52 protein-coding genes (1 of these 52 running past the window's edge) are annotated in these 57,671 nt (G+C 36.5%); 19 read left to right on the forward strand and 33 right to left on the reverse strand.

The window, feature by feature from the left end:
- Positions 1–189: 189 nt before the first annotated feature.
- Positions 190–1,005 (reverse strand): glutamate racemase, encoded by an 816-nt coding sequence (gene murI, locus ACGH46_RS09960; protein WP_411605511.1) that lies wholly within the window; start codon positions 1,003–1,005, stop codon positions 190–192.
- Between the two features lie 212 nt (positions 1,006–1,217).
- On the opposite strand from murI, the gene metK reads away from it, so the two are divergent.
- From metK to ACGH46_RS09975, 3 genes are all read left to right on the forward strand, one after another.
- On the forward strand, positions 1,218–2,369 hold the full coding sequence (gene metK, locus ACGH46_RS09965; RefSeq protein WP_267352161.1) for a methionine adenosyltransferase: 1,152 nt from the start codon (positions 1,218–1,220) through the stop codon (positions 2,367–2,369).
- Positions 2,353–2,856: a SprT family zinc-dependent metalloprotease gene (locus ACGH46_RS09970; protein WP_411605513.1), complete on the forward strand. Its 504-nt coding sequence runs from the start codon at positions 2,353–2,355 to the stop codon at positions 2,854–2,856. The genes metK and ACGH46_RS09970 overlap by 17 nt, the downstream gene beginning before the upstream one ends.
- 273 nt (positions 2,857–3,129) lie before the next feature.
- Positions 3,130–3,972 (forward strand): 23S rRNA (adenine(2030)-N(6))-methyltransferase RlmJ, encoded by an 843-nt coding sequence (locus tag ACGH46_RS09975; protein ID WP_411605514.1) that lies wholly within the window; start codon positions 3,130–3,132, stop codon positions 3,970–3,972.
- Positions 3,973–4,040: 68 nt separating this feature from the next.
- On the opposite strand, the gene ACGH46_RS09980 is transcribed toward ACGH46_RS09975, so the two are convergent.
- The 22 genes from ACGH46_RS09980 to pgk form a co-directional block, all read right to left on the reverse strand.
- Positions 4,041–4,409, reverse strand: coding sequence for a diacylglycerol kinase (locus ACGH46_RS09980; protein WP_411605516.1), 369 nt, complete (start codon positions 4,407–4,409; stop codon positions 4,041–4,043).
- A 21-nt stretch (positions 4,410–4,430) separates the two neighbouring features.
- A complete protein-coding gene (gene accA, locus ACGH46_RS09985; protein ID WP_267352158.1) occupies positions 4,431–5,390 on the reverse strand; it encodes an acetyl-CoA carboxylase carboxyl transferase subunit alpha in 960 nt (319 codons plus the stop codon).
- A gap of 242 nt (positions 5,391–5,632) precedes the next feature.
- Positions 5,633–9,109, reverse strand: a complete 3,477-nt coding sequence (gene dnaE, locus ACGH46_RS09990; protein WP_411605518.1) for a DNA polymerase III subunit alpha — start codon at positions 9,107–9,109, stop codon at positions 5,633–5,635.
- A 164-nt stretch (positions 9,110–9,273) separates the two neighbouring features.
- The gene (gene fabF / locus ACGH46_RS09995) at positions 9,274–10,518 is read right to left on the reverse strand and encodes a beta-ketoacyl-ACP synthase II (protein WP_267352156.1); all 1,245 of its coding nucleotides are present in this window, start codon (positions 10,516–10,518) and stop codon (positions 9,274–9,276) included.
- Between the two features lie 160 nt (positions 10,519–10,678).
- Entirely contained in the window at positions 10,679–10,912 is a 234-nt protein-coding gene (gene acpP, locus ACGH46_RS10000; protein ID WP_065559736.1) for an acyl carrier protein, read from the reverse strand.
- 150 nt (positions 10,913–11,062) lie between these two features.
- Positions 11,063–11,797, reverse strand: coding sequence for a 3-oxoacyl-ACP reductase FabG (gene fabG, locus ACGH46_RS10005; RefSeq protein ID WP_267352155.1), 735 nt, complete (start codon positions 11,795–11,797; stop codon positions 11,063–11,065).
- A gap of 19 nt (positions 11,798–11,816) precedes the next feature.
- Positions 11,817–12,752 (reverse strand): ACP S-malonyltransferase, encoded by a 936-nt coding sequence (gene fabD, locus ACGH46_RS10010; RefSeq protein WP_411605520.1) that lies wholly within the window; start codon positions 12,750–12,752, stop codon positions 11,817–11,819.
- 35 nt (positions 12,753–12,787) lie between these two features.
- Positions 12,788–13,741: a beta-ketoacyl-ACP synthase III gene (locus ACGH46_RS10015; protein ID WP_411605522.1), complete on the reverse strand. Its 954-nt coding sequence runs from the start codon at positions 13,739–13,741 to the stop codon at positions 12,788–12,790.
- A 4-nt stretch (positions 13,742–13,745) separates the two neighbouring features.
- Complete coding sequence (gene plsX / locus ACGH46_RS10020; RefSeq protein WP_255556770.1) at positions 13,746–14,792, reverse strand: phosphate acyltransferase PlsX; 1,047 nt, start codon at positions 14,790–14,792, stop codon at positions 13,746–13,748.
- Between the two features lie 33 nt (positions 14,793–14,825).
- Positions 14,826–14,993 carry a 50S ribosomal protein L32 gene (gene rpmF, locus ACGH46_RS10025; protein WP_025316508.1) on the reverse strand — a complete coding sequence of 56 codons (168 nt, stop codon included), beginning with the start codon at positions 14,991–14,993 and terminating at the stop codon, positions 14,826–14,828.
- Between the two features lie 4 nt (positions 14,994–14,997).
- The gene (gene yceD, locus ACGH46_RS10030) at positions 14,998–15,507 is read right to left on the reverse strand and encodes a 23S rRNA accumulation protein YceD (protein ID WP_411605524.1); all 510 of its coding nucleotides are present in this window, start codon (positions 15,505–15,507) and stop codon (positions 14,998–15,000) included.
- A 258-nt stretch (positions 15,508–15,765) separates the two neighbouring features.
- On the reverse strand, positions 15,766–16,683 hold the full coding sequence (locus tag ACGH46_RS10035) for a TPM domain-containing protein (RefSeq protein WP_411605526.1): 918 nt from the start codon (positions 16,681–16,683) through the stop codon (positions 15,766–15,768).
- Positions 16,684–16,691: 8 nt separating this feature from the next.
- Positions 16,692–17,288 carry a LemA family protein gene (locus ACGH46_RS10040; protein WP_220215979.1) on the reverse strand — a complete coding sequence of 199 codons (597 nt, stop codon included), beginning with the start codon at positions 17,286–17,288 and terminating at the stop codon, positions 16,692–16,694.
- A gap of 450 nt (positions 17,289–17,738) precedes the next feature.
- Complete coding sequence (locus tag ACGH46_RS10045; protein ID WP_065559744.1) at positions 17,739–18,053, reverse strand: antibiotic biosynthesis monooxygenase family protein; 315 nt, start codon at positions 18,051–18,053, stop codon at positions 17,739–17,741.
- Between the two features lie 79 nt (positions 18,054–18,132).
- Positions 18,133–22,350, reverse strand: coding sequence for a DNA-directed RNA polymerase subunit beta' (rpoC, locus tag ACGH46_RS10050; RefSeq protein ID WP_294825694.1), 4,218 nt, complete (start codon positions 22,348–22,350; stop codon positions 18,133–18,135).
- 91 nt (positions 22,351–22,441) lie between these two features.
- The gene (rpoB, locus tag ACGH46_RS10055) at positions 22,442–26,470 is read right to left on the reverse strand and encodes a DNA-directed RNA polymerase subunit beta (RefSeq protein WP_065559746.1); all 4,029 of its coding nucleotides are present in this window, start codon (positions 26,468–26,470) and stop codon (positions 22,442–22,444) included.
- 245 nt (positions 26,471–26,715) lie between these two features.
- The gene (gene rplL, locus ACGH46_RS10060) at positions 26,716–27,084 is read right to left on the reverse strand and encodes a 50S ribosomal protein L7/L12 (RefSeq protein ID WP_065559747.1); all 369 of its coding nucleotides are present in this window, start codon (positions 27,082–27,084) and stop codon (positions 26,716–26,718) included.
- Positions 27,085–27,142: 58 nt separating this feature from the next.
- A complete protein-coding gene (gene rplJ, locus ACGH46_RS10065) occupies positions 27,143–27,640 on the reverse strand; it encodes a 50S ribosomal protein L10 (RefSeq protein ID WP_025316516.1) in 498 nt (165 codons plus the stop codon).
- Between the two features lie 234 nt (positions 27,641–27,874).
- Positions 27,875–28,576 carry a 50S ribosomal protein L1 gene (rplA, locus tag ACGH46_RS10070; RefSeq protein WP_065559748.1) on the reverse strand — a complete coding sequence of 234 codons (702 nt, stop codon included), beginning with the start codon at positions 28,574–28,576 and terminating at the stop codon, positions 27,875–27,877.
- 3 nt (positions 28,577–28,579) lie between these two features.
- Positions 28,580–29,008: a 50S ribosomal protein L11 gene (rplK, locus tag ACGH46_RS10075; RefSeq protein WP_065559749.1), complete on the reverse strand. Its 429-nt coding sequence runs from the start codon at positions 29,006–29,008 to the stop codon at positions 28,580–28,582.
- Positions 29,009–29,183: 175 nt separating this feature from the next.
- Positions 29,184–30,263 (reverse strand): class II fructose-bisphosphate aldolase, encoded by a 1,080-nt coding sequence (gene fbaA / locus ACGH46_RS10080; protein WP_065559750.1) that lies wholly within the window; start codon positions 30,261–30,263, stop codon positions 29,184–29,186.
- A 74-nt stretch (positions 30,264–30,337) separates the two neighbouring features.
- On the reverse strand, positions 30,338–31,501 hold the full coding sequence (pgk, locus tag ACGH46_RS10085; protein ID WP_065559751.1) for a phosphoglycerate kinase: 1,164 nt from the start codon (positions 31,499–31,501) through the stop codon (positions 30,338–30,340).
- Between the two features lie 229 nt (positions 31,502–31,730).
- Between pgk and rpsT the strand changes: the two genes are divergently transcribed.
- The 4 genes from rpsT to dtd are packed head-to-tail and all read left to right on the forward strand — an operon-like array spanning position 31,731 to position 33,990.
- Positions 31,731–31,994 carry a 30S ribosomal protein S20 gene (gene rpsT / locus ACGH46_RS10090; RefSeq protein ID WP_025316521.1) on the forward strand — a complete coding sequence of 88 codons (264 nt, stop codon included), beginning with the start codon at positions 31,731–31,733 and terminating at the stop codon, positions 31,992–31,994.
- A 34-nt stretch (positions 31,995–32,028) separates the two neighbouring features.
- Positions 32,029–32,697 (forward strand): SPOR domain-containing protein, encoded by a 669-nt coding sequence (locus ACGH46_RS10095; RefSeq protein WP_220215982.1) that lies wholly within the window; start codon positions 32,029–32,031, stop codon positions 32,695–32,697.
- 8 nt (positions 32,698–32,705) lie between these two features.
- A complete protein-coding gene (locus tag ACGH46_RS10100; RefSeq protein WP_220215983.1) occupies positions 32,706–33,548 on the forward strand; it encodes a virulence factor BrkB family protein in 843 nt (280 codons plus the stop codon).
- Positions 33,549–33,555: 7 nt separating this feature from the next.
- Positions 33,556–33,990, forward strand: a complete 435-nt coding sequence (gene dtd, locus ACGH46_RS10105) for a D-aminoacyl-tRNA deacylase (RefSeq protein WP_220215984.1) — start codon at positions 33,556–33,558, stop codon at positions 33,988–33,990.
- Between the two features lie 89 nt (positions 33,991–34,079).
- Here the strand turns inward: dtd and ACGH46_RS10110 are convergent, their stop codons facing one another.
- Positions 34,080–35,459 (reverse strand): histidine-type phosphatase, encoded by a 1,380-nt coding sequence (locus ACGH46_RS10110; RefSeq protein ID WP_411605529.1) that lies wholly within the window; start codon positions 35,457–35,459, stop codon positions 34,080–34,082.
- Positions 35,460–35,727: 268 nt separating this feature from the next.
- On the opposite strand from ACGH46_RS10110, the gene dauA reads away from it, so the two are divergent.
- Both dauA and ACGH46_RS10120 read left to right on the forward strand, forming a co-directional pair.
- Complete coding sequence (dauA, locus tag ACGH46_RS10115; protein WP_220215986.1) at positions 35,728–37,401, forward strand: C4-dicarboxylic acid transporter DauA; 1,674 nt, start codon at positions 35,728–35,730, stop codon at positions 37,399–37,401.
- Positions 37,402–37,588: 187 nt separating this feature from the next.
- Positions 37,589–38,137: an HdeD family acid-resistance protein gene (locus ACGH46_RS10120; protein WP_220215987.1), complete on the forward strand. Its 549-nt coding sequence runs from the start codon at positions 37,589–37,591 to the stop codon at positions 38,135–38,137.
- 108 nt (positions 38,138–38,245) lie between these two features.
- Here ACGH46_RS10120 and rsgA read toward each other — a convergent pair whose 3' ends face one another.
- The gene (gene rsgA / locus ACGH46_RS10125) at positions 38,246–39,274 is read right to left on the reverse strand and encodes a small ribosomal subunit biogenesis GTPase RsgA (protein WP_411605531.1); all 1,029 of its coding nucleotides are present in this window, start codon (positions 39,272–39,274) and stop codon (positions 38,246–38,248) included.
- A gap of 79 nt (positions 39,275–39,353) precedes the next feature.
- On the opposite strand from rsgA, the gene orn reads away from it, so the two are divergent.
- From orn to ACGH46_RS10150, 5 genes are all read left to right on the forward strand, one after another.
- Positions 39,354–39,917 (forward strand): oligoribonuclease, encoded by a 564-nt coding sequence (gene orn, locus ACGH46_RS10130; RefSeq protein WP_065559759.1) that lies wholly within the window; start codon positions 39,354–39,356, stop codon positions 39,915–39,917.
- 5 nt (positions 39,918–39,922) lie between these two features.
- A complete protein-coding gene (gene waaA / locus ACGH46_RS10135) occupies positions 39,923–41,194 on the forward strand; it encodes a lipid IV(A) 3-deoxy-D-manno-octulosonic acid transferase (protein ID WP_267380173.1) in 1,272 nt (423 codons plus the stop codon).
- A 9-nt stretch (positions 41,195–41,203) separates the two neighbouring features.
- A complete protein-coding gene (hemH, locus tag ACGH46_RS10140; RefSeq protein ID WP_411599526.1) occupies positions 41,204–42,169 on the forward strand; it encodes a ferrochelatase in 966 nt (321 codons plus the stop codon).
- A gap of 207 nt (positions 42,170–42,376) precedes the next feature.
- Positions 42,377–43,708: a CoA-disulfide reductase gene (locus ACGH46_RS10145; protein WP_411605533.1), complete on the forward strand. Its 1,332-nt coding sequence runs from the start codon at positions 42,377–42,379 to the stop codon at positions 43,706–43,708.
- A 110-nt stretch (positions 43,709–43,818) separates the two neighbouring features.
- The gene (locus ACGH46_RS10150) at positions 43,819–45,240 is read left to right on the forward strand and encodes a cation:dicarboxylate symporter family transporter (RefSeq protein ID WP_411605535.1); all 1,422 of its coding nucleotides are present in this window, start codon (positions 43,819–43,821) and stop codon (positions 45,238–45,240) included.
- Positions 45,241–45,319: 79 nt separating this feature from the next.
- Here the strand turns inward: ACGH46_RS10150 and galU are convergent, their stop codons facing one another.
- The 4 genes from galU to ACGH46_RS10170 all read right to left on the reverse strand — a co-directional run bounded on the left by galU (position 45,320) and on the right by ACGH46_RS10170 (position 49,121).
- Positions 45,320–46,234 carry a UTP--glucose-1-phosphate uridylyltransferase GalU gene (gene galU, locus ACGH46_RS10155; RefSeq protein ID WP_267352139.1) on the reverse strand — a complete coding sequence of 305 codons (915 nt, stop codon included), beginning with the start codon at positions 46,232–46,234 and terminating at the stop codon, positions 45,320–45,322.
- A 758-nt stretch (positions 46,235–46,992) separates the two neighbouring features.
- Positions 46,993–47,142, reverse strand: coding sequence for an entericidin A/B family lipoprotein (locus tag ACGH46_RS10160; RefSeq protein WP_411590811.1), 150 nt, complete (start codon positions 47,140–47,142; stop codon positions 46,993–46,995).
- 29 nt (positions 47,143–47,171) lie between these two features.
- Entirely contained in the window at positions 47,172–48,365 is a 1,194-nt protein-coding gene (locus ACGH46_RS10165) for an aromatic amino acid transaminase (RefSeq protein WP_411605537.1), read from the reverse strand.
- Positions 48,366–48,737: 372 nt separating this feature from the next.
- Positions 48,738–49,121 carry a RidA family protein gene (locus ACGH46_RS10170; protein ID WP_267380183.1) on the reverse strand — a complete coding sequence of 128 codons (384 nt, stop codon included), beginning with the start codon at positions 49,119–49,121 and terminating at the stop codon, positions 48,738–48,740.
- Positions 49,122–49,307: 186 nt separating this feature from the next.
- Here ACGH46_RS10170 and ffh point away from each other — a divergent pair, with 186 nt between their 5' ends.
- Positions 49,308–50,675 (forward strand): signal recognition particle protein, encoded by a 1,368-nt coding sequence (gene ffh / locus ACGH46_RS10175; RefSeq protein ID WP_411605539.1) that lies wholly within the window; start codon positions 49,308–49,310, stop codon positions 50,673–50,675.
- Positions 50,676–50,774: 99 nt separating this feature from the next.
- Here ffh and ACGH46_RS10180 read toward each other — a convergent pair whose 3' ends face one another.
- Positions 50,775–51,641 (reverse strand): EamA family transporter, encoded by an 867-nt coding sequence (locus ACGH46_RS10180; protein ID WP_220215998.1) that lies wholly within the window; start codon positions 51,639–51,641, stop codon positions 50,775–50,777.
- A 168-nt stretch (positions 51,642–51,809) separates the two neighbouring features.
- Positions 51,810–52,796 (reverse strand): octaprenyl diphosphate synthase, encoded by a 987-nt coding sequence (gene ispB, locus ACGH46_RS10185; protein WP_267352134.1) that lies wholly within the window; start codon positions 52,794–52,796, stop codon positions 51,810–51,812.
- 154 nt (positions 52,797–52,950) lie between these two features.
- On the opposite strand from ispB, the gene ACGH46_RS10190 reads away from it, so the two are divergent.
- Entirely contained in the window at positions 52,951–53,790 is an 840-nt protein-coding gene (locus tag ACGH46_RS10190) for a TonB family protein (protein ID WP_267352132.1), read from the forward strand.
- A 102-nt stretch (positions 53,791–53,892) separates the two neighbouring features.
- Here ACGH46_RS10190 and pepP read toward each other — a convergent pair whose 3' ends face one another.
- Both pepP and ACGH46_RS10200 read right to left on the reverse strand, forming a co-directional pair.
- Complete coding sequence (pepP, locus tag ACGH46_RS10195; RefSeq protein ID WP_411605541.1) at positions 53,893–55,206, reverse strand: Xaa-Pro aminopeptidase; 1,314 nt, start codon at positions 55,204–55,206, stop codon at positions 53,893–53,895.
- Between the two features lie 29 nt (positions 55,207–55,235).
- Positions 55,236–55,778, reverse strand: coding sequence for a UPF0149 family protein (locus tag ACGH46_RS10200; RefSeq protein ID WP_267352129.1), 543 nt, complete (start codon positions 55,776–55,778; stop codon positions 55,236–55,238).
- A 123-nt stretch (positions 55,779–55,901) separates the two neighbouring features.
- On the opposite strand from ACGH46_RS10200, the gene ACGH46_RS10205 reads away from it, so the two are divergent.
- From ACGH46_RS10205 to ptsI, 3 genes are all read left to right on the forward strand, one after another.
- Positions 55,902–56,246 carry a hypothetical protein gene (locus tag ACGH46_RS10205; RefSeq protein ID WP_267352127.1) on the forward strand — a complete coding sequence of 115 codons (345 nt, stop codon included), beginning with the start codon at positions 55,902–55,904 and terminating at the stop codon, positions 56,244–56,246.
- A 142-nt stretch (positions 56,247–56,388) separates the two neighbouring features.
- Entirely contained in the window at positions 56,389–56,646 is a 258-nt protein-coding gene (gene ptsH / locus ACGH46_RS10210) for a phosphocarrier protein Hpr (protein WP_411605543.1), read from the forward strand.
- A 55-nt stretch (positions 56,647–56,701) separates the two neighbouring features.
- Positions 56,702–57,671: the 5' portion of a phosphoenolpyruvate-protein phosphotransferase PtsI gene (ptsI, locus tag ACGH46_RS10215; RefSeq protein ID WP_065559774.1), read on the forward strand. Its footprint extends 758 nt past the window's final position; 970 of the gene's 1,728 nt are visible here — the first part of the coding sequence; the start codon lies at positions 56,702–56,704; its stop codon lies beyond the right edge, outside the window.

The following is a 57,671-nucleotide window of genomic DNA, read 5'->3' on the forward strand; positions in this document are numbered from 1 at the left end:
TGCGTATACTACGCTACACCTTTTTATTCGTCAAGATCTTTTTTCAAAATTTTTGATCCTGCTCACTAACCTCTTGTTCCGCCTGCTTTCGCTGACGCCGTGTCAGTGGATGCGCATTATAGGCACTTCATTTTTTTTTACAAGCAAAAAAAGCAGATCTTTGCTCCGTTCGAGTAAGGTTTAAACACGTCAAATATTAATATATTGATATTTATTAAGTTTATATTTAGTTAATTTGTCAGTTAATTTTTCAACATATTGGTTATAGTTGGTACTCATTACAATATTTTCCTTAGCACTCTTGTTTTCTGCATTTAAATCAAATTGTTCGTTGAGTAAATTATAGACACGAGTAGCAATAGCATTTCCTGAATCAATAAATGTCGCATTAGGAAAAATTACTTGTAACTCTTCTTTGATAAATGGATAGTGAGTACAACCTAATACAATAGTATCTGGTATAACAGGTTCAGAAAGCCACGGCGCAAGTAAAGTTTGTAATTGATTTATATCGACAGTAACACCTTGCAATTTATTTTCTGCAATAAATGCAAGCTCAGCTAAGCCAAGTAGTTTAACTGTACAGTCCGTTGCAAATTCTTGAATGAGATTTGTTGTATAAGCGCGTTCAATGGTTGCCTTTGTTGCCAGCAGTCCGATACATTTGTTTTGGGTAATTTGGCAAGCTGGTTTAATAGCAGGAACAACACCTACAATAGGAAAAAAAAATTTGGATCTTAAACTCGGTAAACAGATAGTACTTGCTGTATTACATGCAATAACAGCTATGTCAATAAAATAATGTTTCGAAATATGTCCAATAATTGACGTGACCCTATCAATAAGAAATTCGGATGACTTATCGCCGTAAGGAAACATTTCATTATCAAATGCATAAATGTAATGTAGATTAGGCATCTTCTTGTAAATGGCGTCATATACCGATAATCCACCAATACCGGAATCAAAGACTAGCACTGTAGGAGTTGTATTTTTTATTTTCATATTTCTGTAGATGTTTAGCTAATTGATTGGTAAAAACGCAAACTATCGTAAATTGATTAAAAATTAATGCAAGTTATTTTATTACCTGTCATTGATGAAAAGACACTATTAGAAAAATTTTTTAACTAGACGTCTAGATGGTAAAACTGCTAAAATGAGCGCTATTTTGAATTTATATGTTATTCGTACGAATAAATTTAAGAAGGTATTGAATGTCAGAATTTCTATTCACTTCTGAATCAGTTTCAGAAGGTCATCCAGATAAAATTGCCGATCAAATCTCAGATGCGGTACTTGATGCTATTTTAAAGCAAGATCCTAAAGCTCGTGTTGCATGTGAAACCTATGTAAAAACAGGTATGGCACTTGTTGGTGGCGAGATTACAACCTCAGCATGGGTAGATATAGAAGAGTTAACCCGAAAAACAATTAGTGATATTGGATATACCAGTTCAGAAATGGGATTTGATGCTAATTCTTGTGCTGTTTTAAATGCAATTGGAAAACAATCACCCGATATTAACCAAGGTGTAGATCGTGAAGATCCTTTACAGCAAGGAGCAGGTGATCAGGGGATAATGTTTGGCTACGCAACCAATGAAATGCCAAACTTTATGCCAGCAGCAATCAGTTATGCTCATGAGCTTATGCATCGCCAAGCTGAAGTTAGAAAGAAAGGAATACTTCCATGGTTAAGACCTGATGCCAAAAGCCAAGTAACATTAATTTATGAAAATGGCATAATTAAAGGTGTTGATACGATTGTTTTATCCACTCAACATGCAGAAGATATTGAACAAAATGCATTACATGAAGCGGTAATGGAGGAGATCATCAAACCAACCTTACCAGCTGAGTGGTTAACTTCCCGAACTAAATATTTCATCAATCCAACTGGGCGTTTTGTTATTGGCGGACCTATGGGGGATTGTGGGTTAACCGGACGTAAAATAATTGTGGATACTTATGGTGGAGCAGCTCGTCATGGTGGTGGGGCTTTTTCTGGTAAAGATCCATCAAAAGTTGACCGTTCGGCTGCTTATGCTGCTCGTTATGTTGCAAAAAATATTGTTGCTGCTGGATTAGCTGATAGATGTGAATTACAACTATCTTATGCAATTGGTATTGCTAATCCGACTTCAATTTATGTTAATACATTTGGCACGGAAAAAATTGCGCATGATAAAATTGTTGCATTAATTAAGGAATTTTTTGATTTAAGACCTTATGGACTGATTAAAATGCTAAATTTAATTCAACCAATTTATCAAAAAACAGCAAGTTATGGTCACTTTGGACGAGATATTTTTCCTTGGGAACAAACAGATAAAGCGGCTCAATTACGAGATGCAGCAGGACTTTAAACGTATCCCCATAAATTTGCACAACCAAGTTATAGCTTGCCTAAGAAAAAACTTAGCGCAAGCTAATCAATTGCTAAATATGCAATTTACCGAACCTAAAATAATCTACAAACCTAAAGGAAGTGTGGCAGGAAGTGCTTTTCTAATGCGTTGGGAAATCCAATTGAATTCAACAATGCTTGCCGACAATGGACAAGTATTTATTGAAGAAGTTGTGCCCCATGAGTTAGCGCACCTAATTGTTTTTAAAAAATTTGGCAACGTAAAGCCTCATGGCAAAGAATGGCAAAATGTTATGTCAAATATCCTAGGTAAAATTCCTAAAACAACTCATAATTTCGATGTTAAACGAGACTTTTTTTTATACTATTGTGAGTGTCAGGAGCATCAATTAACAAAGATTAGACACAATAAAGTTCAGCACAATAATATAAATTATTTATGTCGCAAATGTGGTACACAACTTAAACAAAAAATGTTGTCCTAAATGTGAGATGACGAGCACACGTTACCTATAATCTCTTGCCATATACACTTTAAGGCTACAAAGTTGAAAAAATCCCTTTCTGACTTATAATACTCATTCTCCTTATATTTAGGTTACACCGATATCGCAAAATATAGTTTATATGGCTATCAATTTCTGATGATAACATCAGTATTCAACTTTAATTGAAAATTAATGAAAATGACTTGCCTACTTTATTAAGCTTTATCTATTTCATATGCAAAATAATAAACAAATGAGGCTAAATTTTTAATGTTAAGTTATCGTCATAGCTACCATGCAGGTAATCATGCAGATGTTTTAAAACATATTGTATTAACACTATGTATTGAATCGTTAAAGGAAAAAGAAAAACCTTTTTTATATCTGGATACTCACAGTGGTGCGGGGCGATATTTATTAAAAAGTGAACATGCTGAGAAAACGGGAGAATATTTATCTGGGATTAATTTATTATGGCAACAACCGGATCTTCCAAAACAACTTGATACTTATCTATCAATTCTTCAGCGCTACAATCCATTTGATACTTTAAAGTATTATCCTGGTTCACCGCTCATTGCTAAACAGCTACTTCGGGAACAAGATAAACTTAATCTTACCGAATTACATCCAACCGACTATCCTTTGTTAAGGCAGGAATTTAATAAGGATAAACGCGCAAGAGTATTACGTGAAGATGGCTTTGCACAATTAAAATCAAAATTACCTCCCGAATCACGCCGAGGACTGATATTAATTGATCCTTCATATGAGATCAAAGATGATTATCAAAAAATTCCAGCGGCGATAAATGAAGCGTATAAACGTTTTGCGACTGGTGTTTATCTTATCTGGTATCCTGTCGTATCACGAACACAGACCCAAAGGATGATTGATGGAATTGTAAATTTAGGAATTAAGCGAATTTCACAGTTTGAGCTTGCTCTAAAACCTGACAATAATCAGAAAGGAATGACAGCATCCGGTATGATTGTAATTAATCCGCCTTGGAAGCTACATGAGCAAATGCAATCGATCATGCCTTGGTTAAAAGAGAAGCTGGATACAGAAAAAACAGGCAACTTCACCATTAAAGAGCTAGTATCGGAATAAAAAAGAATGAAATGCGAGTATTTCACTCGCACTATTATCATTCAAATTGTCAATGAGTTAGAAAGAATTTAGGGAAAAAAGTGGCAGGAAAATAAGTAAATCCATAAAATTACCGTTAATAATAACGATAAAAACACGGCTGCAGATCCATAATCCTTAGCACGACCCGATAACTCGTGTCTTTCACTGCCGATTCTATCTACCACACATTCAATGGCACTGTTGATAAGCTCAACAATCATCACAACACCAATAGAACCTAATAATAAAATACGTTCATATATCGTGAAATCAATTAGCATGACCACAATATAAGCCACAATCAACAACAATAATTCTTGACGAAATGCGGTTTCATATTTGATCGCTGATTTAAACCCTTTAAAAGAGTACTTTGTTGCATTAACTATACGTTTTAAACCCGTCTTTTTTTCCATAATAATAGTATTCCAATAAGGCTATCTTGCATAACCATAGTTCATAAGGCGTTGAAATCTTCTTTCAAGCAGTACGGATAAATCCATTTCTTCAAGTTCATTAAGATCATTAATTAACTGTTTTTTCAAAGAATCGGATACCGCAAAATAATCACGATGAGCACCACCTAGTGGTTCAGGAATTATTGAATCAATTAGATCTAATTTAAGTAATTTATCAGCTGTCATATTCATTGCTTCAGCAGCAACAGGAGCTTTATCAGCACTTTTCCACAAAATAGATGCACACCCTTCAGGAGAAATAACCGAATAAGTACTGTACTGCAACATGTTCACTTTATCAGCAACACCAATCGCGAGTGCTCCACCAGAACCGCCTTCACCAATAACAGTACAAATAGTTGGAACGTTAAGACGAGACATTTCACGTAAATTTCTAGCTATTGCTTCAGCTTGTCCTCGCTCTTCGGCACCAATACCAGGATATGCTCCCGGCGTATCAATAAAAGTAATAATAGGTAATTTAAAACGTTCAGCTAATTGCATTAAACGTAATGCTTTTCGATAACCTTCAGGTGCAGGCATACCAAAGTTACGATATATTTTCTGTTTTGTTTCACGACCTTTTTGATGACCAATTACCATAACTGGTCGATCATCAATACGAGCAATACCACCGACGATTGCTTTATCATCAGCATAAGCACGATCACCTGCTAACTCATCAAAATCAGTAAAAATTTCTTTGATATAATCAAGTGTATAGGGTCTATTTGGATGTCTGGCTAATTGTGCGATTTCCCATGGAGATAAATTTGCAAATATTTTTTTTGTTAACTCTCGACTTTTTTTATTTAGTTGTTTAATCTCTTTGTCTAAATTGATATCTAATTCAACTTGTTGTGAATCAATATTCTTTAAGGAATTAATTTTTGCTTCTAATTCCGCTATCGGCTTTTCAAATTCCAAAAAATTGTTCATAACGCTTATGATTGCCTCTTAATTTATTTTGTATTTGTAATAAATACATTATTTAATATAGTATAAAGACTAATTCTTAAAATAAAATTAAGTCAATTTTACTATGTAATACTAATTAAAGTCATCTACATTTATCATGTTATCGACTGGGATATAAAAAAGAACAACTTATTTTTATCCTTAAATGTAGATTTGCTATATTCCTTTATTTTACTTAATAGGAATAATTTTATACTAATTTACTAAAATTCAAATTCAATACGATCATTACCTAGCAAGGTTTTAAGCTCTACAATCAAAGCATCCTCAGGAATAACTCGCCAAGTTGTACCGAATTGTATTCTAACGATCGAGTCATCCCTATGATAGTAAAGATTTACAGGTACACTACCATGTCGATAGGGTTCAAATAGTTGTTGTAGACGCTGCAACATTGCTCTATCAGCTTCACTGTCAGTTAATGTCACCGCCAAACCTTTAACATACTTCGCTCGGGCATCCTTCAAGTCGACCATATCACGTACCGTCATTTTGAATCCACCATTAAAATCATCATGACTGACTTGACCGGTGACTATCAAAATTTTATCTTTAACCAATAAATGCTCAAATTTTTCCAGTGCATCAGTAAAAAGCATACCGTCAATACGACCTGAGCGATCATCCAACGTAAATAAACCGATTTTGTTTCCTTTTTTAGTAATGCGAACTCTAGCATCAACAACAATACCAGCAAAAGTGGCCATTTTTCCCCAACCCGTTGGAGAAGCTTCACTTATCCGTAAACCTCCAGCATAACGATTTAACTCCTTCAGGTATTGTGTAACCGGATGCCCCGTTAAATAAAGCCCTAAAGTATCACGTTCACCATCAAGCAAAACTTGTTCTGGCAGTTCTGGAACAGCTGCATAAGCATGTTCAACTTGTTCTGGTTCTTCAGCTAATACACCAAACATATCTTCTTGACCAATATCTTGTGCTTTAGCATATTGATCCGCCGCTTGCATAGCGTCGTTAATACTATTTAAAATCGCTGCTCGATGTGGACCTAATTTATCAAAAGCGCCAGCCATGGTGAGTTTTTCTAAAACACGACGGTTAATTTTTTTCATATCTGTTCGTGCACATAATTCAAAAATATTTTTGAAATATCCACCACTATTGCGCGCTTCAACTATCGCCTCAATCGGACCTTCGCCCACACCTTTTATTGCACCAATACCGTAAACAATTTCACCTTTTTCATTCACATGAAAATGATACAACCCACTGTTAATATCCGGCGGATTAATTTTGAGTCCCATACGTAGGCATTCATCGACCAGACCAACGATTTTATCGGTATTGTCCATATCAGCCGTCATAACTGCAGCCATAAACTCTGCAGGATAGTGTGTTTTTAGCCAGAGAGTTTGATAAGAAACAAGTGCATAAGCAGCCGAATGCGATTTGTTAAAACCATAACCTGCGAATTTTTCAACTAAATCAAAAATCCGCATAGCCAGTTCTCCATCTACGCCCTGCTTTTCAGCGCCTTCTTTAAATACAGAACGTTGCTTAGCCATTTCTTCTGGCTTTTTCTTACCCATAGCTCGACGTAATAAATCCGCACCACCTAAGGTATAACCAGATAACGTTTGTGCTATTTGCATGACCTGTTCTTGATAGAGAATAATGCCATAAGTTGGTTCTAATATAGGCTTCAAGGATTCGTGCTGATGATTAATATCGGGATAAGACACCTCTTCACGACCATGTTTACGATCGATAAAATTATCCACCATTCCTGATTGTAGAGGCCCTGGTCGGAATAATGCGACTAATGCAATCATATCTTCAAAGCAGTCGGGCTTTAAACGTCTTATGAGATCTTTCATACCACGCGATTCAAGCTGGAAAACAGCAGTCGTTTCTGCATTTAATAGTAAATCAAACGATTTCTGATCATCAAGCGGAATGCGTGTAATATCAACCGCTTCCAGACCTTCTCTTGCCTGACGCTCATTAATCATTTTGATTGCCCAATCAATAATGGTTAACGTACGTAATCCTAAAAAGTCGAATTTGACCAGTCCTGCATATTCAACATCATTTTTATCAAATTGTGTAACGGGATGATGACCTTCAGAATCACAATAGATAGGCGAAAAATCTGTAATTTTAGTTGGTGAAATCACGACTCCACCGGCGTGTTTACCGGCGTTTCGAGTCACCCCTTCTAATTGTCTGGCAATATCAATTAATGATTTTACATCTTCATTATTGTCATAAATTTCTTGCAATTGAGGCTCGAGTTCAAACGCTTTTGCAAGGGTCATTCCGGGGTCAAGAGGTATGAGCTTTGCGATACGATCAACAAATCCATAAGGGTGTCCCAGTACTCGTCCCACATCGCGTATAACGGCTTTAGCAGCCATTGTACCAAATGTAATAATTTGTGAAACTGCATCTCGACCGTACATGTCAGCAACATGATCAATCACTAAATCACGTTTTTCCATACAGAAATCAACATCAAAATCTGGCATTGATACCCGTTCAGGATTTAAAAAACGTTCAAAAAGTAAGTCAAAGGCTAACGGATCCAAATCCGTTATTTTCAGTGCATAAGCAACAAGAGAACCAGCCCCTGAACCACGACCCGGACCGACAGGAATATCATTATCTTTAGACCATTGAATAAATTCCATAACGATCAGGAAATAGCCAGGAAACCCCATTTGGTTGATTACGTTTAATTCGGTTTCTAAACGTTCATCATATTCTGGTCGTTTTTGTTGTCTAACGTTAGGATCAGGAAATAAAAGTTCTAATCTTTCTTCCAAACCTTCACGTGATTTGTGAACTAAAAAATCTTCTGTAGACATATTCCCTGTTGGGAACTTAGGTAAAAAATACTCCCCTAATCGAATCGACACATTACAACGTTTGGCTATTTCAACACTATTTTCTAATGCTTCTGGAATGTCAGAAAACAGTTCGCACATTTCTTGTTCTGAACGTAAATATTGTTCAGCTGAGTAGTGTTTGGGTCTATTAGGATCTTCAAGGGTATTACCATCGTGAATAGCAACCCGAATTTCGTGAGCTTCAAAATCAGAAGGAACCAAAAATCTTACATCATTAGTTGCCACAACAGGTAATGCATATTGTTCTGCAAGTTTAACCGCACTATGAATAAATAGTTCTTCATTAACACGTTTGGTACGTACTAATTCAAAGTAAAAATGATATGGAAAGTTTTCACAATAAAATTGAATAGCATTATCAATAATTGATTGATTATTGCGAATGATTCCGATACCAATATCACTTTCACGACCTGCTAAAACAATTAAACCAGATCGATACTCTGTTAACCATTCTTGATCAACAACCGGAATATCACCGATGTAACCTCTTTCATAAGCTTTGGAAATCAGTAAGGTAAGATTTTTATATCCATCATTATTGGCTGCAAGTAAAGTTAACCGAAAAATATCATCTGGCATTTGTGGATTTTTTATAGCAAGATCAGCACCAATGATAGGTTTGATGCCTTTTGACATTGCTGTGCCATAAAATTTTACAAGACCACATAAATTAGTAAAATCGGTAATCGCAAAGGCTGGCATCTGTAACTTGCTCACCTCATTTACTAATGTGCCTACTTTCGCAATTCCGTCAACCATAGAAAAATCGCTATGCAAATGGAGATGAATAAATTGAGGTTCTGCCATAATTTCCAGTAATGATAATGCTTTAAAATTTATATCAGATTATATCACAAGCTATATAAATATTCTTATTCTCTTTGTCGATAAGATATAACACACCAAAATAATTTTCAGGAAGGCTTTCGTCGATAATAAAAATTACCGACGAATAATTTCAGAATAAGAAATTAGATTTTTTTGAATAACACTGAACCATTCGTTCCACCGAAACCAAACGAGTTACACAGTGCATACTCTAAATTCTTAACTTGACGAGCTGTATGAGGAACATAATCGAGATCACATCCTTCATCAGGATTATCTAAATTAATTGTTGGCGGTACAGCTTGATCACGTAATGCAAGTACAGTAAAGATTGATTCAACAGCACCAGCTGCACCGAGTAAATGACCAATCATTGATTTTGTTGAACTGACCATAACTTTGCTTGAATTTTCTTTAAAAATACTTTTTACTGCTTGAGTTTCAGCTTTATCACCTGCAGGAGTCGATGTCCCATGCGCATTGATATAACCAACTTGATTAGGTGTAATACCTGCATCACGAATTGCACATTTCATCGCTAAAGCTGCACCACTACCATCTTCTGGAGGTGAAGTCATATGGTAAGCATCGCCGCTCATTCCAAAACCGACAACTTCAGCATAAATTTTAGCACCACGTTTTTTAGCATGCTCATACTCTTCTAAAAACATGATTCCTGCACCGTCGCCAAGTACAAAACCATCACGGTCTTTATCCCAAGGTCGACTCGCCGCTTTAGGATTGTCATTATTGGTTGATAATGCACGTGCTGCACCAAAACCACCAATACCAAGCGGTGTACTCGCTTTTTCGCCACCACCGGCAAGCATGCCGTCTGCATCACCATAAGCAATCATTCTTGCTGCATGTCCGATATTATGAACGCCAGAAGAACAAGCGGTAGCTATAGTAATACTCGGTCCTTTTAATCCATAAATAATGGATAAATGACCAGCAATCATATTAACGATGGTTGATGGAACAAAAAATGGGCTAATTTTACGTGGTCCGCCATTAATTAGCGCACTGTGATTTTCCTCAATTAATCCAAGTCCACCAATACCTGAACCAATAGCGCAGCCAATACGTTCTGAATTTTCTTCCGTAATTTCGATGCCAGCATCTTGCATTGCTTGAATACCAGCGGCTATGCCATATTGGATAAAATAATCCATTTTACGTGCATCTTTACGTGAAATATTATAATCTTCGCCATTAAAGTTTTTAACCATCGCTGCGAAGCGCGTTGCAAAAGGGGCTGTATCAAAATGTTCGATGAGTTCAACACCACTTTGACCTGCTAATAAAGCTTGCCATGTGGATTCAACTGTATTACCAACTGGAGATATCATGCCCATTCCAGTAACAACAACTCTGCGTTTAGACACATTGTCCTCCAGAAAAGGATTGAGATGAAATTTGAATCAATGAAATTTTTACTTTGAGTTTTCTAATAATAAACATCAAGTTGATATACTTCAACAAGTTAAAGACATAAATATAAACTAGGCGATCAGTTGACCGCCTATTATGAAAACTCAGCTAAAATTATTGATTTGCAGTAATATAATCAATTGCTGATTGAACAGTTGTGATTTTTTCAGCTTCTTCGTCAGGAATTTCTGTATCGAATTCTTCTTCTAAAGCCATAACTAGTTCAACAGTATCAAGAGAGTCAGCGCCAAGATCTTCTACAAAAGAAGATTCATTTTTTACTTCGTCTTCTTTCACACCAAGTTGCTCAACAATAATACTTTTAACTCGCTCTTCAATAGTGCTCATACTCTTTTTTTTCCTATAAAAATCGCCGAAAGTGGCGGTGAATGTAAGTTTATAAAATGTTGAAAAAGATGCAAATCATTTTTCAACCCAATTGCTTAATTTTTGTTCGAATCGTCAAAATATTAACTTATTTTACACTATTCCAATCAATTACACCATATACATGCCACCATTGACATGCAAAGTTTCACCCGTGATGTAAGAAGCTTCATCAGATGCCAAAAATGCCACAGCACTTGCAATTTCAGCGGGTTCACCTAAACGCCCTGTAGGGACTTGTGCTAATGTTAACGCTTTCTGATCATCAGTAAGTGCTTCTGTCATATCTGTTGCGATAAAGCCTGGCGCAACAACATTGACTGTAATTCCTCGTGATGCGACTTCACGAGCTAATGATTTACTAAAACCAATTAAACCTGCTTTTGCTGCCGCATAATTCGCTTGACCGGCGTTACCCATCGTTCCCACAACTGAACCGATAGTAATAATTCTGCCATAACGCTTTTTCATCATAGTTCGCATTAAGGCTTTTGAGAGACGAAACACAGAAGTTAAATTGGTATTCAAAATATCTTGCCATTCATCTTCTTTCATTCTCATTAATAAATTATCACGGGTAATACCTGCATTATTAACCAAAATATCAATATCACCAAATTCCGTTTTAATTGCACCAATAACCGATTCAATTGATGCTTCATCTGTCACATTCAAAGCATAACCTTTACCGTGTGAGCCTAAATATTGGCTTATTGCTTCAGCACCTTTTTCCGTTGTTGCTGTACCAATAACTGTTGCACCACATGCAACTAATTTTTCTGCAATCGCTTTACCTATTCCGCGGCTGGCACCTGTAACTAAAGCAATTTTTCCTGATAGGTTCATAACTACCTCTTTTAAATTTTTATTTAGTATTTTCTAACGCAACATCTAATGAAGCTTTATCATTGACTGCACTAGCAGACAATGAATCAACAATACGTTTAGTCAATCCTGTTAATACTTTACCTGGTCCCATTTCAACTAAAAGGGTTATACCTTGTTTTGCCATTTCTTCAACTGTTTCAGTCCATCGAACAGGACTATAAAGCTGAGCAATAAGCGCTGCTTTAATTTGAGCTGCAGATGATTCAACTTTAACATCGACATTATTAATTACTGCAAATTTTGGCGTATTAAAAGTAATGTTTTCTAATGCTATTGCTAATTTATCTGCTGCCGGTTTCATCAATGCACAATGTGAAGGAACACTCACGGCAAGAGGTAATGCGCGTTTAGCACCTGCTTCTTTACATAAAGCACCAGCACGTTCAACCGCTTCTTTATTACCAGCAATAACAACTTGACCCGGTGAGTTGAAATTAACAGGTGCAACAATTTGACCTTGAGCGGCTTGTTCACATGCTTTACGAATTGACTCATTATCAAGTCCAATGATTGCATACATTGCGCCTGTACCTGTTGGTACGGCTTCTTGCATAAGTTGTCCGCGTAGTTCGACTAATTTGATAGCATCTTTAAAATCAATAACACCTGCACAAACTAATGCTGAATATTCACCTAAACTATGGCCTGCCATAAAATCTGGTTGTGCACCATTTACACTCTGCCATACCCGATAAATTGCTACAGATGCAGCAAGTAACGCAGGTTGTGTTTGCCAAGTTTTATTTAATTCTTCTACTGGACCGTCTTGTACTAGTGTCCATAAGTCATAGCCTAATACCTGTGAAGCTTCATCAAAAGTTGATTTCACAATTGGATAATTATCAGCAAGATCTTTTAGCATACCTACCGCTTGTGAACCTTGTCCTGGAAATACCATTGCAAATTTGGTCATTTTAAAATCCTTGATCACTTAAAATAATTGATTAGTTAAAATCTAACGAGCGCAGAGCCCCATACAAAACCACCACCAAATGCCTCTAATAGAATTAATTGGCCACGTTTAATGCGTCCATCTCGGACACCAGCATCTAATGCACAAGGTACCGATGCAGCTGAAGTATTTCCTTGTTTATCCAACGTTACAATGACTTTACTCATATCCATATCTAAACGTTTAGCTGTCGCTGAAATAATTCTTAAATTTGCTTGATGAGGCACCAACCAATCTAAATCGGTTTTATTAAAAGCATTTTCAGTTAAAAGCTCATCAACTAAATTTGAGAGTTCTTTAACTGCTATTTTAAACACTTCATTACCATGCATCGTCATATAGACAGGATCATTCATATTACGGCGATCGACATAGGGATATTTTAATAGATCGCCATAACGTCCGTCAGCATGTAGATGTGAAGCAATAATGCCGGGCTCTTCAGATGCGCCTACAACAACAGCACCTGCTCCATCACCAAAAATAATTACAGTCCCACGGTCAGCCGGATCAACACCACGTGTTAACATGTCGGATCCAACCACTAAAGCATATTTGATTGCACCACTTTTTACATATTTATCCGCAATATCTAATGCATAAACAAATCCTGAGCATGCTGCTGATACATCAAAGGCAATCACATCGCCTATCTCAAGTTTAGCTTGTAGTTCAGTTGCAGAACTTGGAAAAGCATTAATTGAAGTAGCTGTTGCAACAATAATTAAACCAATATCATTTTTATCGATACTAGCCATGTCAATAGCATTAATTGCCGCTTCATAAGCCATTGTTGTTACTGTTTCATCAGGAGCGGCAATACGTCTTTCTTTGATACCAGTGCGAGTTGTAATCCATTCGTCACTAGTATCAACCATTTTTTCAAGATCTGCGTTGGTTCGAATCTGTTTTGGAAGATAACTTCCTGTTCCTAATATCTTTGTATACATCTAATTATTCGCTCTTAGGTAGTGCGGAAGAAAGACTAGTTGCAATCTTCTCTGGTATATTTGTTTGGATAGCCAAAATAGCTTGTTCTATTGCTGCAAAAAAAGATTTTTGATTGGCACTACCGTGACTTTTGATCACAATACTTTGAAGTCCAAGTAAACAGGCTCCATTATATCGCCCAGGATCCAAATAACAAAAATTTTTTGCAATCTTTCTTTGTACCCATTTGCTCAGTAATTTCATTAAAAAAGAATTATGATTCAAAGATAACTTAAACGAAGACATAAAGATTTTGATTAAGCCTTCGACCGTTTTTAGTGTTACATTACCTACGAACCCATCACAAACTAACACATCGGTTTTACCAGTTAAAAGATCATTGCCTTCTAAATAACCGATATAATTAATTTGATCATTCGATTTTAATACAGCCGCAGCTGCACGAATTTTATCTAATCCTTTAATATCCTCTTCACCAATGTTAAGTAATGCAACTCGTGGAGTTTCGATCTTAAGTACAGTCTTAGCAAGAATCTCACCCATTATCGCAAATTGTACTAACATATCGCTATCACATTCAGCATTAGCCCCGAGATCCAAAACAACTGTATCTTGATTATTTAAGGCTGGTATAGTCGCAACCAAAGCGGGACGGTCAATTCCGGTTAGAGAATGTAATAAAAGTTTAGATAACCCCATCAAAGCCCCTGTATTACCTGCACTAACACATGCTTGAGCAGAGTTTTCTTTGACAAGTTCCAATGCAATTCTCATTGAAGAGCCTTGACTATGGCGAATTGCGTAAGATGGCTTCATGTCATTCGTAATCACAGTGGTTGATTCTATCAATACCAATCGACTATCGTTTTGATACTGTGCAATAAGTTTGGTATTTTCTTTAGACAAAAAGGAGCTTATTTCTGTTAGATTACCTACCAGAAAGATAGAAAGATTTGGATAACGATTTAGTGCTTGTATTGCAGCAGGAACAACAATACGAGGACCGAAGTCCCCGCTCATAGCATCTAACGCGATGGTTAGATTATCCAAAATGTCACCTGAGGATTTCTAAATTCGCAGTAATTATTTCGAAATCACTTTACGACCACGATAATAACCATCAGCGGTTACGTGATGACGTAAATGTGTTTTACCTGATTCATCAACTGAGATATTAGCAACAGTTAATGCATCATGTGAACGACGCATACCACGTTTTGCACGAGTTTTACGATTCTGTTGAACAGCCATGGATTTACCCCTTATTCTTTAAACTAACTAAAATTGCAAATGGATTTGGCTTTTCATTCTCTTTTGGAATATCACCAAATACCATATCTGCCTCTGACACTTCGCAGTGTTTACTATCATGTACCGGCGCAATTGGTAACGAGAGAATAATTTCGTCCTCAAGTAACGCTAATATATCCACTTCACCGAACTCGTTCATCAGAACAGGTTCATAATGTTCCGGTAGTGTCTCTGCTTGAGCATCGCTCTTTACAGGACTAAATTTATTCATCACATGAATTTCAGTGATAAAAGGTTTAAAACAACGTTGGCAAATCAGTTCCAACGTTATCTTCGCATCAATGTTGATAACACAGAGTTTTTGCTCATCATAATCAAAGGATAAGCGGCACTCGATATCACTTTTTGGACTTTCAACCCTTGTTGCACTTTTTGCTGGATAATATCCAACATAATCAAGTCGTTTCTGTGCAGCTTTAATAGGGTCGATCGTTAATGGCAATTTATTTTGCATAAAATATGCACATCTACCTTAAAAAATTATTTAGTGTAGTTAAAAAACTACACGATGCCGTAAGGCGCGCATATTACCTTTAAATCAAGGTTTCGTCAATGGGATCGTATAAGATAATTTGTTTTAGTCGTTGATTATTGGCTTGATATTTTTATTACTCCATTATTTCAATAATATAAAAAACATCAAATTTGAGATTTTTATTTGATAATTATAAGCCAATTTTAGACAAACAAATTAAAACGATTTCTAATCATTTTACCAGCTACCAGAAGCGCCACCACCACCACTACGACCACCTCCGCCACCGCTAAATCCTCCTGAGCCACCTCCAAACCCTCCACCGCCAAAACCTCCTCCACGGAATCCGCCTCCACCTGAACCACTGCTACCATTTATTCGTAAAAATCCACTCGCAATCGTACTCATGACAAACGCCAAGAATAATAAGATAAAAGCAATGGATATAGAATGACCATTCCATAAGGTAAACCCACCTACTGATAATCCATTAAGTAGCCCAGTACCCAAATTTCGACTGGCAGAGCGTTTAGACGATCCTAGCGGAATAATACTATTGATAACAAAGCAAATGAAAAAAGAGACCAAACCATAATTAAATAACTTAGCACCAAATTCACCAGCAAGTAGCGTACCAATATCGGATTCATTGCTATTTTCATTACCTAGGGGGGCTGAGTTATCTATTTTTTGTTTCAAGACGGATATAGCATTTTTGATACCTTGATAATAGTTATTTTGTTTGAATTCCGGTGTTAATTGTTCACGAATAATATGACTAGCAATTAAATCGGTTATGGTTCCCTCTAACCCATAACCGACTTCAATATGCATACGTCTATCGTCTTTAGCAATTAATAATAAAATACCATTATCTTGTCCTTTTTTTCCTATTCCCCATTGAGCAAAAACTCGAGTCGCGCATTGTTCAATGGTTTCATCTTCAAGTTTTGCAATCATTAATATGATAATTTGAGCACCGTCAGTTCTTGGTTTTTCAAATTCAATTAAGCTCGATTCTAAATCATCAATTTGTGATGGCGTCAGTGTATTTGTCGTATCAATCACCCGCCGGGTAAATTGTGGAATTTCAGTCAGCCCAAAACAAAACCAACTGAATATTAACAATAAGCTAACTGGAAAGTATCTCTTCATTATATTCACTACCCAAAATTAACTGCAGGTGCATTAGAAATCTGTTTTTCATTTTCAACACTAAACTGTTGTTTTGGTTTCACGCCTAAAACATCTGCTACCCATTTTGTAGGTAATTGACGGATATAAATATTGAAATTTTGCACTGCTTCAATGTAGCGTCCTCGAGCAACAGCAATACGGTTCTCAGTACCTTCAAGTTGGCTCATTAAATCTTGATATAATGTATTAGCTTTAAGCTCTGGATAATTTTCACTAACTGCTATCAAACGACTTAATGCAGAACTCAATTCAGATTGTGCTTGTTGAAATTTAGAAAATAAAGCAGGATCGGTAAGTTGATCTGCATTTAATTGTATTGAACCAACTTTGGCTCGGGCGTCAGTGACTTGTGTAAACACCTCTTTCTCGTGTGTCGCGTATCCTTTAACAGTATTAACCAAATTAGGGACTAAATCTGCTCGACGTTTATACTGGTTAATAACTTCTGACCATGAAGCTGCCACTTTTTCATCTTGAGTTTGGATACTATTGTAGTTTTTAAAAAAAATGAATCCGGCAACAATAAGTAACGCAATAATGAGTAACACAAGTTTTGATTTCATCGTAAACCCCTTATAAAATTGTCTAATTAATAGGTAATTTAGAAAAACATAACTAATTGAAACCATTAACAATTAAACTAAGGACATCAAAATATAGATCAATATATGAAATGAGCACTGAATATCATTAATATATAAACATGAATTAAATCAGAACCAAAAAAGAACACTATAAGTAATAAAGAAAAGATAGTCAGGAAAAAAGTAATTCAATGTGGATTAGCTTAATTTTTCATTAGTTTTGTATTTTTTTAGAATAAATATACGCTAATCACACCAACATTTTTATAATAGTTAGATTGTATTATAGCTATTTTTATAAACTTTGCGAAGTATAATCATAACTTATTATTAAATTCCATTATGTCACTATTGGATTATTGCTCACATAACCTTAATGAATTAATGATGAATCGGAATATTAGATTTTTGCTTGTTTCATCAAATTTATTATTTTAGTAAAACATCAAAACACTCTAATTGTGCCGGTTCAAAATAGATATCACTATTATTCGGTCGATTATTCGTATTACGATGAGTATGTTTGAAGTGATCTGAATTTACCCAAGCTTCAAAATCAGCCTTTGATTCCCACTCGGCAAATGAAGAAAATAAAGTATAATCCTGTTCAGTTTTTCCTTGTAGAAAGTAAAAACGATTAAATCCTTTCATCTCTTTCAAATGGCTATCACGATTACGCCATATGTCAATAAAAGTCTCTTCACTACCTCGTTTTATTTTAAAACGGTTCATAACAATATACATATAAAACTCCTTTCATTTCATTTGAGATAAAAAAATAGCACGTGCGATCACGTGCTATTTTAATAACTCGTCCTACTGACTATTGGTTTTCTTCTGCAGAATTAAGTAACTCAGCTAAGTTAGCTGTTGCTTCTTCAGCAGAAATTGTTGTTTGAATATCATCACTTGATGGTACTGCACGTTTACGTAAACGCTCTTTATGGTAAGCATAACCAGTACCAGCCGGAATCAATCGACCAACAATGACGTTTTCTTTTAAGCCACGTAATTCGTCGTTTTTACCAGCAACTGCTGCTTCGGTTAATACGCGAGTCGTTTCTTGGAACGATGCCGCAGAAATAAACGATTCAGTTGTTAATGATGCTTTAGTAATACCAAGTAGATCGTGTAAATAAACAATTGGTTCTTTACCTTGTGCTTCAAGTTCACGATTAATAATCTTCAAGCGTGAAACTTCAAGTTGTTCACCGTCAAGTAGACGAGAACCACCCGGATGAATAACCGTTGCTTTACGCAGCATCTGACGAACGATAACTTCAATGTGCTTATCATTGATTTTTACACCTTGCAGACGATAAACTTCTTGAACTTCGTTAACAATGTAACGTGTTACCGCATTTACGCCACGTAGACGTAAGATATCATGTGCTGATTCAGGACCATCCGAAATCACATCACCACGTCCAACTTGTTCGCCTTCAAATACGTTAAGTTGACGCCATTTAGGAATCATCTCTTCATATGGTTCACTGCCATCTAATGGCGTGATGATCAAGCGACGTTTACCTTTGGTCTCTTTACCAAACGAAATAATACCATCAATTTCAGCAAGAATAGCTGATTCTTTCGGTTTACGAGCTTCAAATAAGTCAGCTACGCGTGGTAAACCACCGGTAATATCTTTAGTCCCTACAGAGGCTTGTGGAATACGTGCAAGCGTATCACCCACATTGATTTCTGCACCATCTTCTAATTGAACTAATGCTTTACCTGGTAAGAAGTATTGTGCAAGCATTTCAGTACCTGCAACATAGATATCTTTACCTTTAGCATCAACAATTTTGATTGCTGGACGTAAATCTTTACCTACACCTGTTCGCTCCGCGACATCTAAAATAACAATCGATGATAAACCTGTTAATTCGTCGGTTTGACGGGTAATCGTTTGACCATCAACCATATCAACAAATTTAACAAAGCCTTTCGCTTCAGAGATAACTGGCATTGTATGCGGATCCCAGTTAGCAACTGTTTCACCAGCATCGACTGCTGCGCCATTACCTTTTGTTAAAATCGAACCATAAGGAACTTTGTAAGTCTCTTTCATTCGACCTAAATCATCGATAATCGTTAACTCAGCATTACGTGATGTAATAACCAATTTCTTGTCTGGGTTAGTCACAAATTTAGCATTAGTTAATTTAATACTACCTTTGTTTTTAACTTGAACACTTGATTCTGCTGCCGCTCTTGATGCCGCACCACCGATATGGAACGTACGCATGGTTAACTGTGTACCCGGCTCACCGATTGATTGAGCTGCGATAACACCGATTGCTTCACCTTTATTCACTAAGTGACCACGTGCTAAGTCACGACCATAACATTTCGCACAAACACCAAAATCAGTATCACACGAAACAACAGAACGAACTTTAACACTATCAACCGATTCAGCTTCTAGTAAATCACAATAGCTTTCATCAAGTAATGTGTTACGTGGAATCAAGATATCGGCACTGCCTGGTTTTAACACATCTTCAGCCGTTACACGACCTAATACACGTTCACGAAGTGGCTCTTTAACATCTCCACCTTCGATAACCGGTGTCATCACTACGCCTTCTAATGTGCCACAATCGTCTTCAATAACAACTAAATCTTGTGCAACATCAACTAAACGACGAGTCAAATAACCAGAGTTCGCCGTTTTTAACGCTGTATCAGCAAGACCTTTACGAGCACCGTGGGTAGAAATAAAGTACTGAAGTACGTTTAATCCTTCACGGAAGTTTGCTGTAATTGGTGTTTCGATAATAGAGCCGTCCGGTTTTGCCATCAAACCACGCATACCTGCTAACTGACGAATCTGTGCTGCAGAACCCCGCGCACCTGAGTCGGCCATCATATAAATACTGTTGAAAGAAGATTGTACTTCTTCTTTACCTTCACGATTAATCACTTTTTCAGTTGATAAGTTATCCATCATGGCTTTTGCAACACGTTCATTGGCTGCTGCCCAGATATCGATAACTTTATTATAACGTTCACCTGCTGTGACTAAACCTGATTGGAATTGCTCTTGAATTTCAGCAACTTCAATTTCAGCTTCGTTGATGATTTGTAATTTCTTAGCCGGAATTTCCATATCATCAATACCAACTGAAACACCAGAACGTGCAGCATAAGCAAAACCGGTATACATTACTTGGTCAGCCAAAATAACGGTTTCTTTCATACCTAGTTGACGATAGCAAATATTCAAAATACGTGAAATTGCTTTTTTGCCAAGTGGTTGGTTAATCACTGAGTAACTCATCCCTTTTGGCATAATCAACCATAAAATAGCACGCCCAACAGTAGTATCAATAACTGACGTTGTTTCTTCCCACTCACCAACACTATTACGTTGGCTTTCAGTGATACGCACTTTAACTTTAGCATGTAGCTCAACAAGACCTAAACGATACAGTTTTTCTGCTTCTTTAGGACCGGTTAAAATCATGCCTTCACCTTTCGCATTGACTTTATCACGAGTCATATAGTAAAGACCTAATACCACATCCTGTGAAGGAACAATAATAGGCTCACCACTCGCAGGCGAAAGAATGTTGTTGGTTGACATCATTAACGCACGCGCTTCTAATTGCGCTTCTAACGTTAATGGTACGTGAACCGCCATTTGGTCACCATCGAAGTCAGCATTGAATGCCGCACAAACTAATGGATGTAACTGAATCGCTTTACCTTCAATTAAGATAGGTTCAAATGCTTGAATACCCAATCTGTGAAGTGTTGGTGCACGGTTTAGTAATACGGGATGTTCACGGATAACTTCATCTAAGATATCCCAAACAATCGCATCTTCACGTTCAACCATTTTCTTCGCAGCTTTGATGGTTGTTGCATAGCCACGACGCTCTAATTTACCGTAGATAAATGGTTTGAAAAGCTCAAGTGCCATTTTTTTCGGTAAACCACATTGGTGTAAACGCAAGTATGGTCCCACTGTAATTACAGAACGACCTGAGTAGTCAACACGTTTACCTAATAGGTTTTGACGGAAACGACCTTGCTTACCTTTAATCATATCGGCAAGTGATTTTAATGGACGTTTGTTTGAACCGGTAATAGCACGACCACGGCGACCATTATCTAATAATGCGTCGACAGATTCTTGTAACATACGTTTTTCATTACGTACAATAATATCTGGCGCAGCTAAGTCTAATAAACGTTTTAAACGGTTATTACGGTTGATCACTCGACGATAAAGATCATTCAAATCTGATGTTGCAAAACGTCCACCATCAAGTGGTACTAATGGACGTAAATCTGGTGGCAACACAGGCAATACGTTTAAGATCATCCATTCAGGTTTATTTTCTGATTGAATGAATGCTTCAATAATCTTAATGCGTTTAGTGATTTTCTTCCGTTTTGTTTCAGAGTTTGTTGTTGAAAGTTCGTCACGTAGTGCTTCACATTCCGCTTGTACATCAATATTACGCAACAACTCTTGGATAGCTTCGGCACCCATGCGAGCATCAAATTCATCACCAAACTCTTCTAACGCATCTAAATATTGCTCTTCTGTTAAGATTTGACCACGCTCTAAGTTGGTCATACCACCATCAAGAACCATAAATGATTCAAAATAAAGAACACGTTCGATATCACGAAGTGGCATATCTAACAATAAACCAATACGAGATGGTAATGATTTTAAAAACCAGATGTGTGCAGTTGGCGATGCAAGTTCAATATGCCCCATACGCTCACGACGTACTTTCGCTTGTGTTACTTCAACGCCACATTTTTCGCAGATCACACCACGGTGTTTTAAACGTTTATATTTTCCACATAAACATTCATAGTCTTTAACTGGTCCAAAAATACGCGCACAAAACAATCCATCACGCTCAGGTTTGAACGTTCGATAGTTGATTGTTTCAGGTTTTTTAACTTCACCAAAAGACCATGAGCGAATCATATCAGGAGAGGCAAGACCTATCTTGATAGCATCAAAATCTTCTGTTTTTGTCTGTGCTTTTAGAAACTTTAGTAAGTCTTTCACAATTGGCTCCTATGGAGTTAAACCAATTAGATAACTTATTATCGCTAATAAGTTATCCCTATAAATAGAAATCATTTTTAGTTAGTGAAGATTACTCTTCATCTAACTCGATATTAATACCTAGCGAACGAATCTCTTTTAACAATACATTAAATGATTCTGGAATCGCAGGTTCCATACGATGATCACCATCTACAATATTTTTATACATCTTAGTACGGCCGTTTACGTCATCTGATTTAACCGTTAGCATTTCTTGTAGTGTGTAAGCAGCACCATAAGCTTCAAGTGCCCATACTTCCATCTCACCGAAACGCTGACCACCAAATTGAGCTTTACCACCCAATGGCTGTTGAGTAACCAGACTATATGAACCTGTAGAACGTGCATGCATCTTATCATCAACTAAGTGATTTAATTTCAGCATGTACATATAACCTACTGTTACCGGACGTTCAAACTGCTCACCTGTACGACCATCATACAATGTAATTTGGCCTGAAGTCGGCAAATCACCCAATTCTAGTAATGACTTGATTTCTTGCTCTTTTGCACCATCAAACACTGGTGTAGCAAGTGGCATACCATTACGTAAATTTTGTGCCAATGTCATGACTTCTTGATCGGTAAATTCTGCAACATTTACTTTTTGTGCAGCACCTAAACCAAGATCGTATGCTTTTTGGATAAACTCACGTAATTTAGCAAGTTCTTGCTGTTCTTTAAGCATTGTATCAATTTTTTGACCAATACCTTTAGCCGCCATACCTAAGTGGGTTTCTAGGATCTGTCCAATGTTCATACGAGACGGAACCCCTAGTGGGTTTAACACGATATCGACTGGACGACCTTTGTCATCATATGGCATATCTTCAATTGGATTAATCTTAGAGATAACCCCTTTGTTACCATGACGACCCGCCATTTTATCACCAGGCTGAATTTGACGTTTAACCGCTAAGTAAACTTTAACAATTTTGAGCACACCAGGTTGTAAATCATCACCTTGTGTAATCTTCATGCGTTTAGCTTCAAGCTTTTTGTTAAACTCAAGTTTAATTTCTTCGTGCTGTTCAGCAAGTTGCTCTAACTGTGCTTGTTTGCTTTCGTTTGAAATACCGATTGTTAACCATTTTTCTCGTGGTAAGGCATCTAATTTATCAGCTTTAATACCACCTGAAATTAACACATCACGAATACGCGCAAATAAAGCTGCTTCTAAGATTTTAAGCTCTTCAGTTAAATCTTTTCTTGCTTGTTTAAGTTGCATCTCTTCAATTTCAAGTGCACGTTTATCTTTTTGTACACCATCACGAGTGAAGACTTGGACATCAATAACCGTACCAGAAACACCATTTGGTACACGTAAAGACGTATCTTTAACGTCAGATGCTTTTTCACCAAAAATTGCACGTAGTAATTTTTCTTCTGGTGTTAATTGTGTTTCACCTTTAGGCGTCACTTTACCAACAAGAATATCACCACCTTTAACTTCAGCACCGATATAAACAATACCTGATTCATCTAATTTAGAAAGCGCAGCTTCACCCACATTTGGAATATCAGCGGTGATTTCTTCAGCACCTAATTTAGTATCACGAGATACACAAGATAACTCTTGAATATGGATCGAGGTGAAACGATCATCTTGTACCACTTTTTCAGAAACTAAAATAGAATCCTCAAAGTTATAACCATTCCATGGCATAAATGCCACGCGCATGTTTTGACCTAATGCAAGTTCACCTAAATCAGTTGATGGACCATCTGCAAGTACATCACCACGTTCAACTTTTTCGCCTAATTCCACGCATGGAATTTGATTGATACAGGTATTTTGGTTAGAACGGGTATATTTAGTTAAGTTATAAATATCAATCCCTGTTTCACCCGCATACATTTCATCGGCATTTACATTGACTACGATACGTGACGCATCAACATATTGAACAGTACCACCACGACGAGCAACGGCTGTTACACCTGAGTCAACAGCTACCGCACGTTCCATACCGGTACCAACAAATGGTTTTTCCGCTTTTAATGTCGGAACTGCTTGACGTTGCATGTTTGCACCCATCAAAGCACGGTTCGCATCGTCATGTTCCAAGAATGGAATTAATGACGCACCAACTGACACGATTTGTTGTGTTGAAACGTCCATATAATGAACTTGTTCAGGACTATATAAGCCCGACTCACCATTTAAACGACAAGTCACTAAATCTTCTTTAAAGCGACCTTCCTCATCAAGGTTTGAGTTCGCCTGTGCAATAACAAATTCACTTTCGTCAATTGCTGATAAATAATTAATTTCATCAGTCACAACACCGTCAATCACTCGACGATATGGTGTTTCTAAGAAACCATACTCATTAGTACGAGAATAGACCGCTAACGAGTTAATCAAACCGATGTTTGGACCTTCAGGCGTTTCAATCGGACATACACGACCATAATGAGTTGGATGTACGTCACGGACTTCAAAGCCTGCTCGCTCACGAGTTAAACCACCCGGACCTAATGCAGAAATACGACGTTTATGCGTAATTTCAGATAATGGATTGTTTTGATCCATAAACTGAGATAACTGGCTAGAACCAAAGAACTCACGGATTGCCGCTGAAATTGGTTTAGCATTAATCATATCTTGTGGCATTAATGAATCAAGATCACCTAAAGATAAACGCTCTTTTACGGCTCTTTCAACACGCACTAAACCAATACGGAATTGGTTTTCTGCCATTTCACCAACGCTACGAATACGACGATTACCTAAGTGGTCGATATCATCAACATCACCATGACCATTACGAATACTGATTAATTTCTTCATAACGTCAACGATATCATCTTTAGTTAAAACGCTTTGACCTTCAATATCATCACGACCTAAAGAACGATTAAATTTCATTCGACCAACCGCTGATAAATCATAACGTTCATCAGAGAAGAATAAGTTGTCAAATAACGCTTCTGCTGCTTCTTTTGTTGGTGGCTCACCTGGTCGCATCATGCGATAAATTTCAACTAATGCACCTAAACGATCGCGTGTTGAATCAACATTTAATGTTTCAGAGATAAACGCCCCATGATCAAGATCATTGGTGAATAATGTTTCAATTTTTTTGTAGCCTGCATTCGTTAATTCTAATAACAATTCTAATGAAATTGGTGTATTAGCAAATGCAATGACTTCACCTGTTGCGTCATTGACATAGTTTTTAGCAAGCACTTTATTAACGATGTATTCAACAGGTACATCAATTTTGCTTACTTTATCTTTTTCTAATTCACGAATATGACGTGCAGTAATACGGCGACCTTTTTCAGCGTACACTTTACCTTTTGATTCAATATCAAATAAGGCTGTTTCACCACGTAAACGCTCTGGGACTAAATCCATTTTTAATTTGGATTTGCCAACTTCAAAAATGGTTTTCTCAAAGAAGATATTTAAAATTTCTTCTGTTTCATAACCTAATGCGCGCAAAATAATTGTTGCTGGAAGTTTACGACGACGGTCAATACGAGCAAAAAGATTGTCTTTTGGATCAAATTCGAAATCAAGCCAAGAGCCACGATAAGGAATAATCCGAGCATTATATAAAACTTTACCAGAAGAGTGTGTTTTACCTTTATCACTATCAAAGAACACACCTGGACTACGATGTAATTGTGAAACGATTACCCGTTCGGTACCATTGATTACAAATGTTCCATTGTCCGTCATTAAAGGAATTTCGCCCATGTAGACGTCTTGCTCTTTAATATCTTTTACAGTTCCTTCTGGTGCATCTTTATCATAAATAACTAAACGTAATTTTACGCGCAACGGTGCTGAGTAAGTGATCCCTCTAATTTGACATTCTTTTACATCAAACACAGGTTCGCCCATCTTAAAGCTCACGTATTGTAACTCAGCATTACCACTATAACTTTTTATCGGAAATATTGAACGAAAAGCGGCTTCTAAACCATACTGACCTTCTGGATCTTGCTCAATAAATTTCTGGAACGAATCAAGTTGAATAGAAAGAAGATACGGTATATCCAAGACTTGTGGACGCTTACCAAAATTCTTACGAATTCGTTTTTTCTCGGTATAAGAGTAAACCATTAGTTCCTCAACTTGCTTATCTGCTATTTTAGCATGATTAAATATTCATCAGGAGCACTTCAATCGAATAATAACGCCTGACACCTCATCGAAAATATCTATAAATATCAATTGATTAGGCTTAATAAATATACTATTTCTTTATTGCTTTTTATTGATAGTCTTCAAATAAAATTCTTCGACTTTTTACAGCGCAAAAAGGCTGGAGGTAAAACCCCCAGCCATTTAGCTTGCTATCGATTAACTTATTTAAGTTCGACAGCTGCACCAGATTCTTCAAGTGCCTTTTTAAGTTCTTCAGCATCAGCTTTGCTAACACCTTCTTTAACTGTTGCAGGAGCTGATTCAACAAGATCTTTAGCTTCTTTTAAGCCTAAACCAGTTGCACCACGAACTGCTTTGATAACAGCTACTTTATTTGCACCAACATCTTTTAAGATTACATCAAATTCAGTTTTCTCTTCAGCTGCTTCAGCTGGACCTGCTGCTGCAACTGCAACTGCTGCTGCTGCAGAAACACCGAATTTTTCTTCCATCATAGATACTAGTTCAACAACGTCCATTACAGACATTTCAGCAACTGCATCTAAAATTTGTTCTTTAGTGATAGACATAATATAGTTTCCCAAATTTACAATTTTTAATTAATAAAATTCGTCATCATACTGCTAATTAAGCAGCTTCTTTTTGATCACGAACAGCTGCAAGAGTACGAACCAATTTGCCAGCTGCGGCTTCTTTCATGGTTGACATCAAGCGAGCTAATGCTTCTTCATAAGTAGGTAATGTTGCTAAGCGATCAATGTTCGCTGCAGTAATTAACTCACCTTCAAAGGCTGCGGCTTTAATCTCAAATTTATCGTTTTCTTTTGCAAACGCTTTAAAAATACGCGCAGCAGCACCTGGGTGCTCGTTTGAAAACGCAATTAGAGTAGGACCAACAAACGTATCTTTTAAACACTCATATTGAGTGCCCTCTACAACACGGCGTAATAGCGTATTACGAACAACACGCATATAAACACCCGCTTCACGAGCAGATTTACGTAATGCAGTCATTTTTTCTACAGTTACGCCACGAGAATCGGCAACAACTGCAGATAGCGCACCTTTGGCGATTTCATTAACTTCAGCAACAATTTCTTGTTTATTTTGAAGATTTAGTGCCATTGGTTTTGCTCCTGGATTAAAACTAGGCAAAGCCTAGACTTATTTAAACTAACTATAACAATATAGTTAGCACAACCACGATGAGCAGAATTCCTGTATTATATCTTATCAGGTTCTGTCACCGTCTACGTAGGAAAATTAAGTAATTAAACGTCAATTACACCTACGGTCTTGGACGGGGTCTGGTTAAGGCCAGACACCAACCGATTTTTTTGTTTAATTAATAATGATTAATTAAACAGATGCATTCAATGTTGTTTGATCGATAGCAACACCAGCGCCCATAGTAGTAGAAAGACTTACTTTCTTCACAAAGACACCTTTAGAAGATGCTGGTTTTGCACGTTTTAACGCAACAAGTAATGCTTCTAAATTTTCTTTAAGTTTAGCTGCATCAAAATCAGCTTTACCGATAGTAGTATGGATAATACCATTTTTATCGTTACGGTAACGGATTTGACCTGCTTTCGCATTTTTTACTGCTTCAGCAACGTTAGGCGTTACAGTACCAACTTTAGGGTTTGGCATTAAACCACGTGGTCCTAAAATTTGACCTAATTGACCAACTACACGCATAGCGTCTGGCGATGCGATAACGACATCAAAATTCATTTCGCCTTTTTTAATTTGATCCGCAAGATCGTCCATACCAACTAATTCAGCACCCGCTTCTTTAGCTGCTTCTGCATTTGCACCTTGTGTAAACACAGCTACACGAACACTACGACCAGTACCATGTGGCAATACAATTGCACCACGAACATTTTGGTCTGATTTACGTGAATCAATACCTAAATTTACAGCAACATCAACGCTTTCAGTAAATTTAGCAGTCGCAAGCTCTTTTAATAAAGCAATTGCTTCGTTGATTTCATATTGTTTAGTTGCATTCACTTTTTCGCGGATAAGTTTAGCTTTCTTAGATAATTTAGCCATCGATTAACCCTCCACTTCCAAGCCCATTGAACGAGCGGTTCCTTCAATAGAACGCATCATTGATTCAATGGTAGCACCATTCATATCTGCAGCTTTTAATTCAGCGATTTCGCGAATTTGAGCACTCGTTACTTTACCTACTTTTTTCTTGTTAGGCTCACCTGAACCAGACTTGATTTTAGCAGCTTTCTTTAATAGTACTGCCGCAGGAGGAGTCTTAGTAACAAAGGTGAATGAACGGTCTGAATAGACTGAAATAACAACTGGAATAGGTAGACCTTTTTCCATGCTTTCTGTTTTCGCATTAAATGCTTTACAGAATTCCATGATATTAACACCATGTTGACCAAGTGCTGGACCAACTGGTGGACTAGGATTTGCTGCACCAGCTGCAACTTGCAACTTGATGTAAGCCTGTACTTTTTTTGCCATTTTTTGGTTTCCTTCTCTCGGGTGCTAACGCTTCTATTATATAAATAGACAGCTCCCCTAAGTTAAATGAGGGCAGAATTATCCTACAATTGATATACAAATGCAAGATTTATTTTATGAACAATTAATACAAAGTAGGCGATTCCCCACTTTGTATTAAAAATGAAAACGTTAATTAAAGTACGTTAACAGCGTTAAGTTCTTTAAATGCAAGTTCTAAACGAGCAACTAAAGAATCTTGACCTTTACGTAACCAAACACGTGGATCATAGTATTTTTTGTTTGGCGCATCAGGTCCTTCAGGATTACCTAATTGACCTTGTAAATAAGCTTCATTTGCTTTGTAGTAATCTAAAATACCCGCCCAGTTAGCCCATTGAGTATCGGTATCGATATTCATTTTAATAACACCATAACTAACTGCTTCTGCAATTTCTTCAGGTGTTGAGCCTGAACCACCATGGAATACGAAGTTCAGTGATTTTTCAGGTAAGTTGAATTTTTCTGATACGTATTTTTGTGAGTTATCTAAAATTTTTGGTGTTAATTTAACATTACCTGGTTTATATACACCATGCACGTTACCAAATGATGCAGCGATAGTGAAACGAGGACTAATTTCGCTTAAACGCTCATAAGCATAAGCGACATCTTCAGGTTGAGTATAAAGTGCTGAACTGTCCATATGGCTGTTATCCACACCATCTTCTTCACCACCAGTACAACCTAATTCTAGCTCTAATGTCATTTTCATTGCAGACATACGAGCAAGATACTGACAACAAATATCAATGTTATCTTTTAATGTTTCTTCTGACAGGTCGATCATATGTGAAGAAAATAGTGGTTTACCGGTTTTAGCAAAGTGAGTTTCACCAGCATCAAGTAAGCCATCAACCCATGGAAGTAATTTTCTTGCACAGTGGTCAGTGTGAACAATCACTGGTACACCATATTTTTCAGCCATTAAATGAACATGTTTTGCACCAGAGATAGCGCCTAGTACTGCACATTCTTGTCCTTCTAATTTAAGACCTTTACCAGCGATGAACTGTGCACCACCATTTGAGAATTGAACAATAACAGGGGAACCTACTTTTGCCGCTGTTTCAATTACCGCATTAATTGTGTTGGTATCAACACAGTTAACTGCTGGTAAAGCAAAGTTATTTTCACGAGCGATTTGAAATACTTTTTGAACATCATCACCAGTTACAACACCGGGTTTAACGACATCAGAAATCTTTGTAGCCATTTTATTACCTATGATTTAATTATTATAAAAAATAAAGGATGAGTAATCATCTCATCCTTTTTACTGAATCTATATTATGCTTTTGCTCTCGCTTCTAACATTGCAACAGCAGGAAGTTTTTTACCTTCAACAAACTCAAGGAAGGCACCTCCACCAGTTGAGATGTAAGAAATTTTATCTTCAATTCCAAATAAGTCAATTGCAGCTAACGTATCACCACCACCAGCAATTGAAAAACCTTCACTATCAGCAATTGCTTTAGCAACAATTTCAGTCCCACGACGGAAATTAGGGAATTCAAATACACCAACTGGACCATTCCATAATATGGTTTTCGCTTTTTTAATAATATCAGCTAATGCTTCAGCTGATTTATCACCTAAATCAAGAATTTGTTCATTTTCTTTAACATCAGAAACTGATTTTTCTGTAGCCGTTGCTGTTTCACTGAATTCAGTCGCAACACGTACATCAGTTGGAACAGGAATATGGCAGTTAGCCATCAATTTTTTCGCTTCCGGGATTAAATCCGCTTCATATAGCGATTTACCTACATTATAACCTTCAGCCGCAATGAAAGTATTAGCAATACCGCCACCGACAATAATTTGATCAGCGATTTTTGAAAGCGAATCAAGTACAGTAAGTTTAGTTGATACTTTAGAACCCGCAACAATCGCAACCATTGGACGAGCTGGGTTATCAAGTGCTTTTCCTAATGCATCAAGTTCCGCAGCTAATAAAGGGCCAGCACATGCGATAGGTGCAAATTTACCCACACCATGCGTTGAAGCTTGAGCACGGTGAGCTGTTCCAAATGCATCCATTACATAGATATCACAAAGTGCGGCATACTTTTTAGATAACGTTTCATCATCTTTACCTTCACCTACATTGAAACGTACATTTTCAAGAACCACTAATTCGCCTTCTTTAACATCTACGCCATCAAGGTAATCTTTAACAAGACGGACAGGAAATGAAACATGTTCTTTTAAGTAATCAACGACTGGTTGCAATGAGAATTCAGGGTTATATTCTCCCTCTGTTGGACGACCAATGTGAGAAGTCACCATCACTTTAGCGCCTTTTTTGATTGCTTCTTCAATTGTCGGTAATGATGCCTTGATACGTGCATCAGAAGTGACTTTACCATTTTTGACTGGTACATTAAGATCTGAACGAATAAATAAACGTTTCCCTTTTAGATCAAGATCTTGCATTCTAATAACAGACATGAGACTTCCTCTTAATAAAAAAATATAAATAAAAATAAACTTCATGTATTCTAACATAAAAATTCTTTTTAGGTTATAGCGATTATTGTTCAAATAGTAAACGTTTGTCATCAATGTGTAATTTATAAATTGCAAATTTTTTATGTAACGGCATTGACAACTGGCAGAAAATCAGGCATATTTTGCCGCCTTATTAATATGTAATTTTATTTAAACTTGGGAGTTGACTTTGGCTAATATCAAATCAGCTAAAAAACGTGCGGTTCAATCCGAAAAACGCCGTAAACATAATGCTAGTAACCGTTCAATGATGCGTACTTATATCAAAAAAGTTTACGCAGCTGTTGCAGCTGGTGATAAACAAACAGCTGAAGTAGCATTCAAAGACATGCAAGCAGTTGTTGACCGTCAAGCGGCTCGTGGCTTAATCCACAAAAATAAAGCTGCACGTCATAAAGCAAATTTAATTAAACAGATTAAAGCATTGGCTTAATGCCCTCATCTGTTAACCATATATAGTTAAAAAAATGCTAAAAAGTGGTGTAAGCCACTTTTTTTATTTGTATACTAATCAGTTATTCCATATCAATAAAAAAAGAACAAGAGAGTATATTGTGGTTCAGCGTGATTATGTAAGAAGAAAAAGTCGACCGAAAAAAAACAAATCAAGCTTTATGCCAAAATTTATGATATTTATGGCAATTGCCCTTATTGTCTTATTTTCTGCCATTCTTTATTTTATTACCAATAATAAACCTAACAAACCCGCTGAACAACCAAAAGTCAAAACGCCTCCACCTGCCGTTACCTTGCCAGAGCAGCCTCAGGAACGTTGGACATACCTTAAAGCGTTAGAAACGCCCAATGCCAGTTCAAACGCAACATCGAATTCAGTTGCAAGTGAACGACAACAAATTTTAGACAGTTTTGCGAATAACACCAATACACGATCGAATGCCAATCAAACATCATCGACAACAACAAAATGGACATTACAATGTGGTGCTTTTAAGGAAAAAGCCAATGCAGACACTCTAAAAGCTCAACTTGCTATGGTAGGTATAAATGGTAATATTTCTTCTGGTCAGTTATATCGTGTTACAGCTGGACCCTATACTAGCAAAAGCGAAGCTGATAAAGCGTTGAGCTCACTAAAAAATAGTGGGATCAATAATTGTATTCTTTCTAACAAATAGAAAAAACCATGAAAACATTTCAGCAGATAACGTTGTTCTTAAAAATGTTGTGGGCTAAAATCAATCAAGATCAGTTGACCACATCCTCTGCCAGCCTTGCCTATACCACAATACTGGCACTCGTTCCGCTTATTACTGTTATTTTTTCATTATTATCCGCTTTTCCAATGTTTGATGAAATTAGCCTATCGCTAAAACAGCTCATTTACAGTAATCTTGTTCCTACCGCAAGTGATACCATCCAAAATTACTTAGAACAATTCATTGCCAATACGAAGAAGATGACGGTAGTAGGCATAGTGGGATTAATCGTTACCTCATTATTGCTTATTAACTCAATTAATAGTGCGCTTAATCATATTTGGAGAACGAAACGTAAACGCTCATTTATGTATAATCTAACCATGTACTGGACAATATTGACTTTGGGACCTATTTTAGCGGGCTCAAGTGTAGCGGTCAGTTCATATATATTTTCGTTAAACTGGTTATCAACTGGCACAACAGGAAATATTATGCTGAGTAGTTTACCGTTTATTATTTCTGTCGTTGGATTTTGGCTACTCTACAGTATTATACCTACTGAATCCGTTCCTTTTAAAGAATCATTCATTGGTGCCATTGTTGCAGCAATATTGTTTGAAATAGGTAAACGTGCCTTTGCGTTTTATGTAAGTTCATTTCCAACTTATCAGTTAATCTATGGCGTAGTATCTTCCATTCCAATCATGCTTGTTTGGATTTACTGTTCTTGGTGTATTGTCTTATTTGGCGCTGAATTTGCCGCAACCTTAACCGAATTTAACCGCACTAAAAAACGAATATCGGATAACCAAACTCAACCGGAGTAATATTTTTATGATCGCCTTAATCCAACGTGTTAAACAAGCTTCTGTCACTGTTGAAGATCAGATTATTGGAAAAATTAATCATGGTTTGTTGATATTACTCGGTGTCGAGCAAGATGATGACGAACAAAAAGCAATTCGATTATGTGAAAAAGTTCTTGGCTACCGTATTTTCAGTGACAGCGACGGCAAGATGAACCTTAATGTTAATCAAGCTCAAGGGGAAGTTCTTGTTGTATCCCAATTTACTTTAGTTGCAGATACCCAAAAAGGAATGCGTCCAAGCTTTACCAAAGGAGCTAAACCAGAAGATGCCAATAGACTGTATCAATTCTTTGTTGAGCAATGCAAAAAAAATATTAAGACGCAAACCGGTCAGTTTGCAGCAGATATGCAAGTATCATTAATTAATGATGGACCGGTAACCTTCTGGCTTCAGGTTTAGTCATTTAACGGATCATAGTCTTATGCAGGAATAGTATCTACTTCACCTAATTCAGCAAAACAGTCATTTACAATATACTCAATCTAAAATCATTTTATTTTCTTAAGCATATCGATATCGGGTTGATTTTCATTTAAGCCTAATTGATTTAATTTATTGGTGTAAAACTGTTTAACATCCTGCCAATGATAATAAGGATATTGTTGGGTGCTAATTGGCAGATGGACTTCTTGTTCATTTAATAAGATTTTAACTAGTATCGGATGATGTGGTTGTTCACTTTTATAAAAAATCCATTGTATATTGGCGCCCATAGGAATTATTTTTTCTGCATGCCAGACAGTCGGATAATCAAATAGCGTCTTAGCAACTTTTGTTGTACCCTCTATTTCCATTAGCGTTGCTAATGGTGAAAGCGTCTCTGCATGAGCAAAACGCAAATTAGCATCAACATTATTACTGGTAATTGCAGTATCGGCTGTCATTAGCATATCCCTTAATAACGGTGCTGCAATTTTAATTTGAATACCATTGGCATCAAATGCCGGACCTATTTGTAAATAATTTTTGGCAGTGACAACTGTATTAAACCACGCATTTGCTTCCTCTGAAAAATAATCATCAAAATTAAGTTGATGATTAACTAATACCTCAGTAGGTAATGCCTGTAACTCTTGATAGAGTTGATAAACGGCCAGACTAAAATCTTCGGTTTTAATCGAATTATATTCACCAATATCCATTCCAACATTTAATTTTTCAATAAAATCAAGGGTAAAAAATTTCATAGCAACTGTTTGACTCAGTGCGATAGTTTTAGGTGAAAATTTAATTTCTTTTAAAGCATTTTTAACCACTTTACTCTGTTTATATTTATCATAAGCAGGCGAATAGTTAAAAAAGCGTAACAACGTTTGTCCATTTTCGGGCTGGGTGGTGACTTGAATATGAGGATATTTTGCTTTAAAGGGTTGGACAAAAATTTCAGCCGTCTCTTTAGCCCTGGGCGACGTAGATGAAATCACCGCAATGTTATGTCCTTTAAAGACCGTTGGATTATTTTTTAACATTCGCTGACTGATGAGACCAATATCTTGACGCCCTAAATCGGTTAACTCTCCATAGTGATTATTATTCAACTGTTTAATATACAAAACTTGCTTGAGTAATGATTTTCCTTCATCAGTGAGTTGATTATCTTTGTCGGCTAATAATAATGTTTGATAGGCAATCTCTTCATATTTTGATTTACTAATATAGCGAGAACCATGACGACCAATATGATTAATATAAAATGCTTGATAGCCTTTTGGAGCTGGGGTAATGGTTTGCTTAGTATCATAATGATAGGCGGTTTTTGAGCCTGCTAGTTGTGGTAATGCAAAACAAAATGAAGAGAAAGCAAGTAACATAATTGTACCTATTCCCCTAGAAGAATGAACAAACACGTTTTGATTAATTACTACCATACATTGCTCCTACTAATCATACCATATCGAGAAAAGCGAATGAGTCTACGACATTATTTTTAAACGTTACCGGTATCAAATCAATAGAAAAAGCATATTAGCAACAATTTATAGAATCATCTTTGATAAATTCATTATACCGCAATTGGAAAATTGCCTAACGCAATTAAATGACGATATAAATTATTTTGATAACACTCTTTTAATTTTTGTAAAAAAGATTATCTTAGTAAGCATTTCAAAAAACTTCTATTAGTCGAATAAAATAATGAAATTATATGGCATAACTGGCACCAAAATTTGTTGCGCTTTTATCGCAGCGTGCATAAAAGATCGTTACACATCTACCCGTTTTTTTAAGGATTTAATTGCTGGTATTACGGTTGGTATTATTGCTATACCATTAGCCATGGCTTTAGCAATAGCGAGTGGTGTTCCACCACAACATGGGCTTTACACCGCAATAATTGCAGGTTTTGTCATTGCATTAACCGGAGGTTCACGCTTCAGCGTATCGGGCCCAACAGCGGCATTTGTCGTGATTTTATATCCCGTTTCATTACAATTTGGTTTGTCTGGATTACTTGTTGCGACCTTATTATCCGGTGTCTTTCTAATTATTATGGGAGTAATTCGACTTGGTCGATTAATTGAATATATTCCTTTACCTGTTGTTTTAGGCTTTACCTCTGGCATTGCAATAACTATCGCCACCATGCAAATCAAAGATTTTTTTGGTTTAACACTTGAACACATGCCGGAAAGCTATATTAGCAAGGTAACCGCTTTAGTTAAAACCTTTCCAACCATTAATTTTGCCGATACTTTAGTAGGGATTGTAACACTGATAGTACTAATTGTGTGGCCGAAACTTCGAATAAAAATATCCGGGCATTTACCGGCATTAATAACGGGTATTTTGGTCATGTTTATTTTGAATCAATTTGGCTATGAAATTGAAACTATCGGTTCTCGATTTACCTATATTTTACCTGATAATAGCATCGGTCATGGTATCCCGTCCGTTTTACCCGAATTTATCTTACCTTGGCAGCACGCTGATTTTAAATGGGATTGGTCAATGTTATCCGCTCTGCTTCCAATTTCGCTTACAATGGCAATGCTATGCGCGATTGAATCATTATTATGTGCCGTCGTATTAGATGAAATGACCCATACAAAACATCACTCAAATAGTGAACTTATCGGACAAGGATTAGGCAATATCATTGCGCCGTTTTTTGGAGGGATTTCAGCAACAGCCGCTATAGCCCGTTCCGCTGCTAATGTCAAAGCAGGCGCAACATCACCTATTGCAGCTGTGCTGCATTCGATTGTAGTATTGCTTGCACTCATTTGTTTTGCACCATTATTATCCTATATTCCTTTATCAGCAATGGCGGCCTTGTTATTAATTGTGGCATGGAATATGAGCGCTGTACAACGAGTGATATATATAATTAAATGCGCACCTAAAGATGATATTTTAATCATGCTTATTTGCATGTCTTTAACCGTATTATTTGATATGGTTATTGCTATAACACTTGGCATAGTGTTAGCTTCAATCCTATTTATGCGTCGTATTGCACACATGACACGATTGGTTGAACTCAATCGAAGCAGTGAAAAAACATTAGTACTTCGCATTAATGGACCACTATTTTTTGCCGCCGCTGAACGTACCTTTTCCGAAATCTATCAGAAGATAAATGGCTATGAGCACATCGTATTACAGTGGGATGCGGTGCCTATTCTTGATGCGGGTGGGCTTAATGCATTACGCCATTTTGTTGATGAATTGCCAGAACAAGTAGATTTATCTATTTGTGAATTACAATTCCAACCATTGAAAACATTAGCCAGAGCCAAGTTTATACCGATTTCGAATAAATTAATGTTTTATTCAACATTAGATGAAGCACTGAAAGATAAAAATTAAAAGGACAATTAGTTTTATTATATTGATTAATTATTATACGTAAAGGAAATAGTACGCATTTTCTTTGCACATTTAGCATTACCTCCGTCATGCTTTCTTTTCGCTCGCTAAAAACGTCTGGCAAGTTTGAATTGAAAGGCTATGTTGATTACAACCGAAAGTTAACCATATAAAATAGGAATTTAATATGATATCTACTGAAAATAACACTCAAGATCTTAAACAAAAAACAGGCTGGTTTATTTTTATCGGTGTGATTTTAATTATTTTGGGATGCTTAGCATTAGGCTACCAGTTTATTGCAACTGTCTTTTCTGTTTACTTTATCGGTTCATTACTTTTAATTGCAGGTATTGCACAAATAATACATGCCTTTAATATTAAAGGATTTGGTCAAACAGCCTTATGGGCGGTAATGGGCATTTTGTATATCTTTATCGGATTAATGGCGTATTTCCAACCTATTGCCGTTTCTTCTGCATTTACATTACTGATTTCACTCTTACTGGTTATCAGTGGGTTTACACAAATATTTGCTTCATTAAATAACCGAGAAATACCACGTTGGGGATGGATTTTAGCATCGGGGATTATTACGCTAATTTTAGGTTTAATGATTATTGCCGGCTGGCCATACGATAGTCTTTGGGTATTGGGCATGTTTTTAGGAATTGACCTTATTTTCCAAGGTTGGGCGTATGTTGCTATCGGTTTTGCACTTAAAAAGCGCCAATAGTTAAAATAACTATACTAATTGCTCATAATCAAGTGTTTTGGGATTATGAGCAATGTTTTCTAACTCATTCAATCTCACTGTCATTTTCTGAACGTATTGAAAAGCAGGCTATTTATAGCTTTTATTTGTTTTAGCCTTCACATCCTTCATGGATTGTAAAATACGATGATAATTATCAAGTCTCGATGGTGCTATTTTTCCTTCTTGTACCGCTTTTTGTAACAAACATCCTGGTGTATTTAAGTGATTACAATCACGGAATTGACACCCGCCTAAATAATCATCAAACTCTATAAAGCCATGAATAACTTGTTCAGGTTCAAGATGCCACAATCCAAATTCACGAATCCCCGGCGAATCAATAATATCGCCACCATTGGGTAAATGATAAAGCCGTGTAGAGGTTGTGGTATGTTGACCAAGACCCGATAATTCAGAGATATCGCCTGTTAAAGCTGATTGTGCCTGTTCAGGCAATAACAGATTAATAATGCTTGATTTACCTACGCCAGACTGACCAACCAAAATAGACACTTTTCCTTGCAACGCATCTTGCAAAGGGGCTAACCCTTGCTGATTTTGACAAGAGACAAACAATAACGGATAACCAATATCCCGATAAATTGATAACTGCTTTTCAATCTCAGTACGCTGTTCAGGGGTAAGTAAATCAATTTTATTTAACACAATTATGGGCTGAATATTGGTTGCTTCACAAGCCACTAAATAACGATCAATAATGTTCAAGGATAATTCCGGTAAAACTGCCGATATAATGATAATCTGATCGACATTGGCTGCGACAGGTTTTACACCGTCATAAAAATCCGGACGCACCAATTCTGAGTGTCGAGGATGTACCGCCTCAATAATACCATTAGTATTGGGTTCCAAACTCTCTCGCCATATTACTTTATCACCGGTAACCAACGACGGTAAGGTACGGCGAATACTGCAACGATAAATTAGTCCAGTATCATCTTCGACGTCAGCGGATTTACCATAACGACTCACAACGACACCTTCACGCGGCAACGAAAAACTCGACAAGTTGTCATCTTGTCTTGTCTCTAATCGTTGCTGATGTTTAGCAGCTACACGCCTTTTTTGATTTTTTGATAATTGATTTTTTGCCACAGTTACGAATTTTTTACTAAACAGTTTGACAGATATGCTACACTACTCGGCATTAAAAAGAAAATTTCCACAGCAAATTATGATCAAACACTCTCAAATTAATAGCAGTAATCTAATTTGGATTGATCTTGAAATGACGGGACTTGATCCAAAAACTGATCGTATTATTGAAATTGCCACTATTGTAACTGACTCTGACCTGAATATTCTTGCAGAAGGTCCGGTTATTGCTGTTCATCAATCAGATGAACAATTAGCGCTCATGGATGAATGGAATCAAAACACTCATGGCAATTCGGGATTAATCGACCGTGTACGCAAAAGTACTATTTCAGAACAGCAAGCCGAACAACAAACCATCGCATTCTTACAACAATGGGTACCAGAAAACTGCTCACCAATATGTGGTAATACGATTGGTCAAGATCGGCGGTTTTTATTTAACTATATGCCGAAGTTAGAAAAATATTTTCATTATCGTTATTTAGATGTCAGTACTATTAAAGAATTAGCAAAACGTTGGAAACCCGAAATTTTGAAAGGCATTACTAAACAAGGTACCCATCAAGCGCTTGACGATATTCGTGATTCCATTTCAGAACTTGTCTATTATCGTCAGCATTTTTTTAATCTAGATCATTAACGTGCATGCAAATTATCTATACCCTTTTATTATATCTAATTCAGCCATTTGTTTGGCTAAAACTATTATGGCGCAGTCGTAAAGCGCCAGCCTACCGTCAGCGCTGGTTAGAACGATATGGTTTTTGCAAAAATAAAGTCAAACCAAATGGTATTTTAGTGCATGCCGTATCCGTAGGTGAAACAATAGCGGCGATTCCGCTAATTAAAGCATTGCAACAAAAATATCCACAGTTACCAATCACTGTTACCACCATGACGCCGACAGGTTCTGAGCGAGTAAAATCGTTATTAAAAGACAGTGTCAGTCATGTTTATCTACCCTATGATCTGCCCGGAGCCATAAAACGATTCTTAAAAACCACAAAGCCTAAAATTGTTATAATTATGGAAACTGAACTTTGGCCTAATTTAATTAGCCAATGTTATAAACAAAAAATTCCTTTAATTATTGCAAATGCCAGATTATCAGAACGATCTGCTGCTCGCTATGGCAAATTAGGCAAAGCAGTCAAACAATTATTTTCGAAAATCAGTATGGTGGCAGCTCAAAATCAGCAAGATGGTGAACGATTTGTTTCACTTGGTTTACCTGCTGATCATTTAGCAATAACAGGCAGCATAAAGTTTGATATTAACTTATCCAATGAGCAGCGCCAAAACATAAACCAGTTAAAACAACAATGGCAATTAAAAAGGCCTGTGTTAATTGCAGCAAGTACCCATAGTGGCGAAGATGAAATTATTTTAACTGCATTTAAAAAATTACTGCTTAAACATGCCAATTTATTGTTAATTCTGGTTCCACGTCATCCTGAACGTTTTAAAACGGTTGAAAAACTCATTAGTGATAATGGTTTTAATTATTTAAAGCGTAGTACAAATCAAATACCTACAGAACAAACTCAAATAGTTTTGGGCGATACAATGGGCGAACTAGTAGAGCTTTACGCAATGGCAGATATCGCTTTTGTTGGTGGTAGCCTAGTAAAACAGGGTGGACATAATCCTTTAGAGCCTGCACTGCACCATATTGCTATTATTACCGGTGAATATTTTTTTAATTTCCAAGTGATTTGTGAACAGTTGATTGAAGCGCAAGGAATGATTGTTTGCACAAACTCAGCGGATGATTTATATTCAACAATAGATCGCCTATTAAATGATAATAGTCGCCGAGTACAACTGGGCGAAAATGCCTATCTCGTTTTGAAGCAAAATCAAGGAGCACTCAGTAGACTTTTAGCAGTTATTAACCATTATCTTAATATCAAATGAGGCTAAGCTGTGGATAAAAAAAACGGTTTATTATTGGTTAATTTAGGTACACCTAGCGCGACAACGCCAGATGCTATAAAACAGTATTTAACAGAATTTTTGCTTGATCGACATGTTGTTGATCTGCCCAGCTTTATTTGGTATCCAATTTTAAAATATATTATTTTACCTAAACGTATCCCCTACATTCTCAAGCATTACCAAAAAATCTGGATAAAGGGTAGTTCACCTTTGTTACATTACAGTAAATTGTTACACGAAAAATTGCAGCAACACTTACCCAATATAAAATGTGAGCTTGCCATGACGTATGGTGAGCCGAGTCTTCAAGCTGCCTTAAATAACTTAAAATCCTGTAAAAAAATTACGTTGTTACCCCTATTCCCGCAATATTCTACAACCACAACACTTGCCGTTCTAGATAAAATCAAACAATTAAATGATACCAATATTATAAGAAGTAATATTCACTATATTCGAGACTATGCTGATCACCCAAGTTACATTAATGCACTCTATTTACAGATAAAACAGGCTTTTTTAGAACAAGGGCAACCCGATGTTTTACTCCTTTCTTATCATGGTATGCCTGAGCGCTATATTATTAAACGCCATGATGATTATATCGAGCGATGTGAACTCACCACCTTATTATTAATTGAAAAGTGTTTAGCGAACGGCATCACGCTGCCAATACAAATGGCCTATCAATCAAAATTTGGAAAAGGAAAATGGGTTGAACCAAACACGAGTGACATACTTAGAAATTTAGCTTTAAATGGCGTGACTCGTGTTCATGTGATGTGCCCAGGATTTTCTGCGGATTGTATTGAAACTTGTTATGAAATAGATCAAGAAAATCGAGAAATATTCCTTAATTCAGGAGGAAAACACTTTCATTACATCCCTGCATTAAATGATTCACAACAACATATTAATACTATCATCGATCTCATACATCAGACGGAATCTTAAAAACCGATCCGACTTTTTTTTCGATTAATTTGATTTAAAATAAGATTAAAACTATATTTGCAAGTGAAATGTTAAATTTAACACATCATTGTACATTTATTACAATTAAAATGGACAATTATGAATACTTATCGATATGCTTTGTTACTTTACCTTAATCAATAAGCAGATAAGTGTTCAAAATAGGCGCACAAAGGAGAATAATAGATGAAAATAATCATTATTGGAGCTCAAGCAGCTGGGGCGAGTGCTGCAGCTAAAGCCAAAAGAATAAACCCTAATGCAACAATTCGTATCTATGAAAAATCGGATATTGTTTCATTCGGTGCGTGTGGCTTACCTTATTATATTGGCAATCATTTTACTGATGCTAATGAAATGATATCCCGAACACCTGAACAATTTCAAAAAGATGGTATTGAAATAAAAACACGACATGAAGTGATATCTGTTGATGTTAAACAAAAAAAATTACTTATTAAAGATTTAAGTAACGGTGAAAACATTGAAGATAGCTATGACAAATTGCTATTTGCTGTAGGTGCAAGTCCAATTATTCCAACACTGGCTAATGATCAGCTGGACAATATTTTTACGTTACGCAATCTTTATGATGGATTAGCAATCAAAGAAGCGCTGTCAAAACCGGAATGCAAAAATATTATTATTGTTGGAGCTGGTTATATTGGATTGGAAATAGCCGAATCACTGGTTGCATTAAAAAAGAAAGTAAAATTAATTCAATTAGACAATCGAGTATTAGTCGAAGCATTCGATGAGCAACTTACTGACATTATTCAGGAAAATATTGAGCAACATTGTGACTTACATTTACAAGAAAGTGTCCAAGGTTTTGTTGGTCAAGATAAAGTGACGCAGGTTATTACAAATAAAGGACAATATCCTGCTGATCTGGTCATTATCGCTACTGGCGTTAGACCAAATAGTCAAATCTACAAAAACATTGGCATTAATACCCTAAATAATGGTGCCATTATTACCGATGATTTAGGTAGAACAAATATCACTGATATTTATGCCGCTGGAGATTGTGCCACGCTGTTCCATAAAGTCAGCCAAACTAAAGTCTATATTCCATTAGCAACTGGCGCAAACAAATTGGGGAAAATTGTAGGTGAAAACATTGCAGGTGGCAATTGTCAATTTCCTGGTACGTTAGGCACATCAGCGCTCCGAGTATTTAATATTGAAGCAGGACGAACAGGAATAACTGAAAATGAAGCCATCAAATTAAGTATCCCCTATAAAACGGTTTTAGTAAACGATAAAAACCACAGTAATTATGTTGAAGGTCAATCACCCGTTACGGCTAAACTTATTTATCATGCTGAAACACGCAAGATTTTGGGGGGACAATTAGTCGGCGGCACTGGTTCTGCATTGAGAATAAATGTATTAGCAACAGCAATATGGTCACAAATGAAGATTGACGAACTTACAATGTTAGATTTTCTGTATGCACCACCTTTTTCACGGCCTTGGGATATTTTAAATATTGCAGGTTCCATTGCCAAATAGAGATGATGAAAAGAGTGTTTACTAATCACTCAAAAATAGTCAATAAATAAAATTAAAGCATTATTGATAATTATTTAATTATATACCCCCTAAAAGGGCGAGGATCGATTATGTCAGATGCCATTTTTCACGGGATTTTTTTTGAAAAATTCCTCTCCATTACTCATTACCAAACATTAATTGGTCTTGGGCTATTACTTATTTGTTTTTTTGTCATAATGAAACCATTACAAGACAAAAAAGTTAATTTTTCAGTTCGCATGTTAGTTGGCTTGATACTTGGGGCAGTTCTTGGTCTGGGAATCCAATGGTCGGCAGGTTTTCCTAAAAGTTCGACGGTTTGGATGCAAGAGATTGCAACATGGTATGGTCTTTTTGGGCGTGCCTTTATTGCCTTTATACGTATGCTAGTGATTCCACTGGTATTTGTCTCAATAGTTAAAGTTATTATTGATTTTTCGGGAAAAAAGAATTTACCTCAAATTGCATTCCGTGGCATTTTTTGGTTACTTTTTACAACGGCAATCGCTTGTATAGTCGGCATTGTTTTAGCTAACGTTTTTGAACTCGGTGAAATAAGCTCAACATCAGTACATCACGCTCAAGCTAAGCATTATACCAATATTATTGATACCTTCGTTAATCTGATTCCTAGCAATATTATCGGTGCCATGGCAAAAGAAAATATTGTAGGATTAGTTATCTTTTCAGCATTAATGGGGCTTGCCGCCAATAGAATGGAAAAGAAAAACCCTCAACCAATTGCCTTGTTTAAAACATTTATTGAAGCGCTATATAAAATTGTTATGTCAATTGCAATGACCGTAATTAAATATATGCCGTATGCCGTCATTGCGTTACTCGCCCGTACAATTATATCTAATGGTATTCCTGCAATTGTTGAAGTATCAAGTTTTGTTGCAGCGGTTTATATTGCAACTCTCGTTATGCTTGTTGTACATGTATTAATTGTCTTAATTCATGGTATTTCACCAGTAATGTTTATCAAAAAAGCATTAGGAACATGGCTATTAGCTTTCACTAGCCGCTCGTCAGTGGGTACCTTACCGATGACTATTTCAACATTAACCGTCAGAATGGGCGTCAACACTGGTACAGCAAACTTAGTTGGCTCACTTGGCAGCACCATGGGTATGAATGGTTGTGCTGGATTTTTTCCTGCGTTATTAGCGGTAATGGTTGCGCATATGGTTGGAATAGATACCAATGTTCAATTTTACATTATGCTTGTAATAGTCGTTGTCATTGGATCAATAGGAATTGCAGGCATTCCAGGAACAGCAACCGTTGCGGCAACAGTGGTTTTATCTGGGATGGGAATGGTCGAATACTTCCCGTTAATTGGTATGGTACTCGCTGTCGATCCAATTATTGATATGGCTCGAACTTTAGCTAACGTATCGGGCGCAATGACCGCAGCGGTTGCCACAGATCGTGAAGTAGGATTGATGAATATGAATGTCTTTAACGATCCGAATGTCACTCTGGATAATGACAACGCCGAAGCTTAAGTAACAACAATATATATTCAATGATAAAAAGGACGCGATTAAGCGTCCTTTTTTAGGTTAATAAAACAATTCAAACCAATTAAAGTGATTTCAACCAATCAGAAACATCTTTACCTAATGTTTTGTGACGCATGGCATATTGAACAAACGTTTGTATATAACCAAGTTTATTACCACAATCATGACTTTGTCCTTTAATACAGTACGCATCGACAGGCTCTTCTTCAAGTAACATTGCAATGCCATCTGTTAATTGAATTTCACCGCCAGCACCTAATGGCGTTTTAGCAAGTAATGGCCAAATTTTCTCAGATAATACATAACGCCCAACCACAGACTGATTTGATGGCGCATCCTCAACCGACGGTTTTTCAACCACACTATACATCTGTGCCACATTCCCTGCGGCAAGTTCTTCACCACGACAATCGACAATACCATATGAAGACACTAATTCCTTAGGTACAGGTTCAACCATAATTTGACTATGCTTAGTTTCGTGGTAATTATGAATCATGGCAGCTAAATTGTCACAAGTCAGATCGCTTTCATATTCATCAATAATCACATCCGGTAATACTACTGCAAAAGGTTCATCGCCCACTAAAGGATAGGCACATAAAACAGCGTGACCAAGCCCTTTAGCTAAACCTTGACGTACACTTGTTATCGTTACATGTTTAGGAAGTATACTTTGCACTTCTTGTAACAATTGACGCTTCACCCGTGCTTCTAACATGGCTTCTAATTCAAAGCTGGTGTCGAAATGGTTTTCTATTGAATTTTTGGATGAATGCGTAACAAAAATGATTTCGGTAATACCGGCTGCAATACATTCATTAACCACATATTGAATAAGTGGTTTATCCACAACAGGTAACATTTCTTTAGGAATTGCTTTCGTTGCGGGTAACATGCGTGTTCCTAGACCAGCAACAGGGATAACCGCTTTTTTTACTTTACCCTTTAGGGAATTTTCAAAATTAAATGACATAATCATTCCTCAAAAAAATTAACGGCTAATACTATCATAATTTGCTTCCGTTGGACGACCATTAATAAATGGTATTTTTAACGCTCACAGACTTTAACATAAAAGGTATCAAAATAAGTGTATGAATAAATGCTCTCTACATCTTTTTTCGATCAAACTGGTCTAAAAAATTGAACCAATAGATTTTGGTATAGACCATGATCGCCTACGATAAAAATAGTATTGATAATCTGTAAAAAAACGAATGCGTTAGCAAATTTATATTGTTTTAGAAAATAAGTAAGTTAAATAGATGTTTATAACAATTAACAGCGAATTCCCAATTAGTTCAAATAAAAACAACTTATCAATATATGGAATAAAATGATGTGAATTACTATAAACAAATTCTTCCTAAAAACAGTGAAAACATCATATGTAATCAATCATAAAGTTAATAACCAATAAAAAATAAGTTAAAAAATACCAATGTCGACTACAATGAATTAACCCTCTAATCCTTACAATTTTTTTGTATTAGTATTAGCTTGTCTCAATTTAATAAATTATCAAAAATCATTTTATGTAAATATTCATTTCAAACAAAAAAATAAGATCTGACGCAATATGAATTAATATATATTATTAAATATCCAACAGTTACTTGATTAAAAGCACAGTTCGTCAACTTGACGAACTGTGCTTTTATGAGAAAAATAGATTTATTTTAGAAGTAAATGTGAATGATAAATTATGTATATTTCGACTCACTGCTCCATTTATAATCTATCGCTCACTTCATCAGCCGTATGGGTAATTGCTTTACCACCAGATTGAACATCTTTACCGACACCACTTACCGTATTACAACCCACGACAAACATTGCCATAACTAACCCTAGCATTAACATTAACATTTTTCGGAACATATTAAATACTCCTCTAATTAATTACATGGTTATTTTAATGTAGCAAACGCTTCTGCTACTCGATGAATATTATGGTGATTTAAACCCGCCACACACATCCGTCCACTGCCCACCAAATAAACAGCAAAGTTATTTTTTAAATGTGTGACTTGTTCTTCAGAAAATCCAGTATAACTAAACATACCTCGCTGTTTGATCAGATAATCAAAATTGTTTTCGGGTACTAACTTATTTAGTAATTCAACAAGCTTTATTCGCATTGAGATAATACGTTCACGCATTGCAGTAACTTCATTAATCCATTGGGTTTTAAGTTCGACATTATTCAAAATATAACTAACAAGATGAGCACCATAGGCCGCAGGACTTGAATAATTTCGACGTACGGTTGCTTGAAGTTGACCAAGTACACGATTAGCGACTTCGCTGTTATCACATAAAACGGATAAACCACCCACTCTTTCACCATATAACGAAAATGTTTTTGAAAAAGAGTTACACACAAAACCACATATCCCTAACTCTGCCACTCGTCTAATTGCATATGCATCATCTTCGATACTCTTACCAAATCCTTGATAGGCAATATCCATAAAGGGAATAAGATCGCGTGTTTTTAATATATCAATAACCTGATCCCACTGTGCATGGGTTAAATCGGCACCGGTTGGATTATGACAACAAGGGTGTAGCAAAACAACGCTTTTAGCCGGTAATTGATGTAAAGTTTCAAGCATTGCATCAAACTTAACGCCACAAGTTTGTGAATCAAAATACGGATATTTATTTACCTTAAATCCAGCACCATGAAAAATGTCTATATGATTTTCCCATGTTGGATCACTGACCCAAACTTCTGATTTCGGAAAATAGCGAAACAAAAAATCAGCACCTATTTTTAATGCACCTGAACCACCTAAAGTTTGAATGGTTGCAATGCGTTTATCTTTAAGAGCGCTGTGTGTTTCACCAAATAGCAAACATTGAATAGCTCGACAATAATCAGGTAATCCACTCATCGGTAAATAAAGTGATGCAGTTTTATCGTTTTGATAGATAAAATCACGAGCAGCTTTTACACATGCTAATTGAGGTACAACACTGTTTTCATCATAATAATAACCGATACTTAAATTTGTTTTATTCATTCGGTTATCCTGATTAAACTCAGCAACTAATGATAAAATAGGATCCCCTGCGTACGACTCAACTTTTTCAAACATATTTGCAACCTAATTACACGGCAACTAATGATAAATAATTGTAGATTATTGCATCAACTCAATCGGCAATCAATCATTAAATAGAAGTTTACACGTTCTGTGTATGATTAATCATTCACTTGAATGATTAATGTAAAAAAAGATAAATATGGCAAAGCTTAAACGATAAAATTTCTTTAGATATTGCTGATCATAAAAGATGTTTGTCCACCTAAACGAGTATACTGACTACCTTATAGGATTATCTAAAAAAAGCGGAAATGAAGGGCGAAAATTCATGTAATTAAAAAGTAGTCACCAAGTGACTACACCAATTCGATTTGGGCACTAGGTATAAGTCCAAAATTTTTCAGAGTAAAGGATGTATTGCGTTTATTTTACAGCAATGACTTCAATTTCAACCTTAGCATCTTTGGGTATTCTGGCGACTTGTACGCAAGAACGAGCAGGAAACGCAGCATGATGTTCTGTAAAAAAGGCTTCATAAATTGCATTAACGGCCGCAAAATCATTCATATCAGCTAAAAAAATGGTGGTTTTAACGATATCACTAACTTGATAACCCGCTGCCGTAATAATAGCTTTTACATTTGCTAAACTTTGTTTAGCTTGTTCTTTGACACAATCTGACATTTTACCGGTAACTGGATCTAACGGTATTTGTCCTGATGCAAATAACATATTGCCCAAATCAACGCCTTGTACATAAGGTCCTATTGCTGCGGGTGCGTTATCTGTATTAATGATTTTTTTCATATCAATATCTCCTGTATTCATCTTCCCTAGCTAAAAAATAAAAAGGGGGAATATTATGCAAAGTTAATTTTCAACATTTGAACAGGAACACTATTTGGTGTCAAGTAAGAACAAAATTATGATCATGGGACTTCTTAAGATTTTCTGTTATGATAATCACAATTTTTTTGTTTATTGAGAGTTAACATGTTTGAGAATTTAACCGACCGTTTATCGCAGACATTCCGTAATATCAGTGGTCGAGGACGACTGTCTGAAGATAATATTAAAGAAGCACTACGTGATGTACGTATGGCATTACTTGAAGCCGACGTAGCACTTCCTGTTGTACGTGAATTTATTAATCAAGTAAAAGAAAAAGCCGTTGGTCTGGACGTTTCTAAAAGCTTAACACCGGGTCAAGAATTTATCAAAATAGTGCAGGCTGAACTCACATCGGCTATGGGTGAAGTTAATAGCACCCTCAATTTGGCAACACAGCCCCCCGCTGTTATTTTGATGGCTGGTTTGCAAGGGGCAGGTAAAACCACCAGCGTCGCTAAATTAGCTAACTTTTTAAAAGAAAAGCAAAAAAAGAAAGTGCTGGTTGTGTCTGCTGACGTCTATCGTCCGGCTGCAATTAAACAATTAGAAACGCTTGCAAAAGCCATTGATGTGGAATTTTTCCCATCGGATATTCATGAAAAACCAGTGAATATTGTTAATAAAGCCATTTCTCACGCTAAACTTCAGTTCTTCGATGTGTTAATTGTCGATACAGCGGGACGCTTACATATTGATAGCAACATGATGGATGAAATCAAAGAACTGCATCAGGCTATCAATCCAATCGAAACGTTATTTGTTGTTGATGCAATGACAGGGCAGGATGCCGCCAATACCGCAAAAGCCTTCAATGATGCCTTGCCACTTACCGGTGTGATTTTAACCAAGGTGGATGGTGATGCCCGTGGTGGTGCGGCATTATCAATTCGTCATATTACGGGTAAACCGATTAAATTCTTAGGAATGGGAGAAAAAACAGATGCTTTAGAGCCATTCTTCCCAGATCGTATTGCTTCACGAATTTTAGGTATGGGAGATGTCATCTCCTTAATCGAAGAATTGCAACAAAATGTTGATCGTGAAAAAGCAGAAAAAATTGCCAAGAAGTTAAAAAAAGGCGACAAGTTCGATTTTAACGATTTCCAAGATCAACTTAAACAGATGCGAAATATGGGTGGAATGGGAGCTATGTTGGCAAAACTTCCCGGTGCGGGGCAACTACCTGAACACATTAAAGCGCAAATGGACGATAAAATTACCATTAAAATGGAGGCGATTATTAGTTCAATGACGTTAAAAGAAAGAGCCAATCCTGAAATCATCAAAGGATCTCGAAAACGTCGAATTGCTAATGGATCTGGTACTCAAGTACAAGACGTCAACAAACTACTTAAACAGTTTGAAGATATGCAAAAAATGATGAAAAAAATGAAAGGCGGCGGCATGATGAAAATGATGCGCCAAATGAAAGGACTTATGGGTGGCGGAATGGGCTTCCCTCACCGCTAATAAGCTGATATCAACTCGCTTGTTATGCTTTAAACAAAGTATAACAAGCGATATTTACACGAGCATTGCGTATTAATCTGCGTAATGCTGGTAAAAACATTATGGATTAACCGATTTAATTTTAGTTGGTCGGCTCATTGTCAATACCGTCCCGATTGATGAAACAATAATAAATGTAATGGCTAACCATTGATAACGCGTTAATTGCTCTTGCAAAACAATGAAGCCTGACAAAGCAGCAAAAACTGGCGACAAACTCATTAATGTACTAAATGTTTGAGCGGGTAATCTTGGCAACGCTATCATATCTAATCCATAAGGAATGGCCGACGCCAATAATGAAACCACAAACACTAAAGGAAGAAGTTCCAAAGAAAACATAGCACTCCCACTATCCCACACACCAATAGGAAATACAAATAAAGACGCTATTAAAGACCCTATCGCAACACTTGATGAACCATATAATGCCCCAGCTTTACGCCCAAAGACAATATAACATGCCCAACCTGAACCGGCTAATAATGCCATTAAAATGCCAACGGGATCTAAATCACCAGAAGCTTGATGAATCGGTAAAAGTATCGCAAGCCCGATAACTGCAACGCCTAACCAAATAAAATCAACTAACCGACGCGAATAACACATTGCGACAACTATCGGCCCAGTAAGTTCTATCGCCACAGTAATACCAAGCGGGATTCTGGCGATGGCACTATAAAAAGCCAAATTCATGCAACCGGTTGCTACGCCATATAAAAACACATACTTAAAAGCTTGTTTAGTAATGGGTTTACGCCATGGTTTAAAAATAATGATAAGCATCAAGGATGAAAAAGTTAATCGCCAAGCAGTCATCCCTTCAGGACCTAATACCGGAAAAAGATATTTGGCCATAGATGCACTTGATTGTAACGAAATCATAGAAATAAAAATAATAAAGACCGGCCAAGATCGTTTAAACATGCCTAATTACCTTGTTAATATAATCAGAAAAAATTGCTCGTCATTTCACAACATACAATGAAATCTAAAGAAATCAATTTTTGATCATTGCTAATGATGATTTAATATAAAATGTCCATATAAGTACGAGTAGGAATGTTTTCAATCCATACTTCGATTTAACTCCTGTCAATTTTCTCTTTTTACTGAGAGCAATGCGAGATCTTGCAATGCTTTTTTATAGGGAGAGTCTGGCAGGATAGCAATCACATCAAAAGCCTTTTGGGCTTCTTGCTGTGCTATTTGTAAAGTATATTCAAGTGAACCACACTCATTCATGATCTGCAAAATACGATCCAACAAATGTCGCCCGTTTCCTTGCTCGATGGCTTGACGAATCAACTTGGCTTCCTCAGCATTTTGACAATGACGCATCGCATGTAACAATGGTAAAGTTGGTTTGCCTTCATTAAGATCATCACCCAAATTCTTACCTAAGGTTTGATTACTATCAGCACTATAATCTAATAAATCATCAATAATTTGGAAGGCCGTACCTAAATATTTTCCATATTCTTGTAAGGCAAATTCTTGTTCTGCATTGGCGCCAGCTAATACCGCTGCCGAATGCGAAGTTGCTTCAAACAAACGAGCGGTTTTACGATAAATGACTTCTAAATATTGTTCTTTAGTAATATCGGGATCATTACAATTGATTAATTGTTGCACTTCACCTTCAGCAATCACATTTGTTGCTGCCGACATAATAGTTAAAACTTTGAAAGATTCAGTCCGTACCATCATTTGGAAAGAACGCGTATAAATATAATCACCAACTAAAACACTGGCTGCATTACCAAATAATGCATTCGCGGTTGACTTTCCACGCCTGAGATCGGACTCATCAACGACATCGTCATGTAATAATGTAGCAGTATGAATAAATTCAATGAACGCAGCGGCAACGATGTGCTTGTCACCTTGATAATTAAGTGCTTTGGCAACTAACAACGCAATAATAGGGCGAATACGCTTACCGCCACTACTAATAATATAATTACCTAATTGATTAATAAGCACAACATCCGAACTAAGTTCCGCCTGAATTGCCTCATTAACTTTAACCAAGTCATCTTTTACAAGATCGAGTATTTGACTCATTGAAGGATTATTCATCACCCAAACCACTAAAAAAATAGATATTTAATTGCTATTATCTGATAAATATTGCCGAGCAACAAGGTGTTGGATTAGCATATTTTAAAAAAGACTACAAATGATAAGCATTTTCATTTAGAATGATTACCTTAAGTTAAACATGATAATTGTTATGAAAATCAATTTTGATATAGACATTAGCAACGAAAAAGCGCCTCAATCGCCAACACATATCAAACCCAAGAGTGTTTATTTATTCACGTCACTTTCGATTGTGTCACATCTATTTTTACTGGCGTTGCTGTTCAGCCCTATGCTTTTTGCCAAAAATATCATCGTTGATGAAGGTGACAACTCAATTAAAGCGATCATGATTGATATATCGCAAATGGCAGCGCCTGAACAATCATTAGTTGAAAATACACCTGATATCAAAGGGGTAAAAGAAAGTGACATTATCGATAATAAACCAATACCAGAACCGATAGTTGAGCCAGTTATTGAAACCCAAATGACTAATGAAGAAAAACCGGAACCTATCGTTGAAAAAAAACCGGAAGTCATGCCCGAAAATAACATTGTCATCGAGCAAAAACCGAAACCGAAGCCAAAACCCAAACCAAGAACGGAATCCAAACCGATTCAAAAAGAGTCTCGTCAGCAAGTCAGACAAGAAGTGATCACGGATAACTTTGCCAAAACAGCCGTCGCATCTTCCATTTCTGATAGCCGTCAACATTCGGGTAATCCCTCGCCAATTAGTCGTAATCAGCCAGAATATCCTCGTCGGGCACTTGATATGCGCATAGAAGGCTATGTCGTTGTACTCTTTGATATCAATAGTAATGGGCGGGTCGAAAATATTCGAATTATCGAGACAAAACCGAACAATATTTTTAATCGTTCAGTTATCACAGCGATGAAAACGTGGAAATACGAAGGTAAAATAGCAAAAGATTTAAAAATAAAAATAATTTTTAATCGGGATAAATCAATCAGATTAGATAATTAATCGTCTGAACAGTTTCTTAAAATAATAAAATACGATTTTATTATCTATAATCAAAACAAAAGCAATAATCACAGTTTGAAGATTATTGCTTTAGCGATAAGATTATTGATCCGATAACATCAATTTTTCGATTTGCTCTGGTTCTTTTGGCACATCACTGGTCAATACTTCATTACCCGATGTTGTGATTAAAATATTATCTTCTATACGAATACCAATACCTTTATAACACTCCGGCACATCTGCATCGTGATTGATGTAAAGCCCCGGCTCAACAGTCAACACCATACCCGGCTCTAAAATACGATCCCTTCCACTACCGACATCATGTACATCAATGCCGAGCCAATGCCCTAAACCATGCATATAAAATGCGGTATAAGCTTTATCAGCAATGAGCGAATCGACATCCCCTTGCATAATGCCTAATTTAACTAAGCCCGTCACCATTGTTTTAACAACATGATCATTTACTTCCATAATCGATGTTCCGGGTTTAAACAGATCAATTGCTTGATATTGAGCAGCTAAAACAATGTGATAAATATCCCGTTGCGCTTGGCTAAATTGACCATTAACAGGAAAAGTCCGTGTTATATCCCCTGCATAATATTGATATTCACAGCCGGCATCGATTAACACTAAATCACCCTCGTTTAAAAGCGCACTGTTATTTTCATAATGCAATATACAACCATTGTTTCCGGCTCCTACAATCGTATTATAGGAAGGAGAACGCGCACCATGCCAGGCAAATTCATGTAAAATTTCTGCCTCTAACTGATATTCATACATCGAAGGTTTACAGCTACGCATGGCTCGACAGTGGGCTTGGGCACTAATTTTGCACGCTTGACGTAAAAGGTCTATTTCAAAATTAGATTTAAACATCCGCATTTCATGCACAATAGGACGCCAATCAATTACGCTACTGGGTGCTGAAAGCTTAAATGTTGCACCCTGTTTTAAAATCGTAAGGGCTTTTTTGACAATCGTGTCAGCATAATCATATTGCAGATCAGCATGATAAATTGCCTGCTTACCATTCAACAACTCAGGCAAAATAGTATCAATTTTATCAAAAGGATGCGCTTCATCAACGCCAAGGGTTTCTAACGCAGCTTGCTGCCCTAAACGATAGCCTGTCCATGTTTCAGCCAGAGGGTCTTTTTTACGATTAAACAGCACATATCGAACATGATTATCTTGTTGTTTAATCATCACTAATACGGCTTCGGGTTCATCAAAACAGGTAAAATACCAAAAATCACTATTTTGCCGATAAGGATAATGCGTGTCATTGCTTCTGACGACTTCGGGTGAGGCAAAAAAAAGTGCGACGCTGTTAGGTTGCATCTGCGAAAGAAGCTTTTCTCGACGAGAAAAAAGCTCTTTTTTGGTATCGATATTTAGCATAGTGATAACCTTTTAAAAACAAGTTAATATTAATGAATGGTTGGTGCGATATCAGCCTCATTAAATTCATCAAAACAGAGAATCGAAGTCATGCGAACATACTCTTTGATTTCTTCAAATGCAAAGCCTAACTCTTGCTGATCTTCGTTTTCATCGTAACCTAGCTTCACAATTTGCCTTAAATCATAAATTGCTTCACCTACATCACCTTGAATACGATTTAATTTTGGTTGAACTAATCCAATCCCTAATAAAAAATGGTTAACCCAACCGACTAAATCATCTATTTGTGAAAAAAGATCATGTTCGTTAAGTAGCAATTGAAATTCAAAATCATCATCCAAAAATTGTTGCTTGGTAATACAATAAAGTTCCACCATTTTCTTATTTAAAGATTCTGGTATTTTTTGCCCATTATTGAGCATATCTTCAACTAAAGGGCGCCAACTTTCATCATGATTGCCTCCGGCTAAAATACCCGAAATAAAACCATGTAATTCAGCAGCAGTAATACCCATTTTATTTAAGTTTAATTCATGATTAAGTTCATCATAATTTACAGTTTTGGTCATTAATGTCACCCTGATTTTGTCATATCAATAAAAAGCACTCTGCACTTTCATTAATTATTAGTATATAATCCACAACTAGCTATAAATAATAAACAGGTTACTAAGCTTTATAAAGGAATTATTTTGAATATTGTAAGATTTGTGATGAAATTTTCCCTTCTCCTTCTGGCGTTTGCTATATCATTAACTGCTTGTAGTTCATGGTTATCTAACAAAGGCACTATCATCCTTGACGTGCAGAACAAAACCCAAACATTCATAACAAGTCACGATTTACCTCATAATTACCAATTAGGTAATGGTGAAGAAGAACTTCAACGATTTGAAACATTTTGCAGTAAAGAAATAAAAGAGTCACAACTTGATGGAAGTGAAGAAATTGTTTTTGAAAATATAAAGCGTGGTATACATGGAGAAGTAGAATTTAAAAAATGTAGTGATAGAATCACTCGAATTTACCGTTATTGAGAAATATGGATATAACAACTATATTTTGATTTGAATAAGATTAACTAAATTTCCAAAGATCGATTAAATGTTACTAGCCATTAAGGCGGTTTTTATTTATATTGGTCGCGTAAATGAAAATATTTTTAGGAGTAGAATTATTATGTATAAACAAGATGTAACCATTACCGCACCAAATGGTCTCCATACCCGCCCTGCTGCACAATTTGTAAAAGAAGCAAAAAACTTTAATGCTGAAATTATCGTCACATCAAATGGTAAAAGTGCTAGTGCTAAAAGTCTATTCAAACTACAAACACTTGGTCTAACACAAGGTACCACCATCACCATTTCAGCAGAAGGCGAAGATGAAAAAGAAGCGGTAAATCATCTAGTTAAATTAATTCCTGAATTGGAATAATTAGCTCCAAAATGCGATAAAGAACAGATTTAAAATTGAATAAGGATTAAATGTTATGGTATCAGGTATACTTGTTTCCCCCGGTATCGCTTTTGCAAAAGCGCTATTATTAAAAGAAGAACCTATTGTTGTTAATAATAGGGCAATTCCAGATAACAAAATTGATGCTGAAATTGCGCGTTTTAAAGATGCTCGTCAAAAATCCAGCGAGCAATTAAATGCGATAATGGAACGAGCAAAATCCACATTAGGCGAAGATAAAGCTGCTATCTTTGAAGGGCATATTATGCTTTTAGAAGATGAGGATTTGGAGCAAGAAGTTATTTCTCGTATACAAAGCAAGCATTCAACCGCTGATGCCGCTGTCCAATCAGTATTTGAAACTCAAGCTAAAGAGCTTGAAAACTTAGACGATGAATACTTAAAAGAGCGTGCTGCTGATATTCGTGATATTGGCAAACGTTTACTCAAAAATATTTTAGGGATTGAAATTGTCGATTTAAGTGCTATTAGCCAACCTTGTATTTTAGTTGCAACAGATCTTACTCCATCTGAAACTGCACAACTAAATCTAGATATGGTACTTGGTTTTATTACTGATGCAGGTGGACGTACATCCCATACTTCAATTATGGCTCGTTCATTAGAAATTCCGGCAATTGTTGGTACATCAAATGCAACACAAACAATTAAACAAGGTGATTTTGTTATACTTGATGCTATAAATAACGCCATTTATATCAATCCTGATCATACTACCCAAGAAAAACTCAAACAAGTTCAAGCAAAATATATTGCCGACAAAGAAGAGTTAGCAAAATTAAAAGACTTACCTGCCGTCACGCTTGATGGTCACCAAGTTGAAATTTGTGCGAATATTGGTACGGTGCGTGATATCGCTGGTGCGGATCGCAACGGTTATGAAGGTGTTGGTCTTTATCGTACTGAATTTTTATTTATGGATCGTGATGCCTATCCTAACGAAGACGAACAATTCAAAGCTTACAAAGAAGTAGCCGAATCAA

It is taken from the genome of Gilliamella sp. CG22 (genome assembly GCF_046635725.1).
Taxonomy (GTDB): Bacteria; Pseudomonadota; Gammaproteobacteria; order Enterobacterales; family Orbaceae; genus Gilliamella; species Gilliamella apicola_I.

Bases quoted from the DNA above. Each gene is read 5' to 3' on its own strand.
- ACGH46_RS10040 (WP_220215979.1), bottom strand. From the start codon at position 17,288: ATGAAATCAAAACTTGTGTTACTCATTATTGCGTTACTTATTGTTGCC.
- ispB (WP_267352134.1), bottom strand. From the start codon at position 52,796: ATGAATAATCCTTCAATGAGTCAAATACTCGATCTTGTAAAAGATGAC.
- fbaA (WP_065559750.1), bottom strand. From the start codon at position 30,263: ATGGCTACAAAGATTTCTGATGTCGTTAAACCCGGTGTTGTAACTGGT.
- yceD (WP_411605524.1), bottom strand. From the start codon at position 15,507: ATGCAAAATAAATTGCCATTAACGATCGACCCTATTAAAGCTGCACAG.
- ACGH46_RS10095 (WP_220215982.1), top strand. From the start codon at position 32,029: ATGCTAAAAAGTGGTGTAAGCCACTTTTTTTATTTGTATACTAATCAG.
- rplA (WP_065559748.1), bottom strand. From the start codon at position 28,576: ATGGCTAAATTATCTAAGAAAGCTAAACTTATCCGCGAAAAAGTGAAT.
- ACGH46_RS10165 (WP_411605537.1), bottom strand. From the start codon at position 48,365: ATGTTTGAAAAAGTTGAGTCGTACGCAGGGGATCCTATTTTATCATTA.
- ACGH46_RS09975 (WP_411605514.1), top strand. From the start codon at position 3,130: ATGTTAAGTTATCGTCATAGCTACCATGCAGGTAATCATGCAGATGTT.
- ACGH46_RS10160 (WP_411590811.1), bottom strand. From the start codon at position 47,142: ATGTTCCGAAAAATGTTAATGTTAATGCTAGGGTTAGTTATGGCAATG.
- ACGH46_RS10045 (WP_065559744.1), bottom strand. From the start codon at position 18,053: ATGTATATTGTTATGAACCGTTTTAAAATAAAACGAGGTAGTGAAGAG.
- acpP (WP_065559736.1), bottom strand. From the start codon at position 10,912: ATGAGCACTATTGAAGAGCGAGTTAAAAGTATTATTGTTGAGCAACTT.
- rpoB (WP_065559746.1), bottom strand. From the start codon at position 26,470: ATGGTTTACTCTTATACCGAGAAAAAACGAATTCGTAAGAATTTTGGT.
- ACGH46_RS10035 (WP_411605526.1), bottom strand. From the start codon at position 16,683: ATGAAGAGATACTTTCCAGTTAGCTTATTGTTAATATTCAGTTGGTTT.
- ACGH46_RS10180 (WP_220215998.1), bottom strand. From the start codon at position 51,641: ATGTTTAAACGATCTTGGCCGGTCTTTATTATTTTTATTTCTATGATT.
- fabD (WP_411605520.1), bottom strand. From the start codon at position 12,752: ATGACCAAATTTGCAATGGTATTTCCAGGACAAGGTTCACAAGCGGTA.
- ACGH46_RS10200 (WP_267352129.1), bottom strand. From the start codon at position 55,778: ATGACCAAAACTGTAAATTATGATGAACTTAATCATGAATTAAACTTA.
- ACGH46_RS10120 (WP_220215987.1), top strand. From the start codon at position 37,589: ATGATATCTACTGAAAATAACACTCAAGATCTTAAACAAAAAACAGGC.
- dauA (WP_220215986.1), top strand. From the start codon at position 35,728: ATGAAATTATATGGCATAACTGGCACCAAAATTTGTTGCGCTTTTATC.
- ACGH46_RS09980 (WP_411605516.1), bottom strand. From the start codon at position 4,409: ATGGAAAAAAAGACGGGTTTAAAACGTATAGTTAATGCAACAAAGTAC.
- ACGH46_RS10110 (WP_411605529.1), bottom strand. From the start codon at position 35,459: ATGGTAGTAATTAATCAAAACGTGTTTGTTCATTCTTCTAGGGGAATA.
- accA (WP_267352158.1), bottom strand. From the start codon at position 5,390: ATGAACAATTTTTTGGAATTTGAAAAGCCGATAGCGGAATTAGAAGCA.
- ffh (WP_411605539.1), top strand. From the start codon at position 49,308: ATGTTTGAGAATTTAACCGACCGTTTATCGCAGACATTCCGTAATATC.
- ptsH (WP_411605543.1), top strand. From the start codon at position 56,389: ATGTATAAACAAGATGTAACCATTACCGCACCAAATGGTCTCCATACC.
- ACGH46_RS09970 (WP_411605513.1), top strand. From the start codon at position 2,353: ATGCAGCAGGACTTTAAACGTATCCCCATAAATTTGCACAACCAAGTT.
- dtd (WP_220215984.1), top strand. From the start codon at position 33,556: ATGATCGCCTTAATCCAACGTGTTAAACAAGCTTCTGTCACTGTTGAA.
- ACGH46_RS10190 (WP_267352132.1), top strand. From the start codon at position 52,951: ATGAAAATCAATTTTGATATAGACATTAGCAACGAAAAAGCGCCTCAA.
- ACGH46_RS10015 (WP_411605522.1), bottom strand. From the start codon at position 13,741: ATGTATACAAAGATATTAGGAACAGGAAGTTATCTTCCAAAACAGATT.
- orn (WP_065559759.1), top strand. From the start codon at position 39,354: ATGATCAAACACTCTCAAATTAATAGCAGTAATCTAATTTGGATTGAT.
- pgk (WP_065559751.1), bottom strand. From the start codon at position 31,501: ATGTCTGTTATTAGAATGCAAGATCTTGATCTAAAAGGGAAACGTTTA.
- rplK (WP_065559749.1), bottom strand. From the start codon at position 29,008: ATGGCAAAAAAAGTACAGGCTTACATCAAGTTGCAAGTTGCAGCTGGT.
- ACGH46_RS10100 (WP_220215983.1), top strand. From the start codon at position 32,706: ATGAAAACATTTCAGCAGATAACGTTGTTCTTAAAAATGTTGTGGGCT.
- dnaE (WP_411605518.1), bottom strand. From the start codon at position 9,109: ATGGCAGAACCTCAATTTATTCATCTCCATTTGCATAGCGATTTTTCT.
- rplJ (WP_025316516.1), bottom strand. From the start codon at position 27,640: ATGGCACTAAATCTTCAAAATAAACAAGAAATTGTTGCTGAAGTTAAT.
- rplL (WP_065559747.1), bottom strand. From the start codon at position 27,084: ATGTCTATCACTAAAGAACAAATTTTAGATGCAGTTGCTGAAATGTCT.
- metK (WP_267352161.1), top strand. From the start codon at position 1,218: ATGTCAGAATTTCTATTCACTTCTGAATCAGTTTCAGAAGGTCATCCA.
- fabG (WP_267352155.1), bottom strand. From the start codon at position 11,797: ATGAACCTATCAGGAAAAATTGCTTTAGTTACAGGTGCCAGCCGCGGA.
- rpmF (WP_025316508.1), bottom strand. From the start codon at position 14,993: ATGGCTGTTCAACAGAATCGTAAAACTCGTGCAAAACGTGGTATGCGT.
- murI (WP_411605511.1), bottom strand. From the start codon at position 1,005: ATGAAAATAAAAAATACAACTCCTACAGTGCTAGTCTTTGATTCCGGT.
- ACGH46_RS10145 (WP_411605533.1), top strand. From the start codon at position 42,377: ATGAAAATAATCATTATTGGAGCTCAAGCAGCTGGGGCGAGTGCTGCA.
- galU (WP_267352139.1), bottom strand. From the start codon at position 46,234: ATGTCATTTAATTTTGAAAATTCCCTAAAGGGTAAAGTAAAAAAAGCG.
- pepP (WP_411605541.1), bottom strand. From the start codon at position 55,206: ATGCTAAATATCGATACCAAAAAAGAGCTTTTTTCTCGTCGAGAAAAG.
- ACGH46_RS10150 (WP_411605535.1), top strand. From the start codon at position 43,819: ATGTCAGATGCCATTTTTCACGGGATTTTTTTTGAAAAATTCCTCTCC.
- ACGH46_RS10170 (WP_267380183.1), bottom strand. From the start codon at position 49,121: ATGAAAAAAATCATTAATACAGATAACGCACCCGCAGCAATAGGACCT.
- waaA (WP_267380173.1), top strand. From the start codon at position 39,923: ATGCAAATTATCTATACCCTTTTATTATATCTAATTCAGCCATTTGTT.